We start from the raw sequence: 57,671 nt of genomic DNA on the forward strand, positions 1-57,671 counted from the left end.
GGTCTGTCTGACTGGGCCGACCGTAAGGTCGGAGAGCTTTCGGGCGGTATGCAACAACGCGTCGGTCTGGCCCGAGCCTTTTCCACTCAGGCACCGATCCTGTTGATGGATGAGCCGTTCTCGGCCCTCGATCCGCTGATCCGGACCAAGCTGCAGGATGAGCTGCTGCGCCTTCAGGAAAAGCTGAAACGCACGATCATCTTTGTGTCCCATGACCTTGATGAGGCCTTCAAGATCGGCAATCGCATCGCCATTATGGAGGGCGGTCGCATCGTGCAATGCGGCACCCCGTCCGAGATCTACTCAAAACCCGAGGACGAGTATGTAGCCGATTTCGTTGCGCATATGAACCCTCTGGGCGTTTTGCGCGCGCGGGATGTGATGGAGCCTGCGACCGGCACGCCGGACCGCTCGGTTGATGCGGATACGGATATTCGCGACGTCATTCAGGGCTTTGACCAGAACAACGCACCGGTTGGCGTGATCGAGAACGGGGCGATCATCGGTCAGGTCACAAAAGACCGTGTGTTGAACAAGCTGGTTGATCCGATGGGGCAGTAACCCTCTGACCTTAAACATGGGGCGGTCCGACACTAGAACGCCGGACCGTTCGTTCTCAATTGTTTTCGTGCCATCCCATTCGAAACCTCCTAACCTGCCTTGAGAGGTGTTGAGCTAGGAGCAGGCCGTGACAGATACCTTCCAAAGAGTTGCTGATTTTACCCTAGGTATAACACCCGAGGATATCCCCGATGCGACGCTTGACGCCGCCGCGTTAATGCTGCTCGACACGCTGGGCATTACGATAGCGTCAGGTCCTATGGCGGCTGGGAGTATCGCCAGAGAAACCGCTTTTGCGCTCTACGGGGCAGGTGATCAGGCGCTCAGCGCGCGGATGCTGTTTGATGGCCGCCGGGTCAGCGCCGCAGGGTCTGCCTATGCTGCCGCAACGCAGACTGACAATCTGGATGGGCATGACGGGTATAACCCGACCAAAGGGCATATCGGTGTCGTTGTTGTCCCGGCGCTTTGTGCGCTGGCGGAAACGTTGCCGGACTTCTCGGGTCCCGAAGCTCTGACCGCTGTCACCATCGGGTATGAGGTCGCTGGGCGCGCCGGGATTTCTCTGCATGATACAGTCAGCGACTATCACACGTCAGGGGCATGGAACGCCTTGGGCGTCGTGGCCGTCGCGGCTCGGTTGCGTGGGTTGGGAGTGGACCAATTGCGGCAGGCCATGGGCATCGCTGAATATCACGGCCCCCGCAGCCAGATGATGCGCGAGATCGCCAACCCCACAATGCTGCATGACGGATCGGGCTGGGGGGCTTTGGTCGGTGTGTCTGCGGCGGTTTTGGCCGAGAAAGGCTTTACCGGCGCGCCGGCGATCACAATCGAAGCCGAAGAGGTCACGATCCATTGGCAGGACCTTGGCCAGTTCTGGCAGATGCAGCATCAATATGTGAAACCTTACCCGATCTGCCGTTGGGCACACGCTGCGATCGACGCTGTCCGTCAGCTCATGCGCGACCATGACCTGAGCCATGAAGATATCGACTCGGTGCAGGTCAATACCTTCCGCGAGAGCGCCTGCTTGTTTCAGGGCATGCCCGACGACACCTCAAAGGCGCAGTATTCGCTGCCATTTGCGGTGGCAGTGATGATGGCCTATGGGCGGATCGGGGTTGAGCATATCTCGGGCGCGGGTCTGTCTGATCCTTTGGTGGCGTCTTTGTTGGAACGTATTTCCGTTGCCGAAGACGCGCGCCATTCGGCTCGGTTCCCCGAGTGTCGCATCGCCGATGTTACGATCCGCTTGCACGACGGGCGGGTGCTGGAAACTGGCGACGTCCATGCGCGCGGCGGCCCCGAGGCCCCGATGGATCAAGCCGAAGTGGTCGCAAAATTCATGGAGTTCGCGGTGCCGTCGCTCGGCGAAACAAGGGCCACGTCCATACGCGACACGATACTGGGGTTGAGAGATTCGGCATCGGCATTCTCGGATCTTGGGGCGTTGATCTATGACGCTCCGTCCGGGTCCTAGCCCCTCAAACACAGTCGAACAATCGCCCCGGTAGCCCCTGATGCCGTGGTAGGCCAAGTTCGCGCAGCAAGTAGAACATCATCGCCTGATTGGATGTGACAACGGGTTTGCCTAGCGCGGCTTCAATCCGTTCGATGGCCTCAACGGACCGCATATCGGTGCAACTCAGAACGATCGCCTCGGCCTGTGGGTGGTCGGCCTGGCAGGCCAGGTCGAAGACTTCGCCCGGGGTCAATTCTCCCTGACCGTAATTGCCCAATTCGCGGCCGACATCGGCGCATTTGACCGTTTCGATCCCGTTTTGGGCCATGAACGCCATGGCCTGCGTATTGATCTCGCCCAGATAGGGCGACGAAAAGCCGACTTTGCGGGCCGCCAGCGCCTGAATGCCGGCGATCAGAGCACCGGCCGCTGTGACTGATTTGGCATTGGCACCGGATTTGATCTGTTCGGCCAACTCGGCGTCGAAAGATGGGCCGTGGGTCAGCGTGGCCGAGGTGCAGCCGTAAAGAACGATGTCGGGCCGCACGCCAGAAATCATCCGCAAATCATGGCTGATATCCGACGCGCCCAGACCAGCCATCTGATCCGAGCCGGGGATTTCGTCCACGTCATACCCGCCCATGCGCTGGAAATGCAGCGTGGTGTTGGGCGGGCGCATCAATGCCAGATCCGGCTCCAGATTTGTATTGGTGAAAGGCACCAGAACGCCGATCTTGGCCGCGGTTCGGGTCTCGGTCATGTCAGCACTCCTTTCAGCACATCGCGGGCGCGGTTCATCACGTCTGGTGTGCAAATCGTGGCGCGGAGGCAATCGCCCAGGCCATAACCGCCCATCCCGCGCATCAGCAGGTGTTCTGCGCGCAAAGCAGCATCGGCCCGCAGCGCCTGATCAACTGCAGCAAAACGCAGTAAGACGAAATTTGTGTGGCTTTGCAGGACGGTTAACCCCAAAGCGCGGCAATCTTCGGTGAACTCATCGCGGATTTGGGCAGTTGTTGCCACAACCTCTCGCATGTGCGTCTGATCACGCATTGCAGCGGCAGCTGCAGCCTGCGAGGGGATCGAGACATTGTTGGGATTCAACAACTTGCGCAGTTCTGCTGCAATATCCTGCGGAGCATAGGCCCATCCGACCCGAGCGCCCGCCAGCCCATAGGCTTTGGAAAACGTTCGGGTGATGACCGTATCGCCGCGCTGAATCATAGCGAATATCTCTGCCGGTTCATGTTCGGCATCCGAGAACTCGGCGTAGGCTTGATCGACGACCAGCAGAACATTCTTGGGAAGGCTGGTCCGTAGGCGCAGAATTTCCGTGTTCGGGATCACCGTTCCGGTCGGGTTGCCCGGATTGCAGACGAAGACGATGCGGGTTTCTGGAGTGACTGCGCTCAGAATGCCATCCACCGAAACAGTCAGGTCGACCTCACGCGCCTTGACATAATCCGCCTGCACCTGCGCGGTCGCTGAGGCAACAAAGGCGTAGCCGTAGTCTGTACCCAGCACGCGGTCCCCTTGCCCGGCATAGGCGCGGATCAGGCAACCGATCAGCTCCATCGATCCCGCGCCGCAAAGGATGTTGCTCGGGTCCAGCCTATGCACCTCGGCTATCGCTGCGCGGAGGTCCGGCCATTCCGGATCAGGATAGAGTGGCATGTCGGCCATCGCCGCGTGTCCGGCGGCAATTGCGGCAGGGCTGGCGGCAAAAGCGCTTTCGTTCTGGGCCAGTGAAATCGTCTGAGGACCGCCAAGATCGGCCAGCGCATAGGCGGCCATGGCGCCAACATGAGGGACGGGCCGGATCATGAGCCTCCTCCGTATGCTTTGGCCCCTTCGGCGCTGATCAGACCACGCTTGAGATCAAGTGCCAGCGCGTCAGGATTCCTGTCTGTCGGGTCGCCGAAGCCGCCCCCTCCGGGGGTTTCAAAGATCAGGTAGTCGCCGTCTTCAACCCGAAGCTCGCCCTTGCCGGGGATGTCAGCGTCGCTGTCGCGGAACCGGATGCGTCCGGGCGCTCCAGGTTGGCCACCCATCCGACCAAGCGCGGGGAATTTCAGCCGTTCGACCGAAAGGAAGACTATGAAGGGCGCGCCGTTGGCCGAGGTCATCTCGATCCGCTGCCCCAACCCGCCGCGGTACTTGCCCGCACCGCCCGAGTCTGGCCGAAGCTCGCGCCGCCAGATCGTGACGGGGGCGACGCTTTCGGTGATCTCCACCTGGCTGCCGAACACGCCCGAAGGGTAGGCCGTTGCCGACAACCCATCCGCATGAGGCCGCGCGCCCGTGCCGCCGTTATGCACGGGCTCCACCGCGAATTCGCGGCCTCCGTCACGGGCGACCTCAGGTGCATGGCGCATGGGCAGGTCGAACATACAGGATGCGCCCTCGGCCGGGACCTGATCGGGTAGGGCCTGATGCAGGCAGCCCAGAACCAAATCAGGGGTCACCTGACCCAGCGTATGGCGCATCGCGACGGGCACCGGCCGCTGCGCATTCAGGATGCAGCCCTTGGGACCATCGACAGTGAACGGCTCCAGAGAGCCTGCATTGTTGGGAATGTCCGACCCGACAATGCAGCGCAGGGCAAAAACGGTATAGGCAGTGGCATAGTTCAGCGGCACGTTGATGCCCTTGCGCGAACAGCCGGAGGTGCCAGTGAAATCCACATGCATCCCGTCGGCGGTGACGGTCAGGGTGGCGTGCAGTTCCAGTTCATTCTCATAGCCGTCCATCTTCAGGACGTTCTTATAGACGCCAGTAGGCACCTCGGCGATGGCGGCCAGAGTGCCCCGGCGTGAGGTCTCGATGATGTAGGCCCCCAGTGCGTCCAGATCGTCGATGCCGAATTCCTCCATCATAGACACCAGCCGGTTCACCCCAGCCTCACAGCAGGCGATCAAGGCGTAGATATCGCCCTCATTAGCCACCGGTTCACGGCTGTTGGCGCGGATGATGTCCAGTAGAAGGGCGTTCGGCGTGCCTTCCTCGACCAATTTGCAGGGCGGGATCAGCAGGCCCTCGTCGTAAATGTCCGAACCCTCAGGCCCCATGCCCAGCCCGCCTAGGTCAACCAGATGCGAGGTGCATGAAGTGAAGCCGACGACCTTGCCATCCTTGAACGCGGGCATCATCAAAAGGAAGTCGTTCAAGTGACCCGAGGCGAGCCATGGATCGTTCGTCATATAGATGTCGCCGGGTTTCATCGTCTGAACCGGGAAGGCGGTGCGCAAGTGCTGAACGGCTTCGGCCATGGTGTTGATATGGCCCGGCGTGCCAGTGACGGCTTGCGCTAGCATCCGGCCGTTCACGTCGAAAATCCCGGCAGAAATGTCGCCGCATTCGCGCACGATCGGGCTAAAGGCGGCGCGGATCAGGGTTTGGCCCTGTTCCTCGACAACCGCCAGCAGCCGGTTCCACATCACTTGTAGTCGGGCAGGGGTCATTGCGTGCCTCCTTTCTGGTTCCGGATCAGGACGAGGTTTCCGATGGCATCCACATGGGCCGAAAAATCGGCTGAGACGAGCGTCGTCGTCTGTGGTTCATGGATCAGCGCGGGGCCGCAGATGTGGTCGCCGGGGTTGAGATTGGCACGAGCCACAAAACAAGCCTGTTTCCTCTGCCCGTCTACATCACAAATGATGGGTCGGGTTTCTGAAGGCGTCATCGTGGTCACCGCCGGGCTGGCAAGCAGTTCGGGAACGACAGCGTCCGGAGTCGCGACTTGCACAGCCCAGTTCAGTATCTCGATCTGCATGCCCGGAACGGGGCGCGAGAATTGCTTGCGGTACTCCGTTTCAAACGCTTCGGTCAGCGGGGCGAGGTCTTCGGGGGTAAGTGTGCGGTCGGGCAGCGAAATCTCAATCTCATGCCCCTGACCGCTGTAGCGCATGAAGGCTGAGCGTCGGATTTCGGTCGGTGCATCTCCGGCACCTTGGGTAACAACGGCGCTGGCCTCGGCGATCATATCGTCAAAAAGGCCGTTGATCGCCGTGAAATCCAACGTACCCAGTAGAGAATAGTACGAGCGCACGATCTCAAACGACACAGGTGCAAACAGGAACCCTACCGCCGAGCCAACACCGGGATTTGGGGGCACCACGATCCGGCTGACACCCGCAGATCGGGCCACGCGGCTGGCATGGAGAGGGCCGTTGCCGCCAAAAGCGATCATGGTGCGGGCCCCGAGGTCTTTGCCCGATTCCACCGCATGCATCCGCCCGGCGCTGGCCATGCTTTCATCCACGATGCGGCTGACCCCATCAGCGGCCCCTGTCGCGTCGGTTTCAAACGCCGTGCCAATCACGCGTTGCAACGCGCCGTTTGACGCCTTGGGGTCGATCTTGATGAATCCTTCGGCAAAAGTGTCGGGCACGATGTAGCCCAGAGTGATATCGCTGTCGGTCACAGTCGGCTCGGTCCCGCCGCGCCCAAAAGCCACTGGGCCGGGTTCCGAGCCAGCCGATTTTGGCCCAACGGTCAGACGGCCCAGCCGGTCCACCCCGGCGATGGAACCTCCGCCCGCGCCGATTTCGATCATCTCGATCACGGGGATACGTACCGGCATGCCCGAGCCCTTGATGAACCGCGCGGCCCGTGCGATTTCGAACTGCCGCGAGGTTTGGGGTCGGGCATTGTCGATCAGGCAGAGCTTGGCAGTCGTGCCACCCATGTCGAAGGACAAAACCTGATCCAACCCGGCCCGAGCGGCGATGTGCGCGGCGAGAATAGCCCCTCCGGCAGGGCCACTTTCGACCAGCCGGATCGGGAAACGCATGGCCGTCTGCACGGTACACATCCCGCCACCTGCGGTCATCATCAGGATTGGGCAGGTGACCCCTTCGGCTTCGAACTTTTTGACGAAGCGGGTCAGATAGGTCTCCATCAACGGTTGGATATAGGCGTTGGCAACCGTAGTGCAGAGACGGTCAAACTCGCGCGCCTCGGGGCTGACATCGGATGAGATCGACACGGTCAGATCAGGGCGTCGTTTGGCAAGAGCATCGCGCAACCGACGTTCATGCGTGGGGTTCGCGTAAGCATGCATGAGGCAAATCGCAACCGCATCTGCCCCGCTGGCGTCGATTTCAGCCAGAAGCGCGTCAATAGCGCCTTCTTCCAGTTCGATCAGAACCTCACCGGTCGCGGACATTCGCTCTCGAACGGTCAGAGAGCGCTCACGCGGGACAAGTAGGTCGGGCTTTTCCAGTTTGATATCGTATTGCGCATAGCGCCGTTCGTAGGCGATTTCGAGGATATCGCGGAAGCCTTCAGTCGCGACGGTTGCCACGGTGGCCCCGCGCCGCTCGATCAGAGCGTTCGTGGCCAGTGTGGTGCCGTGGATGAAGCCGGTCACCTCGGCCAGGGACCGTCCCGCGCTTTGCGTGACGCGCAGCGCCCCTTCCATTGCGCCTTCGGCCGGATTTTGGTGAGTGGTCAGGGTTTTGGTCGAAGCCAGTATCGTCTCATTGCCTGAAACGAGGACGGAATCGGTAAACGTGCCGCCAATATCTATGGCGAGGCGCAGAGCAGTTGTCATGGAGGGGTCCGTTGTCGTCTGTAACAGTTAGGGCATGGCGCCCGTTCGGCTTGTTACCGACGCGGTGCCACCAAGTTGCAGCCGGTGGCCCGGCGATCCATACGAGTTGGGATGCACTGACAAGTCATGAGGAATTGTCGGGCGGTTTTTACGTCACTGCTAGCGCATTTGCGACATCGCGGCATTCCAACGACGTAAAACCTGAACTTCGCTGCAGGGCTTACCCCGACAGCCGCGCCAAATCCGCACTTAGCGCGCGGGCCTCGGAAATACTGCGCTGTAGGGCCTGCAATTGCGCCTCGGCAGTGGTGCCTTGGGGCTTTGCGTTCAGCACCCTGTCGATTCTGGCGGCTGTGGCGGGGTCTCCGCCGCCAATTGCATCGCGCTGTTGCAGGATTTTCAATTTCAGCTGCGCCAGTTCAGTCTCAGAGGATCGGATCTGCGCGGCCAATGCGTCGTTGCGGGCCTGAGCTGTCGCCACATCGCCCTCGGCGGCCTCGATCCGGTCATCATAGGCCCCGGTCGCAATGCCGGATACTCCGGCGAAGAACCCTCCGTCCGCCGGGTCTGTCGTGGTTTGGCAGGCGGCCAAAAGAAAGCAAGGCAGAGCAATGCGTGTGATCATGTTCTGCCCTGTCACAGCGACGACGCCAAATCGCTGGCGATCCCGCGCATCTGCGAAATCTGGTTGGACAGAGCCTGCAGATCACCGTCAATGGGCGAAGTGGTTTGGCGGCGCTTGATCGTCAGGCTGCGCGCCTCAGCAAATTCCGCCTGCCGTCTGGTTGCCCCGTCAATGGCCAGTTCCATCTGTTTCAGATTGCCATTGGCCTCGGTCAGCTCTCGTTGCAACTCGGCCTGATCTACGGTGCCTGCCGCCGCGCGGGCGTTCAGTGCGTCCAACTCGGCTTTTTGAGCCACCAGAACTTCGTTCATCACGTTCAACGTGGTCTGCATTTCGGCGGCGTTCCGGTCCAGATCGGATTTGATCTGACGCAACCGTCTTTCGCGCCCGGCATAGCTGCGCTGCACATAGGCCACATAGGTGCCTGCCAGAGCGCCAGCACCCAGTCCGAGGGCGACGCCTGTGCCTACGTCGTCAGAACCGCCCAGCCCAAAGCCGATCGCGCCACCCGCTACACCACCTGCAATCGCCCCTTGCAGGATTGTCTTTTGCAAGGCTGCCGCTTGCTTTGCCAGATCGGCCTCGGCCTGGCTTGATCCAGCGCCTACGGATCTCAGCGTTTCCGGCTCGCTGCTGCCACCGCAGGCGGACAGAGCCAACGATGCCCCTAACACGGAGGCGATCAGCCGGGTGGAATAAGATCTGCCAGCCATTGATAACTCCCTTTTTTACTGTCTTCTGCCTGCGCCACATGGCGCAGAAACAATGCGGCATCCTCGCTCAGGCGCGCGTGAGCTTGCCCGAGGTTACGCGAAGTTGCTGCAGCGTCAAAGAAATCTGCGCCTGGCTCGGATGGAAAGAACACCACGGCGCGGGTCAAAAGTTCATCATAATAACTGCGGCTTTGATCCAGCCGCCTTAGAATGACACCGCGTGAGCGATAGATGTCGTAGATATCATTGCGGGCCTGTTGCAGTACCGGCAGCGCGGCAGGGTCCGAGCGGGCGATCTCTTCGATTTGACCCAAGGCGTTTTCAGCAACAGCCAGAGTGCGTTCGACACTGCGCAGTGCAACGATATCTGTGCGCAGGCTCTGCAATGTCGTGGCGGCCAGAAAGACCGAGACTTCGGCGGCGTCTTCAAACAGACGCTCTGGCGTTGCGGTTTCCTGCAGCGGCAAGCGACGGCGATACTGATCGAGGGCCGGTTCCAGGTTCCGGCTTGGCCCATCTGGCATCAGCCCAAGGGTGGAAAGGGCCGCGGCCAGCTTGTCGGGTTCCGCAGCAGCCAGCGTGGCGCTGATCGGCGCGGCCGGGGCGGTTTCGGTGTTCCTCAGCAGCTCAATCCGGTCACGCGCGAAAGCGGCGAACAGGCCATCGGGGTATGTTTGCAGATAGTCCTTGAAGTCAGATTGATCGCTGCTTGCGGAAATGCTCCGCCAATGTGCCATATCGGCCTCAAAAGCGTCCGTGGGACCAGCTGAGGGCAAACCCGGCGCAAAACTATGTTCATCCAGAACGGATTCTTCGACCCAAGGGATCTGGCGGCCTTCTGTGTCCAAAACCACTTGCTGACGCACCCGACCGAGCATCAGCCGCACATCCAGATCTGGCGTTGCAATATGATCCAGCAGGCTCGAGGTGAAGACACTGTTGTCGCCCAGCCCGTCATACGCCACGTTGCCGGGGTCAGTGGCATAGGCGATCAGCAAACCTGCACCGCCTCGGATGCGGACGAGGCCCTGTTCGACCATCCCTCTCTCCGAGAACGGGTTGTTGCGGCAGGCGTCCAGCAGAAGGATGCCGACATCCGGCCCAGCCTTGGCAAGCACATCGCGCACGCGGTCGATGGTGATCGAACTCCGGCTGAGTGCGTTCAGGTCACTGCCCGAGAATTCCGTGCCGATCAGGTGGTTCTGACCGCCGATCTGAACCCCGTGACCGGCGTAAAAGAAAACAGCCATTTCAGCGCCTTGCGCCGCTTGCCCAAAGGCGTGGACGGCCCGATCCATCGAGGCTGCGTTCTGGTCGGTAGCCTCGGTCACGGCAAAGCCAAGCTCTCGCAGCGCTGCGCCTAAGGCCTCAACATCGTTGACTGGGTTGCGCAAGGCCATATCCGGGGCGCGGTAGTCGGAATTGCCGATCAACAAGGCCACACGATCAGCCGCCCGGGCCGAGCCTGTCGCCAGAACCAGACAAGACATTATGCAAACTAGCAAAAATCGGAACCGAGTCATACCGTCACCTTAGCGCATGGGTTTTGGACTGCACAGACAGATTGGAGCTCTATAGCCTGCCCAGTCGATCCTCGTCGTCCACAACGGTCAGCCGCGTATCCGAACTGCTCCACCGCCAGAGGACGAGGTTGAGGTTTGCCGGTGTCGTCCCCGGCGCGAAGCTGCGCACCAGCAAACCGAGAAAACCGTCCTTGATCAATTGCGAGGCCAAATCTTGCGTCGGGACAGCGCGACGATCCAGCATGGCTGACCGCCAACCGGGATCGGCCAGTGTGGGCGCGGTCATTCCGTATTGGGTCAAGGTGGCCTCGTCTCTTGTGTCGAAGATCGGGCCTAAATCCGCATGGTAGGACACCAGTATCGTCGGCTGCAAGTCCCCGACCTGATTGGCCTCGCGCAGGGCCGTGGCCGGGTCCAGCGCCGTGTAGAGCGCAGGTGTTCCCTTCGCGTTGAACCGACCATCATATTTCTCTGCCCCGCGACCCGAGAGGGGATCGCGCGCGTAGACCGGGTTTAATGCGCGAAAAAGCGGCCCACGATACCAGCCCTCGTCAAGCGGCATCAGGCATAGACACCGGCATCGACGGCATCAATGTACTCCAACACCTGCTGCGCCTTACCCTCCTGGACCAGTTGCATGGCGGTGCGCCCGTCAAAGCCGGGCAGGGGTTCCGATCGATACCAGGCATAGGCGATCAGATCCGAGCCAAAGCGCGGTTGCACCTTGTTGAGAACTTCGACCAGTTCGCGCAGGCGGCGTTGCGTTTTGTCGGATTGAATGCGCGTGCGGCGTTGCAGGGCATCCTTGCCCAACCCCACGGTCAAGGCGACCTCTTCGGCGGATGTACGCAGAGCCGCCGCGATTTTCCGAGGCTCAAACAGCCCGCCTTCGGCGAATTGAGCAATCTGCATGCCACCCTCCAATCCTGTTACTTTGACAGTATTTAGCGTCACTATCGCTGATTTTCAAGGAAGCATACCGTGTCGCTGCGTCTCGAACCTCATCAAACCCCTTGGCAGACGACATGATCCTCACCAACTTGGGACCACCCGTTGATTGACGACAGCCCGAGCGGCCCTTTTACCTGTTCGCAGCCTCGGGTATGAGGTCTCAAATGGCAAGAAAACAGCGGGAGCCCATCCATGTCGTTTCATCGCACCGCTTTTGCGGCATTGTTCGCGGCCGTGTCGCCAGCCGTCAGTTGGGCGCAGTCAGAAAGCGCACCGTCTGAGGCGCTGTCCGTCGAATTGAACACAGCACAGAATGTGGGCAATGCCTGCCGTCTGACGTTTTTGGTGCAGAACGGAACCGGGGTCTCAATCGACAAGGCCGTGTTCGAGACCGTGATCTTCGACACCGAAGGCGGCGTTGTCAGCCTGTCCCTTTTCGATTTCCGAGATCTTCCTGCGGATCGCCCGCGCGTGCGGCAGTTTGATCTGCCGGGAAGGGATTGCGCGCAGGTGGGCCGCGCCTTGATCAACGGTGCCAATACCTGCGTGGTCGACGGTGCGGATAGCACTATCTGTCGCGATACGCTCAGCCTCAGCAGCCGGGTCAAAGTGGAGCTTTTGGGATGAATTTCTTGGGCACTTTGCGTGAAATTCTGGCGCTTGGCGGGCCGGTCGTTGGCATCTTGATCGTGATGTCGGTTCTGACTCTCTCGGTCACGCTGTATAAACTGTGGCAGTTCGCGGCTTGTGGTGTTGGTCGCCACAAGGTCCTGTCCGAGGCGCTGGCTGCCTGGGATGCAGGGGATCGCGCCGCGGCGCGTGCGCGGTTGAACGACAGCAGCAGCTACCTTGCACCGATCGTTGGGGCCGCGATGGATGGGGTGGACGTCCCCGGCGTGGATGACCGTCTGGATGCCGAGGCCGGTCTTGCCCTTGCTGGGTTGGAGCGCGGCTTTCGACTGCTGGACACGGTGGCGCAGCTTGCCCCGCTGCTTGGATTGTTCGGAACGGTGCTTGGCATGATCAACGCGTTCCAAAGCCTGCAAACCGCCGGTTCCTCGGTGGACCCGTCGCTGCTGGCCGGTGGGATCTGGGTCGCCCTGGTGACAACGGCTGTAGGACTTGCGGTGGCGATGCCGACCTCGATGGTTCTGTCGTGGCTGGAAAGCCGCACTTCGCGTGAGCGGGTGTTTGCGGACAAAGCGCTGCGGACCATTCTGGTGCCCGGTCACGCGCTGCAGGCAACGGCCGGGGCACAGATCCCGCGCGCCGCCCCTGAACATGCGTAACACGGCGCCCTTTGTTAGACGCCCCTTGTCGATGACGCCGCTGATCGACGTCATCTTTCTGTTGCTGCTGTTCTTCATGCTCTCTTCCACCTTCTCGCGATTTGCTGAGATTGAATTGACGCAGGCCGCCGCTGGCAGTGGCGCGGGCTCGGCACCGGCGGACCGAGTGTTTCTGCAGCTTGGTCCGGATCGGTTGGTTCTGAACGGGGCCTCGATCACCTTGGCAGATCTGCTGACGCAAGTTGAAACCGGGCAGGTTCTGATCAGCCTCGACGCCGATACCTCGGCGCAACGCCTTGTCGATGTATTGGTTCCTCTACGAGGTCGCGACGGGTTGACCGTGACGGTGTTGGAGTAGGCCGATGATCCGCCAGACACCCCAGCGCCGCAGACGCGACTCCACGATCCCGCTGATCAATGTGGTGTTCCTGATGCTGGTCTTCTTCCTGATCGCCGGCACCGTGGCCCCCCCTTTGGACCCTGATCTTGAGCTGGTCGACACCGCAGAGCTGGAGGGGCGTGAGCCGCCGGATGCGCTGGTCCTGCATGCAGACGGATCGCTCAGCTTTCGCGGGCAGGCCACGGACGCGGAAACATACATGGCGGATCATGAGGGCGAAGAGGTCCGCATCGTGCCAGACCGCGCGGCCTCGGGCCCGCGTCTGATCGAGGTGACAGGTGCGCTGCGGCGTGCAGGTGCGAAATCGGTCTTTCTGGTCACCCAGCAGGCAATCGAATGATCCGCACCTCGGCCATCATCGCCGCTGTGGCCGTTCTGGTTTCGCTCTTGGTGCATATTCTGGGGCTGAGCATGACCACAGCCAGTTTGACCAATTCGCCAAGCGTTGTGGGCGATGATGAAGATGCGGTGACCCTCGGCACGGCCTTTGAGGATTTGGCCGAACGGGTACCCGAACCGATCGAGCCAGAAGAAGCGGAGGTGCCCGAACCTCCGTTCGAAACCTCGCCTGAGCCCGAAGAAGCGGAGATTCCGACAAGCGAAGCTCTGGTTGCTTCGCCCGATCCGCAAGAGCAGACATTCGCGCCCGACACCGGCGCCTCCAATGGCGGTCAGGCCGAGGTGCCAGAGCCGGAGGTGACCGAATCCGTTGACCAGTCGGAGACGCAAACGGCAGCAAGTGATGAGGTCGACGCAACGCCACTGGCCGAGCCATCTGATGTCGTCGAAATCCCGCAAGCCAGTGCCGCAGAGCCGGTTGAGCCGGTCGAAACGCCAGAGGCCGAGCAACTGGCCGCGTTGCCGCCCGTCGAGGTTGCGCCTGTGCCGCTGGAACAAGAGGCTGTTGAGCCAGAAATCGCGGTGGAGCCTTTACCGGAAGAAGCCGAACCTGTGGAGGACAGCGAAGGCTCCGAGCAGGCGGTGGCAACTTCTCTTCGGCCGCGTTTGCCCAATCGGACGCCCTCGGACGAGGTTCAACCTGCGCTGCCCGGTACGCGCAATTTCGACAACCTGAAATTCCCCGAACAAACCATTGAATCCCCATTGGCGGCCTATCAGCGCGAAGGGATTGACGCGTTCACCCGCAATGACCGGGGCAACCAGTCCGGCGGGCGAGGGCCGGGCAATTCCACCACGACCAACTATGCCGGACAAGTTCTGGTGCATCTGAACCGCGCGCCTCAGGTTTACGCACCGGTTCGCGGCTATGCGCAGGTGTTCTTTCAGATCGACCCGGATGGCTCATTGGCCTGGGTCGAGGTCATCACCAGCTCGGGCTCGGACCAGGTGGATCGGGCTGCGAAGGAGCAGGTCAGGGGGGCCGCACCTTTCCCGCCGCCGCCCGGTGGTGTCAGCCGCAAACTGTCTTTCTACTACCAGAACGGCTGAGCCTAGCGCGCTCCGCGCCGTTGCTGCGCCCCGCCATCTTTGCGCATGGTGAGGCCAATCCGTTTGCGGGGGACGTCAACCTCGACAACTCGTACCTTCACGACCTGACCGGTTTTGACCACCTCATGCGGGTCTTTGACGAACCGATCCGCCAATTGACTGACATGGACCAACCCGTCCTGATGAACGCCGATATCCACGAAGGCCCCGAACGCGGCCACATTGGTTACCGTTCCCTCCAACAGCATGCCGGGTTTGAGGTCGGTGATCTCCTCGATGCCGTCCCGGAACGACGCTGTGACAAAGCTGGGGCGCGGATCACGGCCCGGTTTTTCAAGCTCGGCAAAGATATCGCGCATGGTGGGCAGGCCGAAGGTCTCATTGGCGAATTGTTCAGCCCGCAAGCCCTTCAGCGCCCCGTCATGTCCCATGATCTGACGGATATCCCGGCCGCAGGCAGCGACCACGCGGCGGGCGACGTCATAAGCTTCGGGGTGGACAGATGAGGCATCCAGCGGCTCCTCTCCATCGCGGATGCGCAGAAAACCTGCGCATTGCTCAAAGGCGCGTGGCCCAAGGCGGTCGACCTTCAGCAAGTCTTTGCGGGACTGGAACGCACCATTGTGATCCCGGTGCTGTACGATGGCCTCGGCCAAACCGGGGCCAAGGCCCGACACATGCGACAGCAGCGGGGCCGAGGCGGTGTTCAGGTCGACACCAACCGCATTCACCACATCTTCGATGACCGAGGCCAGCGACTGGGACAAGCGATGCTGGTCCACGTCATGCTGGTATTGTCCAACCCCGATGGATTTCGGTTCGATCTTCACCAGCTCGGCCAGCGGGTCTTGCAAACGGCGCGCTATCGAGACCGCGCCGCGCAGGGATACATCCAGATCCGGGAACTCTCGCGCGGCCAGTTCAGACGCGGAATAGACCGAGGCCCCGGCCTCGGATACGACTGTTTTGGTGGGGGCTTTGACCGACTTGGGCAGCAGGCTGAGTGTGTCGGCGACCATTCGTTCGGTTTCACGGCTAGCGGTTCCGTTGCCGATGGCGATCAGCTCGATCTCATGGGCCGAGATCAGGTCCAAGATCGCCGCCTGCGCCCCCCTCAGATCGTTTTTCGGCTGAAACGGATAGAGCGTGTCTGTCGCAACGACTTTGCCGGTGGTATCCACCACGGCGGCCTTGACGCCGGTTCGAATGCCCGGATCCAGACCCAGCGTGGGCCGCGCGCCCGCCGGGGCCGCAAACAGAACATCCTTGAGGTTGCGCGAGAACACCTGAATCGCCTCATCCTGCGCGCGGCTGCGCAGATCTGCCATCAGCTCAACCATCATCGACAGGGAAAGCTTTACCCGCCATGTCCAGCCTGCAACCTTGCGTAGCCATTTGTCTCCGGGACCATCGCCACGGATCTGCAGATGCGAGGCAACAATTGCCTCAGCCCGCGCCGCGCCCGCCTCGGGCTCAGGGGCGATATCCAGCGTGACGATCCCCTCTTTCGAGGCTCGCAACATGGCCAGCGCGCGGTGCGAGGGGGCAGTCGCCCAAAGCTCGGAATGGTCAAAGTAGTCGCTGAACTTCGCGCCTTCCTTTTCTTTGCCCTCAACGAGTTTCGAAGACAAAAGCGCCTCTTGCTGCATGAAATTGCGAAGCTTACCCAGCAGAAGGGCGTTTTCCGTCAGCCGCTCGGTCACGATGTCACGGGCGCCGTTCAAGGCGTCCTTGGTCGTTTCAACAGCCTCGGACAGATAGCCCTGAGCAAGGGCTTCCGGGTCGGCGTTGCGGTCGGCCAGAATAGCGTCGGCGAGCGGCTCCAACCCGTTTTCGCGGGCGATCATCGCCTTGGTGCGCCGCTTGGGTTTGTAGGGCAGGTAGATATCTTCCAACTGCGCCTTGGTCTCGGCCCCGGCGATGGATTTCGCCAGATCGTCCGACAGCTTGCCCTGATCCTTGATCGACGTCAGGATTGTCTGCCGCCGCGCCTCCAGCTCTCGCAGATAGGTCAACCGGTCCGAGAGGGTTCGTAGCTGCGTATCGTCCAGCCCGCCTGTCGCCTCTTTGCGATAGCGGGCCACGAAGGGCACGGTCGCGCCTTCGTCCAGCAATCGTACAGCGGCCGAGACCTGATCCGCGCGCGCGTTGATTTCGGTGGCGATTGTGCGGGCGATACGGTCCAAGGGGGCCTCCTGATACTGGGTCGGAAGGACTTCTTAGACAGCGTTTTGGCAGAGGGGAAGAGGGTCAGCGCATTGGGGCAAGATTTCCTGAAACGGTCTGCCCCTTTGCCTGTGTTCGAGGCCCGGCCGTGGGTCGGGCCGGGCTTTGGTGTACCTTAAAGGCACTCAGCCAATGTGTTCGCCATATTGCGCAGAAGTTGGGGATAGAGCGCCGCGCCGGGCTCAAGTTCGGCGCCAAGCGGGTCGATCACGGCGGTTTTGGCCTCGGACCCTTCCATCACGGTTGCGATCAGGCCTGGGTTGAACTGCGGCTCTGACAGAACGCAATCAATCCCTTCCTCTTTGATGCGTCCCTGAATTTCGGCGATGCGCGCAGGGCTAGGATCGGACGCATCGCTGATCGAGATCGCACCGGAGGCCGGGAAGTCGAAGTCATTTTCAAAATACTGATAGGCGTCGTGGAACACGATGAAGCTACCACCTTTAACCGGGGACAGCGTTTCTGCGATCTCGGCTGACAGCGCCTCCATCTCAGCGCGCGCGGCGGCTGCGTTTTCAAAGTATTTACCAGCGTTTTCTGGGTCAGCAGCCGAGAGTTGAGCGGCAATCACGTTCAGCCATGTTCCGGCGTTTGCAGGCGACAACCAGGCATGCGGATCGTGTTCGCCATGCGCGTGACCTTCGTGGTCGTCATGATCATCATGGTCTGCATGCTCTTCATGACCATGGTCGTCATGCGCGTGGTCATCTTCCTTGTCATGGTCGTGATCATCGTGACCATGTTCATTCTTGTGATCGTCGTGATCATCATGGGCGTGTTCGTCTTTGTGGTCGTCGTGATCGTCATGCGCGTGTTCATCTTTGTGATCGTCATGATCATCATGCGCATGTTCGTCTTTGTGATCATCGCCATGATCTTCATGACCGTGATCGTCATGATCCTCGTCATCGCCGTGATCATGCGCTTCGAACAGCGCGTCCTCGCGGAAGTCCAGCAGAGTGGTTCCGTCCGCCTCCAGCAGCGTTGTTACAGCCGCGCCGCCAGCGAGCGTTTCGACAGCGTTTTCCATCCACGGCGTCAGATCTTCGCCAATCCAGAAGACCAGATCCGCCTCTTGCAAAGCTGCCGCCTCGGACGGGCGCAGATTGTATTCATGCGGTGAGGCGCCCGGCTGAACGATCAGACTGGGTTCGCCCACCCCGTCCATCACACGGGCCACAAGCGAATGCACCGGGGCAATATCAACGGCCACATTCGGGACGTCGGCCATGGCTGTTCCGCCCAGCAATGTAGCGGTGATCGAAAAGGAAAGGAGGTTTCTGGACATTGGACCCTCTGTGTGATTTTATAACATTTAATCGCGGCATATATGATATAAGATAACATGACAAGTCAGAGGCAACAGAACTTGACCAGCGAAGCTGCGCCGGTGGGGTTCCATGATCATGACCACGTGTCCTGCGTGGAAACCGGCCTTGCCATGGCCGAGGCAAAGTGCAACGCCGAGGGGCTTCGCCTGACGCCTGTGCGCCACAAGGTGCTGGAAATGCTGTTGCAGGAACACAGGGCGCTTGGTGCCTACGCCATCCTTGATCGCCTGCGGGATGAGGGGTTCGGTTCACAGCCACCGGTGGCCTATCGCGCCTTGGATTTTCTGGTCGAGAACGGGTTTGTCCATAAGATCGAACGCCTGAACGCTTTTGTGGCCTGCGCCCATCCGGGGGCGACGCATTCACCGGTGTTCATGATCTGCCGCGGGTGCGACGCGGTGGCCGAGGCATCCTCGGCCGTTGATAGCGGGGCCCTTGGCGATGCTGCCCGCGCCGTGGGTTTTGAAATCGAATGTACTGTAGTAGAAGCCGAAGGTCTCTGCTCTGACTGCACCGAAAAGGCCTAGCAATGTCCCTTGTCACCGTTGAAGACCTGAGCGTGAGCTACGGGGCCAATACCGTGCTGCGCCATGTCCATATGATCATCGAACCCGGTGAGATTGTGACAATTGTCGGGCCGAACGGGTCCGGCAAAACAAGTCTGCTGCGCGCCATTATCGGGGCTACCAAACCGGCCAAAGGGCGGATTACACGCAAACAGGGCCTACGGATCGGTTACGTGCCGCAGAAACTGCATATCGATCCGACCCTGCCCATTTCAGTCGAGCGCTTTATGCGCCTGACCAATCACGTCAGCCGCGCCCGCTGTGCCGAGGCGCTTGAGGAAGCCGGCGTGCCCGATCTGTTGAAGCGGCAGATGACACAATTGTCCGGCGGGCAGTTCCAGCGCGTGCTGCTGGCGCGGGCCTTGATCAACCACCCGGATATCCTTTTGCTGGACGAAGCGACGCAGGGTTTGGATCAACCGGGTTCAGCGGCCTTTTACCAGCAGATTGAAACCGTGCGCCGCGAGACCGGCTGCGCCATTTTGATGATCAGCCACGAGTTGCACGTGGTCATGAGCGCTTCGGACCGGGTGATCTGCCTGAACGGTCATGTCTGCTGCGAAGGCTCGCCTGCTGTTGTGGCCTCAGCCCCTGAATATCGCGCCTTGTTTGGGACAGGGACCGGAGGAGCGCTGGCGCTGTATCGGCACGACCACGATCATCATCACGACCACGATCATAGCTCTCAGGACGCTGCAGAATAATGCTGGATGACTTTATGACCCGCGCGACATTGGCCGGGATTGGTGTGGCTTTTGCGGCGGCTCCGCTGGGATGTTTCGTGGTCTGGCGCCGAATGGCCTATTTTGGCGACGCAACCGCGCATGCGGCCATTCTGGGTGTTGCGCTGTCGCTGACCTTTCAGATGTCGGTTTTCACGGGCGCTTTGGCCGTAGCTTTGGCAATGGCGTTGACAGTTACGTTGCTGTCCGGGCGGGGATACGCGATGGACACACTATTGGGCGTTCTGGCCCACTCTGCACTGGCCTTTGGCTTGGTTGCCGTATCGTTTCTTTCCGGCGTCCGCATTGACCTGATGGCTTATCTGTTCGGTGACATCCTTGCCGTTTCGCGCGCGGACCTTGCCGTGATCTGGGGCGGCGCGGCGCTGGTTGTTGCCTTGATCGGCTGGCGCTGGTCGCAGCTATTGACCGCGACTCTGAACGAAGAACTGGCCTATGCTAGCGGGTACGACCCCAAGCGCGAGCAATTGATCCTGACCCTGTCTCTGGCGGTGACCGTCGCGGTGGCAATCAAGGTCGTGGGCGTTCTTCTGATCGCAGCCTTGTTGATCATTCCGGCGGCTGCTGCGCGCAGCCTCGCCCGATCGCCCGAGTCCATGGCCTTGATCGCCGCAGCCATCGGAGCGGTTTCCGCCGTAGCCGGTTTACGGGCGGCTTACGTGTTCGACACACCTGCAGGGCCGTCAATTGTGTGCGTCGCGGCAATCCTGTTTGCCTGTTTCAGCCTGTTGGGATGGAAAGGCCACAAGCGCTAGAGCGCCTTACCTTTCATTAAAGGCGCGTTCCAAGGTCAGTTGGACCGGTTTCAACAAATAGCTGAGAAGTGTCTGCTCACCCGTTGTCATCTCGGCCACAACGGTCATACCCGCCTGCAGCGGACGGTTGAACGCGCCGATGCCGATTGTTGAGCCAGCCAGGACGAAGGAGGCCCGAAAATAGGTCTCGCCCGTTTTCTCGTCGGTCATGGGCAGAGGATGCACCGACTGCAACCGCGCCTCGACCTTGCCAAAGCGGCGGGCATCGAATGTATCGACGCTGATCGCCACCGGGTGTTCTAGAGCCACATGCCCCACGTCGGAATTGGGAATGCGCGCCTCGACCATCAGGGTCTGCCGGGTCGGAAGCAGCTCATAAAGCGTTTCGCCGGGGGCAATAACCTCTCCCGGATTGGGTGAGGCCACCGACTGTATCACACCACGCACCGGAGCAATCAGGCGCAGGTCGGCAAGCCTAGTTTCCAAAAGTTTCTGCGAGGTCTGCAACTGATGATGTTCATGTTCCAGTGCGTTGATGCGGGTTAGCACGTCCTCTCTCAGTGTCAGGGCCTCTTCCGCGAGCGCCGCTTTTGCAAGGGTTAAAGCGTTGCGCGCCTCAGCAACGCGCACACGAGCGTCTTCGGCAAAGGCGCGCATGGCGTCGACTTCGTCTTCTTCTTCCAGAAAATCGCTGAGAGACTTAAGGCCCTGCGTTTGCAGCTTCGCGTAGCGATCCAGAACCTGCTCTTTCTTTGTGACCCTTTGGCGCGCGAACTCTGCGGCGCCTTCAAGGATTTGCAATGTCTTGGTTTGCTGCTCAATCGAAACACGCTGAACTTTCTGGCTTTCCAGGAATAGTTCAATACGGGCTGCAGCCGTCGTCAGACCTGAATTTCTAAGCGTTTGTATCTGGGTGGACCTCTGCGGAGCATCGCCTTCAAGCATGGCAAGCACGGCCTTTGCATTTCCTAGATCCCGCGCGACAGAGGAGGCTTGCGCGGACAGGACCTCCATCTCTTGTGTCAGTTCCGGGTGGTGCAACTGGACAAGAACATCACCGATTTCCACAGTTTGACCGTCCTGCACATGGACTGAACGGACAATCCCGCCTTCCATGGTTTCAATCTGAACATAGTGGCCCATGGGAACGATGGTGCCCGGCGCGCGTGTGATCTGTGGGACATCGGTCCTCCATGACAAAGCGATCAGACTGGCAAGAAAACCGGTGATAGCAAGCGCGAGAAACGCCGCGAGCCGAGGCGCGCGGGCACGCTTTCGTCGAGCGCTGCGGTCAAGCAGTCCTTCTCGGTTTGCGGAATGTGTTCGGAAAACCATCTTCAAGCTCCAAGCGTTTTCAGGGCGGCCCACATCTTCTTGCGCCCGACTTCTCCGGTGTCGTTCACAGCAACCTGGCCCGCGTTGAGATAGATGAATCGATCGGCGATGTTCAGAAACGAACGATCTGCGGTCGCGATGATCACAGTGTGGCCCCCGGCCTTATCCTTGACCCATGTTTTGAACGCTTGACGGCGGGTGTCGTTCAGTCCGTTTGTCGGTTCCGAGAACAGGTAGACCGAGGCTGGTCGTGCCATGCTACGTGCGAGGGTGAGAGATTTCAAAATCTCATCTGGCATTTGCGAAAGGGCTTCATCGGAAAGGCGCGTCTGCGCACCGTCTGGCAGCATACTGTGCCCTTGTCGTAAGCCCATCCGATCCAGCGAGGCTTGAATTCCCATGTCGGAAATGGACGGCGCGGCCAAACGGAAATTCTGCGCAACTGTGCCATAGAACAGTGATTTCTCGTAAGTCGCGTAGGTGACCGATTCGCGCAGCTCGTCCCGCGCGATTTGGCGGATGTCGATCCCGTCGTGCTCGATCGTTCCCCCAATCGGGGAGGCCAGACCATCGATTAGATCCAGAATGGCGGCACGCGCGGCTGTGTCGCTGCTCAGGACAACCACGACTTCGCCCGGCTTAAATGCCAGACTGACTTGCGACAGGATCGGAGGGCGGAGTGGATCCGGGCGGTATGTAACCGAAGAAAACACGATGGAACCGTTCAGCGCTTTTTGGTGGGACCAGCCGAGGCCAAGCTCCATCTCTTGCGGCAGGAACAGCACCCGGTCTGCCTGGCTGCGGCTGGCCTGGAAAGACATAAGCTGCGGAAATCCGGTATACAGCGCCTGAATGGGTCCGAAGATCTTTGACACCAAGGCGATTGAGGCGATCAGAGCGCCAAAACTCAAAGCTCCGGACATCGCGGCATGGGCGCACAATATAATTGCACCGGTTGTGGCTACGGCCGCAATTGTTTGCCCCAATGACTGCGCAAGTGCTTGAAATTGCCGAGCGCGCTTTGTGCTTTCCTCACTGGTTTCGATCAAAGGCATGCAGCGTTGGAGCCAAGGCGTTTGCATGCCGAGATTTGCGAAGGCGCCTTGATGGACGATTGCGTCTTGTACCGCCAGCTGGCTGAGTGAGGCGCCCCGTGCGGCTTTCCTTTCGAGCTGTTTTTGACGTGGGATCGTGATCAATCCCACTATTGCCAAAGCCACCGCCAAGCCAAATGTCCAAAGCCCAACGCTTGGCGCAAGATAGAGCAGAACGGCGAGGAACAGTAAGGCAAAGGGTAGGTCCAGAAGCGTGGTAATCATCTGCGCGGTAAACATCTCTCGGAGGGCCTCGAACTGGCGGAACCGGGACAGGTGTTGGTTCACGCCTGAGCTTTGCATTTGGCCCAGTGGCAGGGACATCAGTTTTCGGAACAAGGCTGTCATCAGCTTTTGTTCGCCGCGCCAGCCAATATATGTCAGCGAGCGCGTGCGCATGTGGCGAAAGCCCATGTCCGTCGCCGCGACGACGGCGACCCCAACGGCCAGTGACAGCAGCATGTCAACAGATCCCGACGGGATGATCCGGTCGTATACTGCCATCATGAGCAGCGGGGTGAAAAGGCCCAAAATGTTGCTGAGCAGGGAGACAAACAAAAGACCCGGCAGGATCGGGCGGAGGTCGCGAAAGGCCTGTGATACGGTGATCTGCGTTTTCGTGGTTCGGTTAAAGGCAAAACGATCGATCCGAAACAGGGTGCACCGGTGACGCGGAAGCTTTTGAAACCGCGGATTTTCCGCCTTTGCATCATCAACCAGTACATGCGCGCCTTTGCTGTTAAGCGCGAGAAAGGCTGGCCCATGATCGGGTACGACCAAGGCAGGACAGTCCGAGGCCGCGATCTCGTGCATCCGACACCTGACTTGTGCGAATGGTATTCCGAGATTTTCCAGGGTTTGTTTGATGTCCCCCGGCTGCAGGCGTTGGGAAAAGTGTGGAAACGCTTCGATCAGGCTGTCTCGGTCATGTTTCCAACCACTTGCCTGCAGGAGCGACTGGAAAAGCTGAGTGGTGTTTTCAATCGTCAAAGTGGTCATGCGGCACCTCTTTTCATGCGGCACGCTTCATCAGTGTCTCGATAGGCATCCTCTTGCCATTGAAGCAGATCGGAGGTCCGGATGTTGCCCAGCTGGGCGGATTGATCCGTCAGCTGGTGCAACCGGGGGTCGGGGCTTGCGATCACCAGAGTGGGGCGCGGCGAAAGCGTTTTCAAACAGGTTGCCAAGGCCTGACGCTCAGGTGCGTCCAGAACAGACGAGGGTTCATTCATCAGTAACATCCGAGGGCGTAAAGCAAGGGCTCGGGTCAGCGCGATCAGTTGTCGGTTGACCGGATCGCTTTCAAAACTCGACCCCTTGCCCAGCTGGGTATTGTAGCCTTCTGGCAGCCGGTGAACACGCTGCTCCAAACCAAGCGTGGCAGCGATCTGTTTGGCATGTTCAGCCGTTTCGGCGCCGCCAAACGCGGTCAGATTGTCCAGCAAGGTTGCTGAAAGGATCGCAGGGTCGCGCTCCAGCGCCACTATTCCGCCCCGACCTACAAGGGCGGGCCGTTCGGTTGTTGCAGCCTCATCTATCAGGCACGAGCCAGCATTGGGCTTTTGGTTGCCCAAAATGGTCGCGAAGAAGGCACCGACCATCCAGCTTTCTTCCGCTTCTATCAGTATCCCAGTGCCAGCTGGCACGTGAAAACTCACAGGGCGACTGGGGGCCTGTTTGTTTTGCGGGTGAGGCAGGCATAGCCCTTCGACCCGCAAATCACCTTTCAGTTTTTTGTGCGTAGCCCAGCTTGGCGGTTGCCGCGAGATACTGTCCATTTCGCGCAGTTTCCGCCGGGATAAAGCGACGCTTTCTGACTGAACCCATATCGCCATGACCTTGGTCAAAGGCTGAATGATACGACCATTCAAAAGCATACAGGCCGCCAATTCGGCAATTCCGATCATGTTCTGAATGACGAGATAGGCCCCCAACAAGCCCATTGCCGCGACCATGATCTGCCCGAAAACAGCGCCAAAACTCTGCGCAAAACCCGAGAACAGGATCAGCTTGCGGCTGACGTCGACAGTCTGGTCTTCAAGCAACTCAAACCTTCGGGCCATCTGAGGTTCCATCCGGTTGGCTTTGACCGTGGACAGGCTGGACATCAGGGCCGAGAGGAACGCATAGCGGCGGGTATCCAGTGCCTTGCGACGCTCAAACAGGGACCATTGCTGATGCTTCATCACAACCGCAATCACTAAAACGATACAGAGCGCGGCAATGGGAACCAGAACCAACCACCCTCCGATCAAGCCGATCATGAGGGCGAACAGGATCGTAAATGGCAGATCAATGACGAGCGTCTGGCTCTGACCTGATTGGTGTTCTCGCAGTTGGCTGATCGCCATGTAGCGATCGAAATAGGTGCTGGCGGTGTCCTGAGCGAAGCGGATCGGATTTGCGTTCAATACCTGTTCCAGAAATTGGCGTTGGCGGGCGACGGCACTCTCTTCGGCCCCGGTTGTCAACAGAACAGAACGCGCCCAACGCAATGCAAACTCAAGCCCTACACAGACCACCAGTGCCCAGGTCAGGAGGCGCAACGTCTCGGTCGATTGAAAGGGGATGATACGGTCGAAGATCAGCAGAATGGTGATAGGCGCCAAAAGGGACAAGATGTTCAGGGAAAGCGACGCCGCCAGAAGCGGAATACCCATCCGCAGCCTTGTGCTGCGCTTGACCGACCTGTTCGCTTTCATGTGTTAACGCCCGTTTATTTGCCCCCTAGGTCTGGGGTCGCGGCGTTTAAGAACGTGTAAACATCAGGTCACAGGATGCGCTGAGTTTAGAAAAAATTGCATGTATTTCAGTAACTTTTGAGAAATCTCCACGTGCTACTGGTTTTTTGGGAATCGTCAGTAGGTAAATCGGGGTTTTGCGATGAAAAAGCCGGACATTAATCTGAATTTTCAAGCGAATTCCGCGAAGTCTGAGCAAAGCGAAAAGCAGGATATTGCAGAAAATCTTTCACGGGCACCTGCAAGTTCGGCTGAGGACCCGACCAGGAGTACTCTGCATACCGGCGAACAGGCGCAAGGGGTGCTGGATGAAGCTCAGACCAGTGGCGGAGCACCTTCGGCGGGTGTCAATTTCGCTGAGAAAACGGTGGTTGAAGAAGGTGTTGAAACAGGCAAAGCAAGCGTACCGCAAAGCGTTGTCGCACGGGCTGGGTCGCCCTTAAATACGAGCCCATCTGGCGAAAGTGGGCAATCGGATCACCAAGAGAGGGTCTCCTCTGCTGAAACAACTGTCGGACCGCTTCCTACTGCCGATGTATCGGCGGAGTTGCCTGAAATTGCGCCTGCGGTCGAGCCGAACGCGCCCACCCCTCCGACAATTCCTGCGGCTTTGCCCCCTCAGCCACTGGAAGAACAAAACCAAGCCCCCAAGGATGTCATGCTCGATGGCTCAAGCCTATCAGAGAACGATGAAGGCGCGGTGGTCGGGACCATTACGGTGTTCGATCCGGATTCGGATGGGCCGCATCAGTTTGAGGTGTCTGATCCTCGATTCGAAATCCTCGACGGTCAGTTGCGATTGAAACCCGGCGTTGCGCTCGACCATGAAGACGCAAGCAGCGTAGAGGTGGATGTCACCGCTACGGATGAGGGCGGGTTGAGCTTGACTGAGCGTTTCACAATCGACGTTGCAGATGTGAACGAAGGCCCGGAAACTGTGTCTTTGGACAACACAACCCTAGCCGAAAACGCGATGGGGGCGACGGTCGGAAACATTTCTGTCGTGGACCCTGATCTGAATGACACCCACCGTTTTGAGATCTCGGATGAACGCTTTGAAATCTCGGACGGGCAATTGCGCTTGCGACCGGGTACCTCGTTGAACCACGAGGGTGAAAATCACATTGAAATCAGTATCAAAGCGACCGACGCCGGAGGTTTGAGCGTCACCGAAACCTTCTCGATATCGGTTCAGGATATCAACGAAGCGCCGATTGATCTGACTGTTCAAAACGGAACAGAAAACCTGATCCGGAACGGCAGCTTTGAGGAATTCGAGCTTGCTCAGGGCCGGTGGAGGGGGTTTGACGATGATCAATCCGGTGCCTGGACCGATGCCAACGGGATCGAGATTTGGGACCGCCTAGGAGGGCTGCAGGCCTCGGACGGTGATCAGGTAATGGAGATGGACCATGGCTGGGGCATGGATAGCATCTCTCAGGTTGTGCAGACGCAAGAGGGGCAGCTCTATGATCTGGGCCTCGACCTGCGCGAGCGCCTTGCGAATGGCACCGATACGGTTGAGGTGTATTGGAACGACACTCTGGTTGCAGAACTTGATCCCAAATCGTCGGATTGGGAGACGTTCCAACTACAGGTTGTCGGTACAGGGCAAGACAAGCTGGACCTGCGTGAGGCCGAAGACCAGAATGACTCTTATGGCGCATTGGTCGACAATATCACTCTGACCGAAGCGCAGTTGACCGTGGCTGAACATGTCGCGGGTGCCGTGATTGGTCAGATCCGGTTCGACGATCCTGATCACGGTGACACTCACCGGGTCGAAGTCTCAGACGATAGGTTTGAAGTGATCGAGGGGCAGTTGCGTCTGAAACCAAATGTTGCGCTTGATCGCAGTGAGGCTGAGGCCTTGACCATTGACGTGACTGTCATCGACGAAGGCGGGTTAAGCACGACCGAGACACTTTCGATCTCTATTGCAGACAGGCCCGATATGTCGATTGGCACCGGGTTTCACGCCAAATATTTCGATGCCGGCCACAGCGTGACGCGACTTGAGGATGTGAATTGGGACGCCCCTGCAACGCATCAGGAGGTCACGACGGAGGTTAACTACGAAATCAGCCGCGGGTCCTTTTGGGAAGGCGGGTCGCGAAACACGTTCGGCGTTGAGGTCACCGGAACGGTACAGGTTTCGGAGGGCGGGACTTTCTCCTTCCATCTTGGTGCGGACGATAGTGCTATGCTGCTAGTTGATGGCGTGCCGGTCATCGACAACGATGGTCTGCATGGCTACCAAACCCGATCAGGTCAGATTGACCTCGAACCGGGAGCGCATTCGATTGAAGTGCGCTATTTCGAGAATTTTGGCCACGCAGGCTTAAAACTGGAATGGGATGGCCCCGGCCTTGACGGTCGACAGCTTGTTTCGGCCCCGGATGTCGCCCAGGCGCAGGTAGTGGCGGGGACTCCGCTGGCCTTCGATATCGACTCAGCGGCTTTGGAAATTGGCGACGATATCCTGTTTGCCTTGGATGGATTGCCGCCCGGAACGCAGGTTGAAGTGGATGGTCAGACCCATGTTGCAGGGCCGGACGGCACGTTGGAAATGGAAGGTTGGCAGGGGGACTTGCTGACCATAGAGCCTCCATTCGATTTCTCGGGCCCTATTGATGTGGGGGTACGTTCCTCCACTCCAACCGAATTAGGTGGTAGCCAAGATGCTGTCCAGACAGTGTCATTCGAGGTTCACCCGGCGCAGGTTTTTGCCCCGACTGCGCAAGTGATTGGAGGATTTCAGGCCAGTTACTTCGATGCGGAAAGTAGGTTGTCGAAATTGGACGACATTGATTGGAGCGCCGACCCGGCACATCAGGAAATCGTGTCTGAAATTAACTACAAAAACAGCGCTGACTCGTTTTGGGAAGGCGGATCAAAAGACACATTCGGCGCCCGCTTGGAGGGGCGCATTTCGGTCGAAGAAGGCGGTACATACACGTTCTTTGCCGGAGGCGATGATGGCGTCGTATTATTCGTCAATGGTGTCGAGGTGATCGAGAATGATGGTCTCCACGCCTATAGGACCCGAGCCGGTCAGATCGAGCTCGACCCGGGCATCCATGATATCGAGGTTAGGTATTTCGAAAACTACGGGCATGCGGGTCTAAAACTGGAATGGGATGGCCCTGATACAGAGGGCCGCGCCCTAGTCCAGGCGGATCCAGGGTTGGCGATTGAGGAAAATGGGACCTTGGCGCTTGGCATTGACCTGACGGGTGCCAGCGATCAGGCGGATGTGGCAATTGAGGGGTTGCCAGCCAACAGCCTGATTGTAGGCGCAGAGGCCGCGTTGATGTCGGATGGGGGGCCGGTTGATGTGAGCGGCTGGGATATTGGCTACCTTGAAATCTCGCCACCACCGGGGTTCGAGGGCGCAATTGAAGGCCAGATCGTGATCTCGGATACCGGCTTTAACGGCGCGCCGGTGACATCGACAACCGCGTTTTCGATGGAGGTTGGAGATGTTGATGCGCTTACGAAACTCGATGCGCCGGATGAATTCGCGTTTTTTGCGAATGCCTCGGGCAACGGGGATGTAGCATCTTGGGATGCTGATTCATCCGACGCTGCGCAAAACGACACAGACGATGTTCTGAATGAAGACGTTATCTCGCCATCACACGCCGAGATAACGAGTATAGAGACGGAGGCCTATGAAAGGGTCGATTGGTAGCCCGCGGCTGACCTATTCGGACGTGGTTATGAAAAAATAGACCCATTCGCCTTTGAATTCCGGGTCGTTGGCGCGGGCGTCGGCGACTCGATCCTTGAGGAACTCAAGGTAAGGTCCTGCCGGCTCGATCAAGGGTCTTTCCTCGTCAAAGAGCGGGGTCGACGCTGCAAAGGCCACTGCGATTTCTTGTCCGTATGGAGGGCCGATGGTGATGAAAAGGCCGGGATCGCCTTGTTTCTCAGCGCCAATTTTGAATGCAGATTTGGCGGGCGTTCTGGCAAGCGGGACCGATGCGTTTGGGCTGAGATGTATGACCTGACCGTCGGCGTCGAAATAGTCGACATAGATATAGGCGTCGTAGTCGGCTCCGGTCAGATCAAGGACCAGTTGCTGACCTGAGGCGTAGCGAAACTCCCGCGTGTGAATATCATCGCCCACCAGCAGGGGGTTGGTGATCTGGTCGGTCGATTGTGGCAAGCCCACATCGACGATCCCGCTAAGCGCGCCGCATTGGGGTCGGGGAAGGATCAGCAGATTGTCGGTGACCTGAATATTGGCTCCCATCTGCGCCTGAAGCGCCGAAAGGACAGGCCCGCGAAGGCCGTTTTCTGGGATATGACCGATCAGTTCGAGGGTATTTGTTTCTGGAAGGAACTGCACCTGAAGGCGTGAACAGGGTACCTGGGCCAGCAGACCGTCTATGCCATCACGCAGGTCTTCAGCCGCCTCACCCGCATCTTCGGGGCGCGTGAAACTTTGAAAGGCGGCGAGGCTTACGGGATCAATCGGGGAATCGCCGGTTGCCGAAAACACATCGGCCGCCTTGGCCTTTGGGACGTCCGGTTGGGTTTGGGTCAAAGCGACGGGCCGCGCCTGCACGGCCTGAGCGGCATCAAAAGAAGGTTGGGTCAACGCCACCGAGTCCGTCGGAGCAAGGTTAGAAGTCAACGTGGTTACCGGCAACTCGGCCGAGGCCAGAGTTACCGGAACCGCCTGTTCGGCAACGACAGGTTGCGGCTTGTCCGGAACGGCCGCCAAAGCCTGCGTTTGGTTGGCCACCTGGTCGCTGGCACTTAGGCTTAGGGCATTCGCGGTAATCTCTGGGGCCGAGGATTGCGGAATAGCACCTTGGGCCAGCCGCGCGCCGCTGGTTTCTTCGGTTGAGGTCGCCGCTGTATCCGGCTGCGCTTGCGCGGCGGTGCTTTGTTTCACCTGATGCGCGGAAAGCTGCATCCGTGTTTCCGGTACGGGCTGCTCGATCACGGGTTCAGGCTCAGTAGACCAAAGCAGAACGACCGCTGCCACGGCGTGAATTGTGACCGAGCAGAACAGCGCGACGCCCCATATCAAAGGAGTGCGCGTCACCGGACCGGACCCGGAGGTGTAACGACCAGCACCACATCCCGCGCGCCCATCGCCTCGAACGTGACGATCAAGGGCAAGACCTCTCGTAGGGCGGCATCCTGATGGGCGTTGATGCGGAGCAGCAGGTCGGGCTGTTCGGACAGCGCCTCCTCGACCGATAGCGCGATCTGATCCGCCGGAAGCTCTGCGCCGTCCAGGGCCAATTGACCATCGGCGCTGACCGACAGGGTCAATCCTCCCGCTGGCATATCCGCTCCGGATTGCGACACCGGCGGGGTCACGTCGAATGGCGCGGTGGCGTCCATGCGTCCGATGAGCATGAAGAAGACCAGTAGGAAAAAGACGACATCTATCAGGGCGATGATGGTTTCGGGGTGTTGGCGTGGGGCCGGGCGGGTGATCCTCATGGGCGCGCCTCCAACCGGACGACGCGCATATTGGTCACGCCTGCGCGGGTGACGACGTCCATGACGGTGACCAGCGCCTGCATGCGAGCGCTGCCGGTTGGTAGAACGATCACCGGAGTTGCCGGGGCCTGGGCTATTCTATCGGACAACAGCGCCTCAAGGTCCTCAGAGGTCAGCGCTTGCCCGCGGAAATAGGGCGCGCCGTCGCCTCCGATACGGATCACCACGGCGCTGGCGGGCTCACCCGAGGTGCCTGAGGACGCAGGGCGATCCGATTGAGCCAATGCCGGGATCATGTCGAGGTTCAGATAGGTCGAGGTCACCATGAAGAACACCAGCAGGATCAGCATCACGTCGATCATCGGCACCAGCGAGATCAGGGGCCGTGTCGGTCTGCGTCTGTTCAGGCTAAGCTCGGCGGACATGTGTGAACCCTTACTGCGTGCCGCGTTCCTCGATCACCATCAAATGCCCGACCGCGTTCTCAATCGCCTGAGCGCCCGCTTCTGCGCGGCCCGATAGCAGCGATGCCCCGACAGCGGCGGGGATGGCAACCAACAGGCCGGCGGCGGTGGTCAGCAAGGCTTGCCAGATTCCGCCCGCAAGGACCGAGGCATTGGCCGCGCCTTGCGCCAGCTCCAGCTCCTGAAACGACTGGATCATACCGGTCACAGTTCCCAACAGGCCAAGCAGGGGCGAGATCATTGCGATCAGCTCCAGCACGCGAATCCATGTGTTCATGGCAGCGAATTCCTGATTGCCGCGACGTGTAAGTTCGGCCATCAAGGCGGGTCCCTTGAACCCGTCGTTCAGCGCCTGCATGGCATAGGCGCAGACGCGATCAGCCGGAGATTTCCCCGCAGCGATGGCGGCCTGTGCCGCCTGCTTGTCGCCCTTGGACCACTGCACTAGTGCTGTGTCCCTCGCGCCTCCTCCGGACCGAACCGGTGCCAGTTGCATCGCTTTGATGACGATCAAAGTGACAGAGAGCAGCGACAACGCGCCAAGAATTGCGATGATTGGGCCTCCTGCGCCCAGTGTCTCAAGCCCGAACATGATCTATTGCGCCAGATTGGCTGAGGTTTTGCTGCCTAGCGCCAGCAGCGGGAAGCAATCCAGAGGCTCGGCGTTCTGGGGCCTGCAGGCCGGCAGGTCATGCAGCAGCACCTCCGAGATATTGGAGCATTCAATCTCGGGGATTTCGAACAGTTTCAGAACGGTGCGTTGAACGGGCAGGGGGGCCGCGTCGATGGACAGAAGCCGGTCGATCACACCATTGCTGTCGAGGATGGCCAGCGACATCTCGAATTCTTCGAAACTGTTGTCGGTCTGGTTGCGAAACAGGAAGAACGCGCGGCATCCGCCGTTTTCGGCGGGTTCGAATTTGTTCAGCTCGATTCCAAGGCGGCCCTCATCGGCCTGCGCGGTTGCGGCCATCAGTGTCAACGCAACTGCGCCGAAAAGCGATTTTCTCATCTTCCTACCTCTGCTGCCGGTCGTTGAACCCACATCCGATGTCTTGCGTCGCGGGTCTTAGCACTGAACATTGCAGAAACAGGGCGCATGCGGGAAGATATTTTTGCAGTGGGTCGCGCTCGCGGTGGAACAATGAACTTGCCCTGGCGTAAACAAACGGTACGGCGGGTCGGGAAAATGTGTATATTGATCTCGACTTGGTCCGCGCATTGCGACCGATTAACCACACAAGCCGCGGAGGAAACTGGAAGTGTTTGCGAGTTTCGCCATCATGTGAACTAATTCATACACAAGATTGCAGGCGCTGCTGTAAGCGATTCAACAAGAACAACAAGCTGCGATCGAACAGGACGATATTGGGAATAAAATGGACCTTTCATCTTATCTGGAGCCCAGAGACGACGAACCCCCCAGCGGAGAAAATCTGGAATACGATCCGGCCTTTACGGACCTTGAGATCGCGGCCCAGCCGGGCGAAGAGCGTCAGATGGGCGATGAGGTCGTTGCGGCCGAAGAACAGGACTGGCGCGATGTCGAGGAAAAGGCCCTCGCCGTCATGGAAAAAAGCCATGACATTCGCGCCGCGATCTATCTGGCCGAGGCTGTTTTGCACACAAAGGGCCTTCCCGCCTTTGCCTCAGCCGTGGGCTATGTGAAATCTCTGCTGGAAGACAATTGGGATACCTGCCACCCCGAGTTGGATGAAGACGACGGCGATGCCACCATGCGTATCAATGCGGTGCGCGGTCTGGCCTCGTCAGATCGGATGGTACGCGCCTTGCGTCGGACCGCTTTGACGGACAGCCGCATGTTCGGTCGGATGACCCTGCGCCATCTGGATGTCGCCGAAGGTCGCATCAACATGCCCGCAGATCTGGACGACGCTCCGGATGCAACCGGGGTTGCCGCGGCGTTCAAGGACACCGATGACGAGGTGTTGGAGGCCAATGCCGATGCGGCGTCCACGGCTCTGGACGATGTCGAGGCAATCGATGCTGTTTTCAGTGACAAAACTCCCGGCGAAGGTCCGGATCTGACGCCTCTGTCTGATGCGCTGAAAAGCATCAAGCAGGCGTTGGCCAGCTATGCCGATGTGGGCGAGGCCGAAGAAGACGATTCCGGCGACGATGACAGTCCAAGTAGCCCATCGGGTGCCCCGGCCGCGCCGATGGCGTCGGGCGGTGGCGGCGGTGGGGCGATCAACACGCCCGAGGATGTCACCCGAATGCTCGAACGCATCATGGACTACTACGAGCGATGCGAACCTTCCAGTCCGCTACCCATTCTGCTGGAACGCGCCAAACGCCTTGTTAATGCCGATTTTCTTACGATTATCGAAGACATGGCAAAAGAGGGTCTGGACGAGGTGCGCCAGATCGGCGGCATAAAAGAAGACGACGATGACGATTATTGATCCGTTTGGGCGCAAGCCGAACACCGGATTGAAAAGAAACACTGATGGATGAATCGAGGAGCATCAGATGGCTGACAGTTCACAAAAATTTATAGCCCGGAACAGGGCTCCGAGGGTTCAGATCGAATATGATGTTGAACTCTATGGTGCCGAAAAGAAGGTCCAGTTGCCCTTTGTCATGGGCGTCATGAGCGACCTTGCCGGGAAATCCGAGGTCGAGCAGCCCGCCGTGGCCGACCGCAAGTTCCTGGAAATTGACGTCGACAATTTCGACGACCGGATGAAGTCGATGGCGCCGCGCGCGGCCTTTACCGTGCCGAACACCTTGACGGGCGAAGGCAATCTGGCCGTCGACATCACGTTCGAGAGCATGGATGATTTCAGCCCCGCCGCGATTGCCGCGAAGGTTGAGCCGCTCAAGGAATTGCTGGATGCGCGCACCCAGCTGTCCAACTTGATGACATATATGGATGGTAAAACCGGGGCCGAGGATCTGATTTCGAAAATCATGCAGGATCCGTCGCTGCTGAAGACACTGGCAGCCCAGCCCAAACCCGGCGCTGACGCCGCCGAGGAGGAGTAAAAGATGGCCGAAGAAGAAGCCAAGGTAGAAGCCGCCGAAGGCGCAACCGCGTTTGGGTCCTCTGAATTCGAGGCTCTGCTGACGAAAGAGTTCCGCCCCAAGTCGGATCAGGCGAAAACCGCTGTTGAAAGCGCAGTCAAGACGCTGGCCGAACAGGCGCTGGCCAATACCGGCCTGATCTCGGACGACGCTTTGCGGTCGATCGAAGGTATCATCGCCGAGATCGACAAGAAACTGACCGAACAGGTCAACCTGATCCTGCATCACGAAGATTTCCAGCAGATGGAAAGCGCGTGGCGTGGTCTGCATTATCTGGTGAACAACACCGAAACCGACGAGATGTTGAAAATCCGAGTGATGAACATCTCGAAGAAGGACATGCACAAGACCCTGCGCAAGTTCAAAGGAACTGCATGGGATCAGTCGCCCATTTTCAAAAAGCTCTATGAAGAAGAGTTCGGCCAGTTTGGTGGTGAGCCCTATGGCTCGCTGGTGGCGGATTATCACTTCGACCACAGCCCGCAGGATATTGAGCTGCTGGGCGAGATGTCCAAGATCGCCGCTGCCGCGCATGCACCTCTGATTACCGGGGCCAAGCCCAGCCTGTTCCAGATGGACAGCTGGTCGGAACTGGCCAACCCGCGCGATCTGACCAAGATCTTCCAGACACCGGAGTATGCCGCATGGCGGTCGCTGCGCGACAGTGAAGATGCGAAATACGTCGGTCTGGCAATGCCGCGCTTCCTCGGTCGTCTGCCTTATGGCTCGAAAACCGAACCGGTTGAGGAATTCGCGTTCGAAGAAGACACCAGCGGTGCAACCAGTGACAAATATAACTGGGTCAACGCGGCTTATGGTATGGCGGTGAACATCAACCGGTCCTTCAAGGAATATGGCTGGTGTTCGCGCATTCGTGGCGTGGAAAGCGGCGGTACGGTCGAGGGCCTGCCCGCGCATACCTTCCCAACTGACGATGGCGGCGTGGACATGAAATGCCCGACCGAGATCGCGATCTCGGACCGTCGCGAGGCGGAACTGGCTAAAAACGGCATGATGCCTCTGATCCACCGCAAGAATAGCGATTCGGCGACCTTCATCGGCGCGCAATCGCTGCACAAGCCGGCGGAATATGATGATGCGGATGCAACCGCGAACGCCAACCTGGCTGCGCGCTTGCCCTATCTGTTCGCGACCTGCCGATTCGCGCATTACCTGAAATGCATGGTGCGTGACAAAGTTGGCTCGTTCAAAAGCCGTCAGGATATGGAGTCGTGGCTGCAGGGCTGGATCAACCAATACGTGGACTTCAACGCCGATATTTCGGCCGAAGCGGAAAAAGCACGTAAGCCTTTGGCCTCGGCCGAAGTGGTTGTGGAAGATGTCGAAGGCAATCCGGGCTACTACACGTCCAAATTCTTCCTGCGCCCGCACTATCAGCTGGAAGGCCTGTCGGTCTCTCTGCGTCTCGTATCGAAACTTCCGTCCGAAAAAGCTGGATAAAGGTCAAAAAAAATTGGCGGCATGTGATGTGTTTCACTGCCGTCGTTACGACCCTCCGGTAAACCGGGTTTAGAAACTAGAAAAGAGGAAGGCTAAAATGGAAAACGTATTTGTACAGATGGACTTCCCGGGCGAAGCACGGGAAAAACAGCACAAAGATTGGATCGCGGTTAAGTCGATCTCGTGGGAGGTTGAGCGGACGCTGGACATGTCCGACATGGGCACCACGCAGCGCGGCTATGCCAACGCGAACTTCGGCAAAGTGACCCTGAACACCGAACTCAGCAAAGCGTCTGCCAAGATCATGACTTATGTCGCGTCGGGCAAGTCGAACTCGGAAATGCTCATCCATATGTGCCGGTCTGGCGACGACGAAAAGAAAGGCATGGAGCCTTATCTGATCATCAAGCTGCGTGACGCAATCGTGGACAGCTACTCGGTCGATGGCGGCGAAGACTCGATCCCGTCGGAAACCTGGACCGTCGCGTATCGTGGCATCTCGGTCAAATACAAGATCGCCGACTTCAAAACCGGCAAGCTCAGCGATTGCAACGAGTTCCTGTGGAACCTGGAAACCGGCGACGTCAGCTAAGGTTTCAAACAACTACAGGTCCCGGTGGCATTTGCCGCCGGGGCTTTTGCACTTTTTCCATCCTGACTGCGCGAGGGTTACATGACGCCGGAAGAGCATCTTAAATCAGGCGATCTGGCGGCCACATTGGCCACTCTGCAAGATAAAGTCCGTGCCAATCCCGCAGACGCCAAGCTGCGGATTTTTCTGTTTCAGCTGCTCTGTGTAATGGGCGACTGGAAACGCGCGATCACCCAGTTGAAACTGAGCGCGGAGATGGATGAAGCGGCCACGATGATGGCCAAAACCTACCGCGAGGCCATCATTTGCGAAGTCTATCGCGAAAAAGTCTTTGCCGGGGAAAAGACCCCGATGATTTTTGGTGAGCCAGAAGAGTGGCTGGCCCATCTGATCGAGGCACAGAAACTGACAGCTGGCGGACATTTCGACCAGGCCGCCGAGTTACGCGCAAAAGCGTTCGATGCAGCGCCGACAACATCCGGCACGGTCAATGGCGAAGCTTTTGAATGGATCGCTGATGCCGATATGCGGCTGGGGCCGGTCCTCGAAGCGATTGTGAACGGCCGCTATTTCTGGCTGCCCTTTTCCCAGATCGTGCGGATCGACATCGAACCGCCCAGCGACCTGCGTGACGCGGTCTGGACAGCCTGCACACTGACCGTTGCCAGCGGAGGAGAACTCGCCGCCCTGATCCCAACACGTTATGCCGGTTCGACTGAGCAGGGCGATGATGCCGCCCGTCTGGCGCGGGCGACCACCTGGGTCGATGCCGGCGGCGAAACTTTTGTCGGGCTGGGCCAGCGTTTGCTGACGACAGATAAGTCCGACATCGCGCTTCTGGACATTCGCGAACTGGTTCTGGACGTGGCGACCGGTGCCGGGGAAACGGCGGGAGATGGCTGAGAAGACCCTTGCCGAACGCCTGCAACCCTCGCTTCTGGATCGGTTGACGGATGACGCGCCGGATCAGTTGAAAGAGGGGCGGGATTCCCGCGTGATTGACGTCGGGCGCCTGCGCGAGATCATTCAGCGCGATCTGTCCATGTTGCTCAACACCACCGATCAATCCGATCTGATTGATGAGGATGTCTATCCTTACGCATCGAAGTCGGTCCTGAACTACGGCATCCGGCAGACCTCGGGCTCGTTCTCAACCCTGCGTCAGGCCCAGCGCATTCAGAAATCCATAGCGGATTCCATTGAGGTGTTTGAACCTCGTATTGTGAAAGGCTCGGTCGCGGTCGAATTGCGCTCGGAAAAGCAATCGGGCGAAATGCATGTGGACTATGACATCCGCGCGGTGATGTGGGCGCAGCCCATGCCCTTGGAATTGTATCTGCGCAGCCGGGTCGACGTGACCACCGGCGAAGTCTCGATCGAGCGGAGCTAGGCGCGATGGATACACGGCTTCTGAAACACTACGAAACCGAACTGGCCTTCCTGCGTGAAATGGGGGCCGAGTTTGCGAATGCCTATCCCAAGATCGCTTCTCGCTTAGGGATGGAGGGGATCGAGGTTGTCGACCCCTATGTCGAACGTCTGCTCGAAGGTAGCGCGTTTCTGGCGGCTCGGGTTCAGCTGGAACTGGACATGCAGTTCCCGACCTTCACCTCGAACCTGCTCGAGATTGTCTATCCGCATTACCTGGCCCCGACACCGTCGATGATGGTGGCACAGATGGAGCCCGACGTCGGGAATGCCGCCCTGAAAGAAGGCTACCCGATCCCGCGTGGCACCACTTTGCGCGCGCGCCTGGCCGAGGGCGAACAAACTGCGTGTGAGTTCACCACGTCCTCGGACCTCACCCTCTGGCCGATTGAAATCACCGAAGCCGAGTACATTGACGGCCGGGGAGAGCTGGTGGCTGCCGGGGTGGCGCGCGACACCGACGCGCGCGCCGGTATTCGCCTGCGTTTGAACCGCACCGACGGTGAGCCGATGGCCGAACTGGGAATGGACAGCCTTGTGATGCATCTGGATACCCAGAGCGGCAAGGCTTGGGCCCTGCATGAACTGCTGGCCACCCAATGTGTTGGGCTGACGGGCCGCTCGACGGACCGCCGCGCGGATTGGACCACTCGGCTAACGACTGCGGATGTGGTGCCCAAAGGGTTTGAGGCAGATGAGGCCCTGTTGCCAACCCCGCGCCAGTCCTTCGACGGTTATCGCCTACTGCAGGAATATTTTGCGATGCCGGAACGGTTCCTCTTTGTGGAACTGACCGGCCTGCGACCCGCGCTCGAAAAATCGGCGGGCACGGATGTGGATATCTACATTCTGTTGCAGGACGGGGTGCGCGATGTCGCCCCCGCCGTGACCCCTGCGGCCTTTGCCCTGAACGCGGTGCCCGCGGTGAACCTGTTCCACCGCCGCTGCGATCGGGTGCATATCACCCAGATGGACATGCAGCATCACGTGGTGCCCAACCGTACAGCGGGTCTCGACTATGAGATTTTTGGGATTGAACGTGTCACCGGGATTCAATCCGATGAAGAGGGGGATATTCCTTTCCGCCCCTTCTATAGCGACACCGATCTGACGGCTGCGGGCGACAATCACTCGGCTTATTACACGATCAAACGCCGGATGCGGCAGCGTAATGAAAAGGAACGGTTGCGGGGCGTGCGGACCTCATATCTGGGGTCCGAGGTCTACCTGACATTGGTCGACCGGGCACAAGCGCCCTATCCCGGATCGTTGGAGCAATTGGCGGTTGAGGCGCTGTGCTCCAACCGCGATTTGCCCCTCTTGCTGGCCGCAGGCGGCGATGACGTCTTCCACCTGCCTGACGGTGGTCCGGTAAAGACAATCCGGACGCCGGTCACACCCACGCGCCCACACGCGACCTTGGCGCAGGGTGATGCTGCGTGGAAGCTGATCAGCCACCTCAGCCTCAACTACCTGTCCATTGCAGGCGACGGGAAAGAAGGCGGGGCGGGCGCTTTGCGCGAGTTGCTCGGCATCTATGCACCGCTCGGCAACCGCGTGACCGAGAAACAGCTTGAAGGTGTGGTCTCAGTCTCTAGTCGCCCCATCGTCCGCCGGATGAGCGACGAGGTCCTAAGCACGGCAGTGCGCGGGTTAGAGATCACGCTGGGATTCGACGAAAGTTTCTACGAAGGCACCAGCGTCTATGTGCTGGGCGCGGTGCTCGAGCGGTTCTTCCGCAAATACACCACGATCAACAGCTTCACGGAAACCGTGCTGAAAACCGAACGACGAGGAGAGATTGCCAGATGGCGACCAGCGGCCGGACTGGGCAGGATCATCTGAGCCTGCTGGCCGCGCTGGCGGCTGATCCTGAAAGGCATCATGTCTTTCAGGCGTTAAGGGTGATCGAAGCGCATTATGCAGATGCGCCGCGCCTGGGTGAATCGCGCCGCCCGCGCGAGGATCGCGTGCGTTTGGGGCAGGATGTCTCACTGGCCTTTCCGCCCAACACGCTGACGCGGTTTGAACCGGCGACCGACGGCGCACCGGGCAAACTCAACAACCTGTTCTTTGGGTTTTTCGGTCCGCAAGGCCCTCTGCCCCTTCACCTGACTGAGTTCGCCCGCGACCGGCAGCGCAACCACCGCGACCCGACTTTCGTGGCCTTTGCCGATATGCTGACCCACCGGATGATGAGTCTGCTCTATCGTGCCTGGGCCGCTGCAGAGCCTGCCCCCAGCTTTGACCGGGGCGATGATCCGTTTGAACAGCGCGTGGCGGCTTTGGCCGGGTTCAAGGGTGCGGATTATAGCGACCGCGATGCGATGCCAGACATGCTGCGCCGTTTCTTTGCGGGGCATCTCGGGTCAGGGACGAAAACGGTCGAAGGCATGATCGCGATCCTGTCGGACTATTTCGGGGTCGAATCGCATGTGCAGCAATTCGTCGGCTCGTGGTTGGAGTTGGAGCCGGACGACACTTGGCAGCTCGGCTCGCCCGCGCGATTGGGGCAATCGACCAGCATCGGCAACCGCGTCTGGTCACGCGCGGCCAAGTTCCGTATTCGCATCGGGCCACTGTCGCTGGAAGATTACAAACGCCTGCTCCCCGGCGGCGTTTCTCAGGAACGGATGGAGGCAATTATCCGCACCTATGCCGGTGACACCTTAGATTGGGAGGTCAATCTGGTGCTGGCCGGTGATGAGGTGCCGCGCGCCTCGCTGGGTGGAACGACGCAGCTGGGTCATACCAGCTGGATTCGAACCCGCGATGATCCTGAACAGAACCGCCCGGATGCGGATGATCTGATCCTGTATCCGGGATACGTATCACAAGAATTCGAGGCCGAAGAACTGGCCCATAACGAGAGGTATTGAAGATGACGGAAATCAGCCGCGTATCGCTGTTCGGCAAGCTGAACAAGCTGGGCTATCAGGCCATCGAAGGGGCCACCGTGTTCTGCAAGATGCGGGGCAATCCGTATGTCGAAATCCAACACTGGCTGCATCAGATCCTGAACGGCCAGGACAGTGACATTCACCGCATCATTCAGCACTACGACCTGGATCCGGGCAAGATTGCGTCGGAGTTGACGCGCAGCCTGGATATGCTGCCGCGCGGAGCGTCCTCGATCTCGGACCTTTCGGATCACCTAATGGACGCGATGGAACGCGGTTGGGTTTGGGGCTCGTTGCTGTATTCCGACAGCAAGGTGCGGACGGGGTATCTGATCCTGGGCATGCTCAAGACGCCTGCTTTGCGCAACATCTTGGCCAGCATGTCGCCGGAACTGGCTAAGATCGGAGCGGATGATCTGGCTGACAGCTTTGCTCAGGCTACCGATGGTTCACCCGAGGATACGCTCGGCGCGCAGGATGGCTCGAACGTGGGCGGCGGCGCCGAGCCGGGGGAGGCTAGCGGCGCAATGGCCCCCGGAGCGATGGGCAAGGGCGAAGCGCTGGAGCAGTTCTGCACCGACCTGACAGAACAGGCGCGCAATGGTGAGATTGATCCCATCGTGGGCCGTGATGAAGAAATCCGCCAAATCGTCGACGTGCTGATGCGCCGCCGTCAGAACAACCCGATCCTGACCGGTGAGGCGGGCGTTGGTAAAACTGCCGTGGTCGAAGGGTTTGCCCTCCGGATTGCTAGGGGCGACGTGCCTCCGGCGCTGAAAGATGTGCGTTTGCTGGTTCTGGATGTGGGCCTGTTGCAAGCGGGCGCATCGATGAAGGGCGAGTTTGAAAACCGCCTGCGTCAGGTGATTGATGAGGTTCAGGCCAGTCCCACTCCGATTGTGATGTTTGTCGATGAGACGCATACTTTGGTCGGGGCAGGTGGCGCTGCCGGAACCGGCGACGCGGCCAACCTTCTGAAACCGGCGCTGGCGCGTGGCACTCTGCGCACCATCGGCGCGACCACTTGGGCTGAGTACAAGAAATACATCGAGAAAGACCCGGCTCTGACCCGCCGTTTCCAAGTGGTGCATGTGGAAGAGCCCGATATCCCAAAAGCGGTTCTGATGATGCGCGGCATCGCCTCGATGCTGGAAAAACACCACCGCGTGCAGGTGCTGGACGAGGGGATCGAAGCCGCAGTGACGCTGTCCGCCCGCTATATCCCAGCGCGGCAGTTGCCGGACAAATCGGTCAGCCTGCTGGATACGGCCTGCGCGCGGGTCGCGGTGTCTCAGCACGCGGTTCCGGCTGAGGTGGACGACAGCCAGCGCCGGATTGAGGCTCTGACCACCGAACTGGAAATCATCGAACGGGACGAGACCGCAGGCTATGACATCGCCGACCGGCGCGAGGCGGTGAATGCCGCGAAAGAGGCGGAAGAGGCGCGGTTGGCCGAACTAAACGGGCGTTGGGAGGCCGAGAAGAAAGTGGTCGAAGAAATCCTCGACCTACGCGCCAAGCTCCGCGCTGGCGGGCAGGAGATCGAAGGAACGGGTACCGCCGAAGGCGAAGCCGCGACCGAAGAGGCTCCAGACGCACAGCCCATCGACCGTGAGGCACTATTGGCCGAACTAAAAGCCAAGAACGCTGAGTTGGAAGAAGTGCAGGGCGACAGCCCGCTGATCTTGCCCATCGTGGATCATCAGGCGGTGGCCAGCGTGGTTGGTGACTGGACCGGTATCCCCGTGGGCCGCATGGTCAAGGATGAGATCGATACGATCCTAAATCTGGAAAACCGTCTGGCCCAGCGTGTAATCGGTCAGGACCACGCGATGAAGATGATCGCCAAGCGCGTTCAGACCAGCCGCGCGGGGCTGGACAACCCGAACAAGCCCATCGGTGTCTTCATGCTGGCGGGTACCAGCGGCGTTGGTAAAACCGAAACCGCTCTGGCCTTGGCCGAGGTGCTGTATGGCGGCGAACAGAACGTCATCACCATCAACATGTCGGAATACCAAGAGGCCCACACCGTCAGCAGCCTGAAAGGCGCCCCTCCGGGCTATGTCGGCTACGGCGAAGGTGGTGTGCTGACCGAAGCGGTGCGGCGCAAGCCATACTCCGTCGTGCTGCTGGATGAGGTCGAAAAAGCCCATCCGGACGTGCACGAGATATTCTTTCAGGTCTTTGACAAGGGCGTCATGGAGGATGGCGAGGGCCGCGTGATCGACTTTAAGAACACGCTGATCTTGCTGACCTCGAATGTCGGCACTGAGATGATCATGGATATGTGCGCGGACCCGGATCTGATGCCCGATCCCGAAGGCATGGCCAAGGCGCTGCGCGATCCGCTGCTGAAGGTGTTCCCACCAGCGCTGTTGGGTCGTTTGGTGACGATTCCCTATTATCCGCTCAGCCCCGAGATGCTGGGCGAGATTACAAAGCTACAACTACGGCGAATCAAAAAGCGCGTCGAATCTGCTCATGGTGTACCATTCGAATACACCGACGCCGTGGTGGACGAGATCGTCAACCGTTGTCAGGAGCTGGACAGCGGTGGTCGTATGATCGACGCGATCGTGACCAATACAATGCTGCCGGATATATCGGCAGAATTCCTGAAAAGAATGATGGAGGGCGAAGAAGTTTCCAAAGTCGTGATCGACGTCACAGACGGGGACTTCACTTACGGGTTTGATTGAGCGCAACGCATGATGCGTCTGACCGAGAAAGGGGACACTTTATGAAGGCGACTATGACACCGGAACTGGATCAGAAATGGTGGTCCAAGAACAAACCGAAGCTGATGAAGAAAACCGGCCTGGGCGATGCTTTGAAAGCATACCAGGTCGCCGAAGATCAGATGGATTGGGACAAGACTTTGAAAGCCTTGTCCAACGTCAAGCGCAAGGTTGCCGAGGCTGTGAAGCTCGCGGGCAGCAAGCACTCGGATACAGTGACGGTCCTGAAAAAGTACCCCAAGATCATCGACAAGAAAGAAAAGGAACTCGAGGAAAAGAAAAAGGACGCAGCGGCTCGGGCTAAGTCGGCCTCGAGTGATGCGCCCAAGCAGAAACTGGGTAAGTCGGTTGTCATCTGGAAAAAGGATCTGGGCACCGAGATTACCAAGAAATACAAGCCCGACTGGCTGAAAGAGCTAAAGGGTTATGCGTTCCAGTTGAAGCTGAACGATGATCTTCTGGATGTTCTGGAAGATGAAGGCGACTATGTCACGCCGCAGCAGATGGTGGATGACGCCAATGCTGTGACCGACAAGCTGGTTGCCTTGATCGCCAAAGAGCTGATGGCGACGGATGCGGCGATCAAGAAGGCCAGCGACGCAAAGAAACGCGCGGCGTTGATTAAAGGGTTCGACGACAAGCTCGCGACCATCATGAACGGTGCCAAAAAGCACTATGAGTCGATCCCTGCCAAGCGCTGGCAGGCCTTTGTGAAGCGCAAGCAGCAGTACAAGGACTATAAGGTCAAAACTGGCTTTGACATCACGCTTGGCGTGTTGGGTGTCGTCGGCGGTGCCGCAGGTGTGGCCGGTGCGGCCGCAACAGGTGGCGCATCGCTGGCCTTGGGGATTGTCTCGCTGGTGCGGGGTGTTGCGCAACTGGCCGACAAGATCAAGGACGCCGCGCAAGAGGCCGAGAAGGTCGAGAAGAACCTCAAAAGCGATCTGGACACGCTGCTCAAGCGGTATCGCACCGCGGAAGGCGAGGCCAAAAAGCAGGTTCAAGGCGGTGCCGAGGTTGGTGCCTCAGTCCTCAAGGGTATTTTGGGTACCGATACGCCGTTCCTGGCCACTCTGCCAAAATGCGACAAGAACTATGGCCTGTGGCAGAACAAGGTTGCCGGACTTGAAGTTGGCGGGCGCAAACTGTCTCAGGCGATCATGAAGGGCCTGCAGGAATGCGACAAGCTTGAGAAAGCCATGAAACAGGCGGACGCGAAGAAGGCTGGTAAGTATCTGGACAAGCTCAAAAAAGCCCGTGCCTCGTTGCAGAAGGGTCTGGACGGGTGTTCGGATATGATGAAGCGGGTCTCGGACGCGGACAAGAACGCGCCGAACCTCAAGAAGATGCTGGATGCGCTGAATTCGAGCAATCCGAAATACGCGCAGATCTTCGACAAGGTATTCCCGGTTGTCGTCAACCTGACGCTGGCGGGTGCAAATGCCGGGGTTGGCTTCAAAGAAGCGTCCAGCACGCTCGACACGGTCAACACGGCGCTTGGGCTGTTCAACGACATTGCCTCGGAAGGCAAGGATCAGCTGGAAGAAGCGATCGGCTAAGCGACGGGGCGGCGCCCGTGGCCCAAAGCCACGTGGCGCCGACCTCATCCGGCAGGAACGAAACGGAATATAGGCGCGAAAAAATGGCAAAGCAGACAGTTACACCTCACAAGTTTTACGTGGTCGATCTCATCCGGTCGAAGCCCAAGCTTCAGTATATCGAGATCCCCAGCTACCGCGTTGACGTCAAATTCGAAGTCACGGCCAAAGGTCCGGTGCCGTCGACCACGCTAAAACGTCTTGAAGCGGCCGGCATGAAAGAGCTGGAACGCTATGAGACGGTGATCAGCCAAGAGGCCGTCAAGCTCGACAAGAAAGTCGCCGAGCTGATGAAGACGCCGGGTCAGAAATCTCAGGCCGAAGCCGAGAAGATGATCCAGGCCACCAACCAGATGATCAAGAACGCCCTGCGGTCGGCCGAAGGGGCCGCTCAGGTGGCGATCGAAAAGCAGATCAAGGTTGAGGCGAACAAGGACAAGTTGCTGAAAGAAGCGCGGGTCAAGACCACGCTGAAGGTGACAGCTGGTGTGATCAAGATCGGCACGGCTGTCACGCGGCTTGTGGCGACCTCGGGCGCGGACGTCATGGCCTACAAGACCATTGTCAAACAGGTCTACGATCTGGGCAAAGAGGTTCAGCAGCAGTTGAAGGGTGAAGAAAAACTGCGCAAGGACCTAGAAGGCGCCATCCAGAAATACATCAAGCTGCGCGGCACCTCGATCATGCAAGCGGCGGAGAGGCAGGGGATTACCGATACGTCCGGTATCTCGGTCAAGAAACCGATGGAGGCGATCAAGAAACTGACCGCCAAGGCGCTCGCCATGGGGGATGAGGTCACCAAGGGCCGGGACGCCAAGAAGATCGCCAAGGAAATCGCGGATTTCGCGATCAAGGGCTATCAGGTCTATCAAAAGGACTCGAACAAGAAACGCGCGCTCTATCGTGAGCATACGACCAAAACGCGCCACAAGGTCGATGATCTGGGCAAGGCCGCTGACAAGCTAATGAAGGCTGCGAAGTCGCAGAAAACCTTGAAAGAGGGCGTCAAGCTCGGGGCCGAATGTATGGCCGTCAAGCGCGAGGCCAGCGCCATGGCCGCCAAGCTCGAGGAACGTCAGAAGTTCCTGGCCGAGATGGAGGCTCTGATGGAAGGCAACGGTCTGAAAGTGGATGACACCACGATCATGGACAAGCTGAAGAAGCTGGACAAGATGACGGTTCTGAAAGAGACCAAGACAATGTTTACCTCGGTCAAAGGGGTCTACAAACTAGTGGACGGAATCAGCGACGTCGTTGGTTAAACACGTAAATCTTCGGGTGCGGATCGCCGTGCCCGACACCCAAAGCAACAGGAGGTGTTGGTGGAACCCGGTATCGAGAAGAGCGAAACGCTCCGCGACACCGTGCGCGAGTTTGTCGAGCGTAAGGCTGTAACCAACACCATTCTTGGTGTGATCATTTTCAACGCGATCACGCTGGGGCTATCAACCTCTCCTTCGGTTCAATCGAGTATTGGCCCGACCCTGGTTGTGATCGACAAGATCGTGCTGGGCATTTTCGTGGCCGAGCTGTTGATGAAATTCTATGCTTACCGGTTCAGCTTCTTCAACAACGCCTGGAACATCTTTGACCTTGTTGTTGTTACGCTGGGATTGCTGCCCAACCGCGACGGGCTGTCCGCGCTGCGTGGGTTGCGGGTCATCCGGGCGATGCGTTTGCTATCGGTCATCCCGCAGATGCGGGCGGTGGTCCAGGCCTTGCTGGACGCGCTACCAGGTATGGGCGCGGTAATCATCATGATCTCAATCGTGTTCTACGTTTTTGCCGTCATGGCGACTCTGATGTACGGCCCGGATTTCCCGGAATGGTTCGGATCCTTGGGCAAATCGCTCTATTCCCTGTTCCAGATCATGACGCTGGAAAGCTGGTCGATGGGCATCGTCCGCCCAGTGATGGAGGTTCATCCCACCGCCTGGATCTTCTTCGTACCCTTCATCGTTATCACTGCCTTCTCGGTTCTGAACCTGTTCATCGGTCTGCTGGTCAACACTATGCAATCCGCTGTGGAGGACGAGTCGGTTGAGGAGTTCTCGCATCTGCGAGAACTGGTGCGCAGCGAGACCGATATCGTAGACGATCGCGTCAAGGAACTGCTGGTCGAAGTTCGCGCCCTGCGGCGTGAAGTGTCCGAGTTGAAAGGTCAGGCCGATGGCTGACAGCTCTCAGAAATTCATCGCCCGCAATCGGGCGCCGCGCGTTCAGATTGAATATGATGTGGAGCTTTACGGGGCCGAGAAAAAGGTTCAACTGCCCTTCGTCATGGGCGTGATGAGCGATCTCTCCGGCAAGTCAACGGTCGAAACGCCCGCAGTCTCGGATCGTAAATTCCTTGAGATTGATGTCGACAATTTCGACGACCGCATGAAGGCCATGGCCCCGCGTGTCGAATTTGCCGTGCCCAATACACTGACAGGTGAGGGCAATCTGGCCGTCGATCTGACTTTCGAGAAAATGGCCGATTTCACCCCGGCCCAGATCGCGTCAAAAATCGAGCCTCTGCGTAAATTGCTTGAGGCCCGCACGCAATTGTCGACCTTGATGGCCTATATGGATGGGAAGACCGGGGCCGAGACACTGATCGAAAAAGTGCTGGCCGACCCGGCCCTTCTGGGCGCGCTTGCGGGCAGTTCGCTCCCAGAGCAGGACAATGAGGCCACGTTGGACGCCTTGCGGGATATGATGCCCGAGGATTCCCCTGCCGACAATTCGATGGAGGATGCGCTTGCGTCTTTGCCCGAGGTTGAGACCGCCGAGGAACAGGATCAATCGGCTGACATCTTGTCCGATCTGGCGGCTGAAGCTCCCGAAGACGCACCTGAAGATACAACTGTCGCAGATGCTTTGTCCTCACTGCCCGACTCGGTTGAACCCGAAGCGCCTGTGGATGACAGCGCGGATGTCCTGTCCAATCTGGCAGCTTCCGCACCCGAGGAAACGGCTCAGGATACCTCTCTCTCGGACGCTTTGTCTTCGCTGCCGGAAACCGAGGTTACTGAGGTAGCCGACACATCAGGCGATATCCTGGCGGAATTGGCCGACGCTGCACCGGCTGATGAGGTTGAAGACACCGCCGCAGATGACATCCTGTCCAGCCTGCCAGATATCGAGCTTACGGCGGAAGAGGACGCGTCGGATGATATCTTGTCCGATCTGGCCAGTTCTGAGCCTGATGATGAGCCCGAGGATACGTCGGTCGCGGATGCTCTGTCTTCTGTTCCAGAGGTTGAGCTGCCCGACGTGTCGGAAGACTCGGCGGAGGTTCTTGCCGATCTGGCCGATGCTGTGCCCGAGACGACCGAGGTTGAGGATGTGACTTCTGATATTTTGGCTGACCTCAGCGATCTGGACACGGAAGAGGTCGAAGACAGCTCTGTGTCCGATGCCCTCGCGTCTCTGCCGGAAAGTGATGTCGCGGATGAGGTTGATGGGTCCGATGACATCCTTGCAGACCTTGCAAATGCCGCGCTGGACATTGAGGTCGAAGAGGACACGCTCGGCGATGTGCTCGCCTCAGTGCCCGAGGTTGAAGCCGCATCTGAGACGGATCAGAGCGATGATATCCTCTCTGAACTTGCCGATCTGGAGCTGGAGGAGACGGAAGAGGACGGCGCACTGGACGCGGCACTTTCATCGCTTCCGGATGCCGCTGAAGAGGCCGAAGAAGATCATTCGGACATTTTGTCCGACCTCGCCGACGCTGCTCCTGATGAAGCGGCGGACGACGTTGATCTGGACGGTCTGCTGGATGATCTGGCGGAGAAGGCTCCCGATGAAGCGGATGAGCCTGCGGCAGACGACATACTCGCCTCGGTACCCGAACTGGACAGCAAGGATGAGGCCGATCCGCTAGAGGACATCCTCGGTGATCTGGCCAGCGACGATCAACCTGATCCAGAGGCAGAAGCGTCCGACCTGGATGATTTGCTTGCCGATCTGGCGGATTCTGCTGACGAAGCACAGCCGGAGGAGGATGTTCTGGACGACATCCTCGGGGATTTGGTGGAACCCGAAGCTGATGAGGTCGACGAAGCTGACGTAGAAAACGTTCTTGCAGATTTAGCCGAAGAGCCTAACGGCGATCTGGATGATCTTTTGAATGACCTTGGGTCGGATGAGGATACATCTGCACCGACGGATGAAGCGGCCGATGACCTGGAAGATCTGCTGGGTGATCTCGAAGAGACGTCAGATGATGCGTCTGACGATCTGGATGAGCTTCTGAGTGATTTGGAATCCGAGCCGGACAGCGATGCCGCTGCAGACGATTTGGACACCTTGCTGGGTGATCTTGAAGGCGGTGATGAGACCGAAGATGTGGATACAGATGATCTGGATTCGCTGCTGGCAGACCTTGGCGACGATGTTGAGGATAAGGATGCTGGCGGAGATGATCTGGACGCCTTGCTGAACGACCTAGGGTCGGACGAGGAGAGTGCGTCTGAGGAGGGGTCAGCTGATGATCTGGACGCTCTGCTGGCGGATCTCGGCGATGATGAGGGCGGTTCAGACGACCTTGGTGATCTGTTGAATGATTTGGGCGCAGATGAGGATAATGAGGCATCCTCTGACGAAACGACAAATGACTTGGATGCCTTGCTGGGCGATCTAGACCTAGACGACGAGGGCGGATCTGATGATCTGGACGCTCTGCTGGGTGACCTCGATGCCGATGACGCGTCAGATGAAACAGCGGAATTGGACGACGAGCCGCAATTGGCCTTTGGCCGCATGAGCGCGGATCGACCTGACCCGGAACGGCTGAAACGCACCCGATTCCGGATCGCGATCTTCGGCGATTTCTCGGGCCGCGCGGCGCGGGGGCAAATCGAGACCGGCGACGCCCTAGCGGCACGTAAGCCGATCATTCTGGATCCCGATACGGTCGAAGAGGTGATCGAGGGGTTCGCAACTGATCTCGTGCTGCCGATCGGCAAGGACGGGGCCGGGATCGAAGTGAAACTGAAAGAGCTGGACGATCTGCATCCCGACGAACTCTATGAAAAGGTCGAGCTGTTCGATGGCCTCTCGGGTCTGAAAAGCCAGCTGAGCGCGGGTGGGACTGCAGATCACGCCGCCAAACAGCTGATCGGTTGGGGGGAAGAGTTCGGGCAGGCGGTTGTGCCGCCACGCAAATCCTCGGGCGGTAACACAGTTCGTGCTGACCTGAAGCTCAGCGATTTTCAGAAGCTGATTGGTGATACGTCGGGAGAGCTGGCGCAGGCCTCACCCGTTGATGACTTGCTGAAACGCGTGGTCGGCCCGCATATTCGCAAACTGCCCAGCCCCGATGTGCAGGCGATGCAAAAGGCCGTGGATGAGGCGCTGAGCGCAGCCATGCGCATGGTTCTGCATCACCCAGAGTTCCAATCCGTCGAAGCACAGTGGCGCAGTCTCGATCTGATTGCGCGCAGCGTCGAGGATGATGATACGCTAGACGTGGTTTTGTATGACGTCTCGGCTGAAGAGATCGCGGCAGATTTGGCCGCCGAGGAAGATCTGGCGAAAACCGGTCTGGTTCGGTTGCTGACCGAAGAGCCGCTGGACGAAGAAAACGGGCGTGGCGGATATTCGGCGCTGATCGGGCTCTATACCTTTGAGGAAACACCACCACATGCGGAACTGCTGGGCCGTATTGGCCGCGTCGCAGCCCATGTGGATGCGCCGTTCGTCAGTGCAATCACCCCGGCCTATCTGGATGTTAAGCTCGAGGATCGCCACCCGCTAGTAGTCGAAGCCTGGGATACTCTGCGCGCGATGCCCGAAGCCGGGCATGTTGGTTTGGCGTCGCCCAGGTTCTTGCTGCGGCGGCCTTACGGAGCGAAGTCCGAGCCGATCTATGAGTTCGATTTTGAGGAATTCACCGAGTCTGAAGGCCTGCGTGGTATGCTTTGGGCCAATCCGGCGGTTCTGGTGACGATCTTGTTGGCGCGGTCCTTCAAGCAAAATGGCAAAGCGATGAATTTGGGCTCGGTCATGAGCCTGGGTGGTATACCGTACCATTTCGTCAATGACCGCTACGGCGATCAGGTGGCGCTGCCGTGTACGGAACGCAATATCACGCTGGCAAAGCACGAACACTCGGTCCAGCGCGGCTATATGCCTGTTCTGTCTGTCAAAGGCCGCGATGAAATCCGGCTTGGCTCGTTCAACTCGGTTGCCGGGCAGGAGATTCTGGGCCCGTGGTCCGGTATGCCCGCGCCTGCTCCGTCGCCAGATGTGCCTGCTGCGCCAGAGGCTGATGAGGATGACGATCGGGATTTGGATCTGGACCTCGACACGGGCGACGACGATGATTTCGACCTCGATCTGGACCTTGGAGATGACGACAGCGGCGATCTTGACGATCTGCTTGCGTCATTTGGCGACGATGATGACGGTGACGATAGTGATGATGAAGATATGGACCCCGAACTTGCTGCACTGCTGAACGATTTGTGACGGCGCGGTGAACGAGAATTGGAAGGAACGGTAAATGGCTGAGAGTCTGCAGAGTAAAGAGTGGCCGCTTCGGATAACGGGGTCGTATAGCTATGGTGAGGATGATCTTGTCATCAGGCGGGCCGTCGTCTCGGAAGAACTGGGAAAACTGACCGAAATTCAGGTCGAATTCCTGTCGGAAAAGACGACGATTGCGTTGGACAAGCTACTGGGCAAGGTGATGACCATCCATCTGGCTGCTGACGGGGCCGAGCGTAAATTCACTGGCACGATCGTGAGGGTGGAGCGGCTGGCGCTGCGCGATGGCTATGTACAGTTTCTGGCCGAATTGCGCCCTTGGTTCTGGCTGCTGACGCAGACCACCGACAGTCGCATCTTTCAGGAAATGACCGCCGTGCAGATCATCGAAAAGATTTTCGGTGAATACGGGCTTACGGATTTCAGAAAAAGCCTGCGCGCCACTTACCAGCAGCGCGAATATTGCGTGCAATATCGCGAAACGGATTTCGACTTTATCTCGCGCCTGATGCAGGAAGAGGGCATCTACTACTATTTCGACTACACAAATGCCAAAGACAAGAATGAGACGCTGGTCATGTGCGACGGACCAAACGCGCATACGCCGATTGCCGGTGACGCAAAGGTCGAATTCCGAGGCGGGGATGACTACAGCCAACGTCTTGGTGACTCGGTCACCGAATGGGCCGCGTCCGAGACGATCCGGCCCGGAGTTGTCTCGCTAGGCGATTTTGATTTCGAAAAGCCCAAAGCATCGCTGGATGCGCGGGCCAAAACGCCGACCGGCGCAAAGCACGGGTTCAAGGACAAGCTGGAGCTTTACGATATCCCCGGTCACTACAAGGAAACCGGGCCGGGCAATACGCTGGCCAAGGTGCGGATGACGGCCGAGGATGCTCTGTTCGACCGGCGGCGTGGGCGGGCTTCGGTCCGGGCGCTGGAAACCGGGCGCAAGTTCACGCTGCAGGATCATCCCGACAAGGCGGAGAACACGGAATACCTGATAACCAAGGCGCGGTATTTTCTTCAGACCACCGAAGGTTATGGATTTGCCAAGAACGATAAAGATCTGGACACCGGTGCGCTGGAGTTTCCGGAGGACAGCAATGAGATGTTCATGGTTGAGTTTGAAGCCCAGCCCGGCAAAACCGAATTCAAGTCGCTGCGCACGATCCCGTGGCCCGAGATTTCGGGCCTGCATACGGCCATCGTAACCGGCAAGGCTGGTGAGGAAATCTGGACTGACAAATACGGTCGCATCAAGGTGCAGTTCCATTGGGACCGCGAAGGCAAGAAGGACGAAAAGACCACCTGCTGGGTGCGGGTTGTCACCCCTTGGTCGGGTAAGAACTGGGGTATGGTCAGCATCCCCCGGATCGGGCAGGAGGTTGTCATCCAGTTCGAAGAGGGTGACCCGGATCGGCCGATCTGCACGGGTATGCTCTATAATGCCGACACCATGCCACCCTATGCCTTGCCTGCAAACCAGACGCAAACCGGGATCAAGACGCGGTCCTCGAAACAGGGCAGTGCCGAGACGTTCAACGAACTGATGTTCGAGGACAAGAAAGACGCTGAACTCGTGCGCTTTCAGGCGCAGAAGGATCACGAGAAGCTGGTCAAGAATATGTCCACGATTACCATTGGCTACGACAAGCTGGACAAGGGTGGCAATGGCGGTGACGGCTGCCTCAGCCAGGTGGTCAAGAAGAACGTGGATGAGACGATCAAGGAAGGTGACCATACCTTCACCATCGAGAAGGGTAACCAGACGGTCAGCATCAAGACTGACCAGACCGAGACCATCGAGGGCAAGTCCACCCGCACAGTGACGGGTAATCATGCCGAAACGATCAAGGAAGGCGACAAATCCACGACGGTCAAGATGGGTGACATTCAGGTCGATGCCAAATTGGGTAAGATCACAATGACGGCAATGAAGTCGATCGAATTGAAGGTTGGTGGCTCTTCGATCAAACTGGACCCGACAAGCATTACGATCAAGAGCACGATGATCAAAGTCCAGGCCAATGCCAAGTTGGATGCAAAAAGCCCGATGACGACGGTCAACGGTGACGCCATGCTGACCCTCAAGGGCGGCCTGACAATGATCAACTAAGGGGGCAACGCGATGACAGACCGTTTTTCCGGAATGACCAAAACGCCCCAGATGCCTGCTGCGCGCATGTTGGCCGATGCCAACGCCCGTCTGAGCGTCAAGCTTGAGGCCCCGGCCAGTGCGCCCTTGGATGTGGTGTTGACTGAATTGGAAGAGAAAGGCGCAGTGATCGATATCCTACGCCTTCTGGGGGTGGCCTTGCCTGCCCGAGAGCGTGTGTGGTGGTCTTGTCTGGCCGCGCGCGACTATATCGGTGAGGCCCCGGACAACAATACACCCGCACTGGCGGCGTCCGAGGAATGGGTGTTTCGCCCTACGCCAGAAAACCGCGACAAGGCGGGCGCGACGATTGATCTCGCCGAACCAGATGATGAGACGGTAAATTGCGCCATGGGCGTGTTATACTCGGACGGAACCTTGGGTTCGGGTGAACTAGCCAATGTCCCGGCCCCTCTCGGCGCGGCCGAAGTTGTGGCCTTTGCGATGAATGTTGTTGCAATGGACAAACATGAAGAGGATTTTGATGCCTACGTGCAGTTGCTGATTGACCGTGGGGTCGATATTGCTCGGGGTGGAAATGGTAAGCTGGACCGCGAGAACGCCAGCGCTGAGAAAGAGGAGTAAGCATGGGATTCCCGCAAGCACGAATCTTGGACTTGCATGCGTGTACGCTGCCTGCTCCTCCGCCAGCCCCGCCACCGCCTGCTCCGGTGCCGATGCCGATCATGCCGCCCTGCTGTACGACGGTTCTGGTGGGAAAACTGCCCGCAGCGCGTCTGTCAGATATGGCGACGCCGGCGTTTCCGCACCCGATCATCAAGGGCTCGGCCACCGTTCTGATCGGCAAGCTACCTGCCGCCCGTGTGACGGATACCTGCGCTTGTGGTGGCCCGATCATCAAGGGCGAGCTTACCGTACTGGTCGGAGGATGAAGACAAACGAATGACGGTCACTTTGAAATTCCAATCCACCGGCGTGGTGCCGGGCGACGGGCGCCCGGTCTCGATGCAGGGGGGCTCTTTGACCGTAGGGCGTGGGCCAGCTAATGACTTGGTTCTGCCTGACCCTGAAAAGACGCTGAGCAAAAGCCACTTCGTGATTGAGGATCACAATGGAAACGTGGTGATTGTTGATCTGTCGACGAACGGAACTTTTCTGAACTACTCAAAAATCCCTCTGGGTCGGACACCGACGCCGCTCAATAATGGCGATGTGCTGGTCGCGGGTGGGTATGAGATGGTTGTTGAAATTGGGGCGGACCTGCCCAGTTTCGAAGACTCGATCCCGCAGCCTATGCAACAGGCGGGGGTGTCTCCGGGTCTGTCCCAGAACGCGCCAGATCCGATGGCGTTGCTGGACGATGCCGCTCCGGGCGGGGATTTTCTGGATGATCTTTTGGGCGGTGACGCCAAAGGGCCCGGGCAGATTTCCACGCCCGACCCGATGGATGAACTGCTGCCGCCCTTGGAGGATGACGATCCGTTCTTTGCAAAGCCCAAGGATGTGCATGCGGATATGGGCGCAAGCGATGCGATGCATAACCCATCGGCCAGCGACGCGTTTACCGCACCCTCTGCAGGCGGTTCGAACCTGATCCCTGATGACTGGGATGATGATCTGCTGTCGCCCTCGGGCGGCTCGAACTCGGACCCGTTTGCCGCGCCTGAACCGGCGCGTCCGGAACCCACCGCGCCGCCTCCGATCAAGCCAAAGCCGGGCGGCCAGGCCGATGTAGTTCCGCCCCCCGAACCGGTTGAGGCAGAGAAAACCGTTCCGACCGGCGGTGGCGATCAATCCGCTGCCCGTGCCTTGCTCGAGGCGTTGGAGGTCGACGATCTGCGCATCGACGACGCTGATCTGCCTGCCACGATGGGCCGCATGGGCCGTGTGTTGCGGGTGATGATCACCGGCTTGCGGGAAATCCTGATGACCCGCACCTCGATCAAGTCCGAGTTCCGCATCGAACAGACCATGATCAATGCGGGTGGAAACAACCCGTTGAAGTTCTCGATCAGCCCCGAACAGGCGATTGAGGCGTTGGTCAAACCGCGTGTCAAAGGCTACCTTGCCTCGGAAGAGGCGACCGAACAGGCGCTGAACGATATCAAGGCGCATGAGGTCGCGATGGTCACGGGCATGGAGGCCGCGCTCAAGGGCGTTCTGGCTCGGCTTGACCCCGAGGTGCTGGCAGGAAAAATTGAAGGTTCCGGCAAACTTGGGTCACTTTTTAAAGGTAAAAAGGCCCAATACTGGGAAGTGTACGAGAAGATGTATGCCGATATCTCGGATCAGGCAGAGAATGACTTTCACGATCTCTTCAGCCGGGAATTCGCACGCGCGTATAAAGAACAGCTGGAAAAGCTGAAGTAACGCCCCTTCGCGGGCGGTAAGAACAAGGGAGGGCAGCCATTGTCCTGGGACAGCAAGGTGCTTTGGACCGAAGGGTTGTTTCTGCAGCCCCATCACTTTCAGCAAGCGGATCGGTATACCGAGGCGCTGGTGGCCGGTCTCGCACGCCGGGTCACGCCTTATGCCTGGGGTGTCAGTGCGTTAGAGATCGATGATGAAGTGCTTAAGGTCGGTCAGTTTGCCTTGAAATCCTGCTCGGGCCTGACGCCGGATGGGCAAGTATTTCGCGTGCCGCAGGCCGAAGATCACCCGCCCGCTCTGGAAGTGCCCGAGACGATCAAGGACTGCGTTGTTTACCTGACGGTTCCCCAACGGCGGCAGGGTGCCTCAGAGGTGGATCTGAGCGGGGCCGAACAATCGGTCAGCCGTCTACGTCCGGCTGAGCAGGAAATCACCGATGTGATGAGCCAGCAGAAAAAGCCTGTCACTCTGGGCGTCGGCAAACTCCGCTTGCAGTTCGCGTTGGAAGTGGATGATTTGGCGGATAAATTGGCGATCCCGATTGCCAAGATCATCGAAGTGCGCCCGGACAAAGAGATTATTCTGGATCGCGGCTTCATCCCATCGGTGCTGGACGTACGCGCCGCTGCTGCACTGGCCGGGTTCATGAATGAACTTGAAGGGATGCTGTCGCACCGCATGCAGGCTTTGGCAGGGCGTCTTTCGGATGGCGGACCGGCAAAGGGGGCTGCCGAGATTTCGGACTTCCTGCTGCTGATGACGATCAACCGAAACCTGCCCTTGGTGCGCCATTTCGCCAATATCGAGAACGTGCATCCCGAACATGTCTACCGTGTCTGCGCTGCGCTCGCCGGTGAGCTGGCGACCTTCATGAGCACTGAGAAAGAGGCCGTGCAATTCCCGGCCTATCAGCATGACGACCTGACCGCCTCGTTTGCGCCAGTCATTCGGACCCTGCGACAGTATCTGAGTTCCGTGTTGGAGCAGACAGCGGTCTCAATCCCGCTGGAGGCGCGGAAATATGGCATCAGCGTGGGCGTGATTGCTGATCGCAAGCTGATCGGCAACGCCGGTTTCGTGCTGGCCGTGAATGCGGATATCCCGGCTGAGGACGTACGCCGTCATTTTGCCGGGCAAGCCAAAACCGGACCGGTTGAGGAAATCCGTCAGTTAGTGAACTCGGCGCTTCCCGGTATCACTTTGCGCCCGTTGCCGGTTGCCCCGCGGCAGATTCCATATCACTCCGGTGTCGTCTATTTCGAACTGGATGCCGCCAGCCCATACTGGGGCAAGATGACCACCTCGGGTGGGATCGCGGTTCACGTGTCAGGGCAATATCCGGGACTTGAGATGGAGCTGTGGGCGATCCGCAACCAATAAGAGTGAACGTGATCACTGGCGGCGCCAAAACAATTTGATAGGGCTTGATATGTGGGTCACACTCGTGACGCGGAAGCCTTAGGGGAACAGGTCAAAGAATGTCCGACAAAGATCCATTTGCCGAACCGGACGACACCGATAAGACGGTCATTCGCCCCAATCCCGGTGGGCGACGACAGGCGGGTGGAATGCCGCAACAGCCGGCTCCGCAGCAACCGGCCGGATATCCCGATCCGATGCAGGTGCCACAGCCCGAGCCCATGGCACAACCGGCGCCGGGCGGTGCAGGATACGGGGTGCCTCAACCCC

General features: G+C 58.9%; 49 protein-coding genes and 1 pseudogene (2 of these 50 cut by a window edge). 31 read left to right on the forward strand and 19 right to left on the reverse strand.

The genetic code is table 11. The annotated features are described in order from the left end of the window. Window positions 1–561: the 3' portion of a choline ABC transporter ATP-binding protein gene (gene choV / locus ACRZ95_RS11145; protein WP_170675871.1), read on the forward strand. 465 nt of this gene lie to the left of the window's left edge; only the last 561 of its 1,026 coding nucleotides appear in the window; its start codon lies beyond the left edge, outside the window; its stop codon occupies window positions 559–561. 127 nt (window positions 562–688) lie between these two features. Further along, the gene (locus ACRZ95_RS11150; protein WP_170675870.1) at window positions 689–2,044 is read left to right on the forward strand and encodes an MmgE/PrpD family protein; all 1,356 of its coding nucleotides are present in this window, start codon (window positions 689–691) and stop codon (window positions 2,042–2,044) included. Window positions 2,045–2,048: 4 nt separating this feature from the next. On the opposite strand, the gene ACRZ95_RS11155 is transcribed toward ACRZ95_RS11150, so the two are convergent. The 9 genes from ACRZ95_RS11155 to ACRZ95_RS11195 all read right to left on the reverse strand — a co-directional run bounded on the left by ACRZ95_RS11155 (window position 2,049) and on the right by ACRZ95_RS11195 (window position 11,353). Next, complete coding sequence (locus ACRZ95_RS11155; RefSeq protein WP_170675869.1) at window positions 2,049–2,786, reverse strand: aspartate racemase/maleate isomerase family protein; 738 nt, start codon at window positions 2,784–2,786, stop codon at window positions 2,049–2,051. Beyond that, window positions 2,783–3,850: an aminotransferase class I/II-fold pyridoxal phosphate-dependent enzyme gene (locus ACRZ95_RS11160; protein WP_170675868.1), complete on the reverse strand. Its 1,068-nt coding sequence runs from the start codon at window positions 3,848–3,850 to the stop codon at window positions 2,783–2,785. Before ACRZ95_RS11160 ends, ACRZ95_RS11155 begins: the two co-directional genes overlap by 4 nt. After that, window positions 3,847–5,487 (reverse strand): hydantoinase B/oxoprolinase family protein, encoded by a 1,641-nt coding sequence (locus ACRZ95_RS11165; RefSeq protein WP_170675867.1) that lies wholly within the window; start codon window positions 5,485–5,487, stop codon window positions 3,847–3,849. The genes ACRZ95_RS11160 and ACRZ95_RS11165 overlap by 4 nt, the downstream gene beginning before the upstream one ends. Continuing rightward, window positions 5,484–7,580 (reverse strand): hydantoinase/oxoprolinase family protein, encoded by a 2,097-nt coding sequence (locus tag ACRZ95_RS11170; protein ID WP_170675866.1) that lies wholly within the window; start codon window positions 7,578–7,580, stop codon window positions 5,484–5,486. Before ACRZ95_RS11170 ends, ACRZ95_RS11165 begins: the two co-directional genes overlap by 4 nt. A gap of 220 nt (window positions 7,581–7,800) precedes the next feature. Then, entirely contained in the window at window positions 7,801–8,205 is a 405-nt protein-coding gene (locus ACRZ95_RS11175) for a hypothetical protein (RefSeq protein WP_170675865.1), read from the reverse strand. Window positions 8,206–8,216: 11 nt separating this feature from the next. Beyond that, entirely contained in the window at window positions 8,217–8,918 is a 702-nt protein-coding gene (locus tag ACRZ95_RS11180; RefSeq protein ID WP_170675864.1) for a hypothetical protein, read from the reverse strand. Next, the gene (locus ACRZ95_RS11185) at window positions 8,888–10,408 is read right to left on the reverse strand and encodes a caspase family protein (protein WP_170675863.1); all 1,521 of its coding nucleotides are present in this window, start codon (window positions 10,406–10,408) and stop codon (window positions 8,888–8,890) included. Before ACRZ95_RS11185 ends, ACRZ95_RS11180 begins: the two co-directional genes overlap by 31 nt. A gap of 82 nt (window positions 10,409–10,490) precedes the next feature. Further along, window positions 10,491–11,003 carry an RES family NAD+ phosphorylase gene (locus ACRZ95_RS11190; RefSeq protein WP_170675862.1) on the reverse strand — a complete coding sequence of 171 codons (513 nt, stop codon included), beginning with the start codon at window positions 11,001–11,003 and terminating at the stop codon, window positions 10,491–10,493. Next, entirely contained in the window at window positions 11,003–11,353 is a 351-nt protein-coding gene (locus tag ACRZ95_RS11195; RefSeq protein ID WP_170378480.1) for an MbcA/ParS/Xre antitoxin family protein, read from the reverse strand. The genes ACRZ95_RS11190 and ACRZ95_RS11195 overlap by 1 nt, the downstream gene beginning before the upstream one ends. A gap of 231 nt (window positions 11,354–11,584) precedes the next feature. Between ACRZ95_RS11195 and ACRZ95_RS11200 the strand changes: the two genes are divergently transcribed. Genes ACRZ95_RS11200 through ACRZ95_RS11220 form a run of 5 tightly spaced genes read left to right on the forward strand, consistent with a single transcriptional unit; the run spans window position 11,585 to window position 14,530 of the window. Further along, the gene (locus tag ACRZ95_RS11200) at window positions 11,585–12,019 is read left to right on the forward strand and encodes a hypothetical protein (RefSeq protein ID WP_480554946.1); all 435 of its coding nucleotides are present in this window, start codon (window positions 11,585–11,587) and stop codon (window positions 12,017–12,019) included. Beyond that, window positions 12,016–12,681: a MotA/TolQ/ExbB proton channel family protein gene (locus tag ACRZ95_RS11205; RefSeq protein ID WP_170549375.1), complete on the forward strand. Its 666-nt coding sequence runs from the start codon at window positions 12,016–12,018 to the stop codon at window positions 12,679–12,681. The genes ACRZ95_RS11200 and ACRZ95_RS11205 overlap by 4 nt, the downstream gene beginning before the upstream one ends. A gap of 31 nt (window positions 12,682–12,712) precedes the next feature. After that, window positions 12,713–13,039, forward strand: coding sequence for a biopolymer transporter ExbD (locus ACRZ95_RS11210; protein ID WP_170549377.1), 327 nt, complete (start codon window positions 12,713–12,715; stop codon window positions 13,037–13,039). Window positions 13,040–13,043: 4 nt separating this feature from the next. Then, complete coding sequence (locus ACRZ95_RS11215) at window positions 13,044–13,421, forward strand: ExbD/TolR family protein (protein ID WP_170488189.1); 378 nt, start codon at window positions 13,044–13,046, stop codon at window positions 13,419–13,421. Next, complete coding sequence (locus ACRZ95_RS11220) at window positions 13,418–14,530, forward strand: energy transducer TonB (protein ID WP_480554949.1); 1,113 nt, start codon at window positions 13,418–13,420, stop codon at window positions 14,528–14,530. The genes ACRZ95_RS11215 and ACRZ95_RS11220 overlap by 4 nt, the downstream gene beginning before the upstream one ends. A 2-nt stretch (window positions 14,531–14,532) precedes the next feature. On the opposite strand, the gene ACRZ95_RS11225 is transcribed toward ACRZ95_RS11220, so the two are convergent. Both ACRZ95_RS11225 and ACRZ95_RS11230 read right to left on the reverse strand, forming a co-directional pair. Then, window positions 14,533–16,716, reverse strand: a complete 2,184-nt coding sequence (locus ACRZ95_RS11225; RefSeq protein ID WP_170675860.1) for a Tex family protein — start codon at window positions 16,714–16,716, stop codon at window positions 14,533–14,535. A gap of 155 nt (window positions 16,717–16,871) precedes the next feature. Next, window positions 16,872–18,044: a metal ABC transporter solute-binding protein, Zn/Mn family gene (locus tag ACRZ95_RS11230; RefSeq protein WP_170675859.1), complete on the reverse strand. Its 1,173-nt coding sequence runs from the start codon at window positions 18,042–18,044 to the stop codon at window positions 16,872–16,874. A 57-nt stretch (window positions 18,045–18,101) separates the two neighbouring features. Between ACRZ95_RS11230 and ACRZ95_RS11235 the strand changes: the two genes are divergently transcribed. From ACRZ95_RS11235 to ACRZ95_RS11245, 3 genes are read left to right on the forward strand one after another with little or no spacing between them, the layout of a single operon-like run. Continuing rightward, the gene (locus tag ACRZ95_RS11235) at window positions 18,102–18,614 is read left to right on the forward strand and encodes a transcriptional repressor (RefSeq protein ID WP_170675858.1); all 513 of its coding nucleotides are present in this window, start codon (window positions 18,102–18,104) and stop codon (window positions 18,612–18,614) included. A 2-nt stretch (window positions 18,615–18,616) separates the two neighbouring features. After that, on the forward strand, window positions 18,617–19,357 hold the full coding sequence (locus ACRZ95_RS11240) for a metal ABC transporter ATP-binding protein (RefSeq protein WP_170675857.1): 741 nt from the start codon (window positions 18,617–18,619) through the stop codon (window positions 19,355–19,357). Beyond that, window positions 19,357–20,151 carry an iron chelate uptake ABC transporter family permease subunit gene (locus ACRZ95_RS11245; RefSeq protein WP_170675856.1) on the forward strand — a complete coding sequence of 265 codons (795 nt, stop codon included), beginning with the start codon at window positions 19,357–19,359 and terminating at the stop codon, window positions 20,149–20,151. Before ACRZ95_RS11240 ends, ACRZ95_RS11245 begins: the two co-directional genes overlap by 1 nt. Window positions 20,152–20,157: 6 nt before the next feature. Here ACRZ95_RS11245 and ACRZ95_RS11250 read toward each other — a convergent pair whose 3' ends face one another. The 3 genes from ACRZ95_RS11250 to ACRZ95_RS11260 are packed head-to-tail and all read right to left on the reverse strand — an operon-like array spanning window position 20,158 to window position 25,282. Beyond that, on the reverse strand, window positions 20,158–21,486 hold the full coding sequence (locus ACRZ95_RS11250; RefSeq protein ID WP_170675855.1) for an HlyD family type I secretion periplasmic adaptor subunit: 1,329 nt from the start codon (window positions 21,484–21,486) through the stop codon (window positions 20,158–20,160). Between the two features lie 2 nt (window positions 21,487–21,488). Next, window positions 21,489–23,579 carry an ABC transporter transmembrane domain-containing protein gene (locus tag ACRZ95_RS11255; protein WP_170675854.1) on the reverse strand — a complete coding sequence of 697 codons (2,091 nt, stop codon included), beginning with the start codon at window positions 23,577–23,579 and terminating at the stop codon, window positions 21,489–21,491. Beyond that, complete coding sequence (locus tag ACRZ95_RS11260; RefSeq protein ID WP_170675853.1) at window positions 23,576–25,282, reverse strand: ABC transporter transmembrane domain-containing protein; 1,707 nt, start codon at window positions 25,280–25,282, stop codon at window positions 23,576–23,578. Before ACRZ95_RS11260 ends, ACRZ95_RS11255 begins: the two co-directional genes overlap by 4 nt. 340 nt (window positions 25,283–25,622) lie before the next feature. On the opposite strand from ACRZ95_RS11260, the gene ACRZ95_RS11265 reads away from it, so the two are divergent. Then, entirely contained in the window at window positions 25,623–29,015 is a 3,393-nt protein-coding gene (locus ACRZ95_RS11265) for a PA14 domain-containing protein (protein ID WP_480554952.1), read from the forward strand. A 12-nt stretch (window positions 29,016–29,027) separates the two neighbouring features. Here the strand turns inward: ACRZ95_RS11265 and ACRZ95_RS11270 are convergent, their stop codons facing one another. Genes ACRZ95_RS11270 through ACRZ95_RS11290 form a run of 5 tightly spaced genes read right to left on the reverse strand, consistent with a single transcriptional unit; the run spans window position 29,028 to window position 32,263 of the window. Beyond that, window positions 29,028–30,380: a DUF4384 domain-containing protein gene (locus ACRZ95_RS11270; RefSeq protein WP_170675851.1), complete on the reverse strand. Its 1,353-nt coding sequence runs from the start codon at window positions 30,378–30,380 to the stop codon at window positions 29,028–29,030. Next, a complete protein-coding gene (locus ACRZ95_RS11275; protein WP_170675850.1) occupies window positions 30,377–30,787 on the reverse strand; it encodes an ExbD/TolR family protein in 411 nt (136 codons plus the stop codon). Before ACRZ95_RS11275 ends, ACRZ95_RS11270 begins: the two co-directional genes overlap by 4 nt. Further along, complete coding sequence (locus ACRZ95_RS11280) at window positions 30,784–31,212, reverse strand: ExbD/TolR family protein (protein WP_170666650.1); 429 nt, start codon at window positions 31,210–31,212, stop codon at window positions 30,784–30,786. Before ACRZ95_RS11280 ends, ACRZ95_RS11275 begins: the two co-directional genes overlap by 4 nt. A 10-nt stretch (window positions 31,213–31,222) precedes the next feature. Further along, window positions 31,223–31,843, reverse strand: coding sequence for a MotA/TolQ/ExbB proton channel family protein (locus tag ACRZ95_RS11285; RefSeq protein ID WP_170675849.1), 621 nt, complete (start codon window positions 31,841–31,843; stop codon window positions 31,223–31,225). Between the two features lie 3 nt (window positions 31,844–31,846). Beyond that, the gene (locus ACRZ95_RS11290) at window positions 31,847–32,263 is read right to left on the reverse strand and encodes a hypothetical protein (protein WP_170675848.1); all 417 of its coding nucleotides are present in this window, start codon (window positions 32,261–32,263) and stop codon (window positions 31,847–31,849) included. A gap of 367 nt (window positions 32,264–32,630) precedes the next feature. Between ACRZ95_RS11290 and tssA the strand changes: the two genes are divergently transcribed. The 20 genes and pseudogenes from tssA to icmH all read left to right on the forward strand — a co-directional run. After that, window positions 32,631–33,677 (forward strand): type VI secretion system protein TssA, encoded by a 1,047-nt coding sequence (tssA, locus tag ACRZ95_RS11295; protein WP_170467426.1) that lies wholly within the window; start codon window positions 32,631–32,633, stop codon window positions 33,675–33,677. Window positions 33,678–33,744: 67 nt separating this feature from the next. Beyond that, the gene (gene tssB / locus ACRZ95_RS11300; protein ID WP_170378441.1) at window positions 33,745–34,260 is read left to right on the forward strand and encodes a type VI secretion system contractile sheath small subunit; all 516 of its coding nucleotides are present in this window, start codon (window positions 33,745–33,747) and stop codon (window positions 34,258–34,260) included. Window positions 34,261–34,263: 3 nt separating this feature from the next. Next, entirely contained in the window at window positions 34,264–35,760 is a 1,497-nt protein-coding gene (gene tssC, locus ACRZ95_RS11305; RefSeq protein WP_170378432.1) for a type VI secretion system contractile sheath large subunit, read from the forward strand. Window positions 35,761–35,857: 97 nt separating this feature from the next. Continuing rightward, window positions 35,858–36,352 carry an Hcp family type VI secretion system effector gene (locus ACRZ95_RS11310; protein WP_170378430.1) on the forward strand — a complete coding sequence of 165 codons (495 nt, stop codon included), beginning with the start codon at window positions 35,858–35,860 and terminating at the stop codon, window positions 36,350–36,352. An 81-nt stretch (window positions 36,353–36,433) separates the two neighbouring features. Then, window positions 36,434–37,255, forward strand: coding sequence for a type VI secretion system accessory protein TagJ (locus tag ACRZ95_RS11315; RefSeq protein ID WP_170549421.1), 822 nt, complete (start codon window positions 36,434–36,436; stop codon window positions 37,253–37,255). After that, complete coding sequence (gene tssE, locus ACRZ95_RS11320; RefSeq protein WP_170378426.1) at window positions 37,248–37,742, forward strand: type VI secretion system baseplate subunit TssE; 495 nt, start codon at window positions 37,248–37,250, stop codon at window positions 37,740–37,742. Before ACRZ95_RS11315 ends, tssE begins: the two co-directional genes overlap by 8 nt. A gap of 5 nt (window positions 37,743–37,747) precedes the next feature. Further along, window positions 37,748–39,625: a type VI secretion system baseplate subunit TssF gene (gene tssF / locus ACRZ95_RS11325; RefSeq protein WP_170675847.1), complete on the forward strand. Its 1,878-nt coding sequence runs from the start codon at window positions 37,748–37,750 to the stop codon at window positions 39,623–39,625. Then, the gene (gene tssG, locus ACRZ95_RS11330; RefSeq protein WP_170675846.1) at window positions 39,589–40,659 is read left to right on the forward strand and encodes a type VI secretion system baseplate subunit TssG; all 1,071 of its coding nucleotides are present in this window, start codon (window positions 39,589–39,591) and stop codon (window positions 40,657–40,659) included. Before tssF ends, tssG begins: the two co-directional genes overlap by 37 nt. A gap of 2 nt (window positions 40,660–40,661) precedes the next feature. Beyond that, window positions 40,662–43,379 (forward strand): type VI secretion system ATPase TssH, encoded by a 2,718-nt coding sequence (tssH, locus tag ACRZ95_RS11335; protein WP_170675845.1) that lies wholly within the window; start codon window positions 40,662–40,664, stop codon window positions 43,377–43,379. A gap of 41 nt (window positions 43,380–43,420) precedes the next feature. Next, window positions 43,421–44,977: a hypothetical protein gene (locus ACRZ95_RS11340; protein WP_170675844.1), complete on the forward strand. Its 1,557-nt coding sequence runs from the start codon at window positions 43,421–43,423 to the stop codon at window positions 44,975–44,977. An 83-nt stretch (window positions 44,978–45,060) separates the two neighbouring features. Beyond that, the gene (locus ACRZ95_RS11345; RefSeq protein WP_170549437.1) at window positions 45,061–46,278 is read left to right on the forward strand and encodes a hypothetical protein; all 1,218 of its coding nucleotides are present in this window, start codon (window positions 45,061–45,063) and stop codon (window positions 46,276–46,278) included. A gap of 57 nt (window positions 46,279–46,335) precedes the next feature. Then, a complete protein-coding gene (locus ACRZ95_RS11350; RefSeq protein ID WP_170676137.1) occupies window positions 46,336–47,193 on the forward strand; it encodes an ion transporter in 858 nt (285 codons plus the stop codon). Next, a pseudogene (gene tssB / locus ACRZ95_RS11355) lies at window positions 47,186–47,686 on the forward strand (type VI secretion system contractile sheath small subunit); the annotation flags it as partial. The gene ACRZ95_RS11350 and the pseudogene tssB (ACRZ95_RS11355), both read left to right, overlap by 8 nt. 60 nt (window positions 47,687–47,746) lie before the next feature. Next, a complete protein-coding gene (locus ACRZ95_RS11360; protein ID WP_480554976.1) occupies window positions 47,747–51,475 on the forward strand; it encodes a type VI secretion system contractile sheath domain-containing protein in 3,729 nt (1,242 codons plus the stop codon). A 34-nt stretch (window positions 51,476–51,509) separates the two neighbouring features. Beyond that, window positions 51,510–53,612 (forward strand): type VI secretion system tip protein TssI/VgrG, encoded by a 2,103-nt coding sequence (locus ACRZ95_RS11365; protein ID WP_170675842.1) that lies wholly within the window; start codon window positions 51,510–51,512, stop codon window positions 53,610–53,612. Window positions 53,613–53,624: 12 nt separating this feature from the next. Continuing rightward, window positions 53,625–54,236 (forward strand): DUF6931 family protein, encoded by a 612-nt coding sequence (locus tag ACRZ95_RS11370; RefSeq protein WP_170639707.1) that lies wholly within the window; start codon window positions 53,625–53,627, stop codon window positions 54,234–54,236. Between the two features lie 2 nt (window positions 54,237–54,238). Continuing rightward, the gene (locus ACRZ95_RS11375; protein ID WP_170378401.1) at window positions 54,239–54,544 is read left to right on the forward strand and encodes a PAAR domain-containing protein; all 306 of its coding nucleotides are present in this window, start codon (window positions 54,239–54,241) and stop codon (window positions 54,542–54,544) included. 10 nt (window positions 54,545–54,554) lie between these two features. Next, window positions 54,555–55,982 (forward strand): type VI secretion system-associated FHA domain protein TagH, encoded by a 1,428-nt coding sequence (gene tagH, locus ACRZ95_RS11380; protein WP_170378399.1) that lies wholly within the window; start codon window positions 54,555–54,557, stop codon window positions 55,980–55,982. 39 nt (window positions 55,983–56,021) lie between these two features. Then, window positions 56,022–57,362 (forward strand): type VI secretion system baseplate subunit TssK, encoded by a 1,341-nt coding sequence (gene tssK / locus ACRZ95_RS11385; protein WP_170378397.1) that lies wholly within the window; start codon window positions 56,022–56,024, stop codon window positions 57,360–57,362. A gap of 98 nt (window positions 57,363–57,460) precedes the next feature. Beyond that, window positions 57,461–57,671, forward strand: the 5' end (the start) of a protein-coding gene (icmH, locus tag ACRZ95_RS11390; protein WP_170675841.1) for a type IVB secretion system protein IcmH/DotU. The gene runs 1,226 nt beyond the window's last position; the window shows 211 of its 1,437 coding nt (coding positions 1–211); it begins with the start codon at window positions 57,461–57,463; its stop codon lies beyond the right edge, outside the window.

Source organism: Ruegeria sp. AI3 (assembly GCF_056541245.1).

Coding starts and splice junctions, on each gene's coding strand:
- ACRZ95_RS11155 (WP_170675869.1), bottom strand. CDS start 2,786: ATGACCGAGACCCGAACCGCGGCCAAGATCGGCGTTCTGGTGCCTTTC.
- ACRZ95_RS11160 (WP_170675868.1), bottom strand. CDS start 3,850: ATGATCCGGCCCGTCCCTCATGTTGGCGCCATGGCCGCCTATGCGCTG.
- ACRZ95_RS11165 (WP_170675867.1), bottom strand. CDS start 5,487: ATGACCCCTGCCCGACTACAAGTGATGTGGAACCGGCTGCTGGCGGTT.
- ACRZ95_RS11170 (WP_170675866.1), bottom strand. CDS start 7,580: ATGACAACTGCTCTGCGCCTCGCCATAGATATTGGCGGCACGTTTACC.
- ACRZ95_RS11175 (WP_170675865.1), bottom strand. CDS start 8,205: ATGATCACACGCATTGCTCTGCCTTGCTTTCTTTTGGCCGCCTGCCAA.
- ACRZ95_RS11180 (WP_170675864.1), bottom strand. CDS start 8,918: ATGGCTGGCAGATCTTATTCCACCCGGCTGATCGCCTCCGTGTTAGGG.
- ACRZ95_RS11185 (WP_170675863.1), bottom strand. CDS start 10,408: ATGTCTTGTCTGGTTCTGGCGACAGGCTCGGCCCGGGCGGCTGATCGT.
- ACRZ95_RS11190 (WP_170675862.1), bottom strand. CDS start 11,003: ATGCCGCTTGACGAGGGCTGGTATCGTGGGCCGCTTTTTCGCGCATTA.
- ACRZ95_RS11195 (WP_170378480.1), bottom strand. CDS start 11,353: ATGCAGATTGCTCAATTCGCCGAAGGCGGGCTGTTTGAGCCTCGGAAA.
- ACRZ95_RS11200 (WP_480554946.1), top strand. CDS start 11,585: ATGTCGTTTCATCGCACCGCTTTTGCGGCATTGTTCGCGGCCGTGTCG.
- ACRZ95_RS11205 (WP_170549375.1), top strand. CDS start 12,016: ATGAATTTCTTGGGCACTTTGCGTGAAATTCTGGCGCTTGGCGGGCCG.
- ACRZ95_RS11210 (WP_170549377.1), top strand. CDS start 12,713: ATGACGCCGCTGATCGACGTCATCTTTCTGTTGCTGCTGTTCTTCATG.
- ACRZ95_RS11215 (WP_170488189.1), top strand. CDS start 13,044: ATGATCCGCCAGACACCCCAGCGCCGCAGACGCGACTCCACGATCCCG.
- ACRZ95_RS11220 (WP_480554949.1), top strand. CDS start 13,418: ATGATCCGCACCTCGGCCATCATCGCCGCTGTGGCCGTTCTGGTTTCG.
- ACRZ95_RS11230 (WP_170675859.1), bottom strand. CDS start 18,044: ATGTCCAGAAACCTCCTTTCCTTTTCGATCACCGCTACATTGCTGGGC.
- ACRZ95_RS11235 (WP_170675858.1), top strand. CDS start 18,102: ATGACAAGTCAGAGGCAACAGAACTTGACCAGCGAAGCTGCGCCGGTG.
- ACRZ95_RS11240 (WP_170675857.1), top strand. CDS start 18,617: ATGTCCCTTGTCACCGTTGAAGACCTGAGCGTGAGCTACGGGGCCAAT.
- ACRZ95_RS11245 (WP_170675856.1), top strand. CDS start 19,357: ATGCTGGATGACTTTATGACCCGCGCGACATTGGCCGGGATTGGTGTG.
- ACRZ95_RS11250 (WP_170675855.1), bottom strand. CDS start 21,486: ATGGTTTTCCGAACACATTCCGCAAACCGAGAAGGACTGCTTGACCGC.
- ACRZ95_RS11255 (WP_170675854.1), bottom strand. CDS start 23,579: ATGACCACTTTGACGATTGAAAACACCACTCAGCTTTTCCAGTCGCTC.
- ACRZ95_RS11260 (WP_170675853.1), bottom strand. CDS start 25,282: ATGAAAGCGAACAGGTCGGTCAAGCGCAGCACAAGGCTGCGGATGGGT.
- ACRZ95_RS11275 (WP_170675850.1), bottom strand. CDS start 30,787: ATGAGGATCACCCGCCCGGCCCCACGCCAACACCCCGAAACCATCATC.
- ACRZ95_RS11280 (WP_170666650.1), bottom strand. CDS start 31,212: ATGTCCGCCGAGCTTAGCCTGAACAGACGCAGACCGACACGGCCCCTG.
- ACRZ95_RS11285 (WP_170675849.1), bottom strand. CDS start 31,843: ATGTTCGGGCTTGAGACACTGGGCGCAGGAGGCCCAATCATCGCAATT.
- ACRZ95_RS11290 (WP_170675848.1), bottom strand. CDS start 32,263: ATGAGAAAATCGCTTTTCGGCGCAGTTGCGTTGACACTGATGGCCGCA.
- tssA (WP_170467426.1), top strand. CDS start 32,631: ATGGACCTTTCATCTTATCTGGAGCCCAGAGACGACGAACCCCCCAGC.
- tssB (WP_170378441.1), top strand. CDS start 33,745: ATGGCTGACAGTTCACAAAAATTTATAGCCCGGAACAGGGCTCCGAGG.
- tssC (WP_170378432.1), top strand. CDS start 34,264: ATGGCCGAAGAAGAAGCCAAGGTAGAAGCCGCCGAAGGCGCAACCGCG.
- ACRZ95_RS11310 (WP_170378430.1), top strand. CDS start 35,858: ATGGAAAACGTATTTGTACAGATGGACTTCCCGGGCGAAGCACGGGAA.
- ACRZ95_RS11315 (WP_170549421.1), top strand. CDS start 36,434: ATGACGCCGGAAGAGCATCTTAAATCAGGCGATCTGGCGGCCACATTG.
- tssE (WP_170378426.1), top strand. CDS start 37,248: ATGGCTGAGAAGACCCTTGCCGAACGCCTGCAACCCTCGCTTCTGGAT.
- tssF (WP_170675847.1), top strand. CDS start 37,748: ATGGATACACGGCTTCTGAAACACTACGAAACCGAACTGGCCTTCCTG.
- tssG (WP_170675846.1), top strand. CDS start 39,589: ATGGCGACCAGCGGCCGGACTGGGCAGGATCATCTGAGCCTGCTGGCC.
- tssH (WP_170675845.1), top strand. CDS start 40,662: ATGACGGAAATCAGCCGCGTATCGCTGTTCGGCAAGCTGAACAAGCTG.
- ACRZ95_RS11340 (WP_170675844.1), top strand. CDS start 43,421: ATGAAGGCGACTATGACACCGGAACTGGATCAGAAATGGTGGTCCAAG.
- ACRZ95_RS11345 (WP_170549437.1), top strand. CDS start 45,061: ATGGCAAAGCAGACAGTTACACCTCACAAGTTTTACGTGGTCGATCTC.
- ACRZ95_RS11360 (WP_480554976.1), top strand. CDS start 47,747: ATGGAGGATGCGCTTGCGTCTTTGCCCGAGGTTGAGACCGCCGAGGAA.
- ACRZ95_RS11365 (WP_170675842.1), top strand. CDS start 51,510: ATGGCTGAGAGTCTGCAGAGTAAAGAGTGGCCGCTTCGGATAACGGGG.
- ACRZ95_RS11370 (WP_170639707.1), top strand. CDS start 53,625: ATGACAGACCGTTTTTCCGGAATGACCAAAACGCCCCAGATGCCTGCT.
- ACRZ95_RS11375 (WP_170378401.1), top strand. CDS start 54,239: ATGGGATTCCCGCAAGCACGAATCTTGGACTTGCATGCGTGTACGCTG.
- tagH (WP_170378399.1), top strand. CDS start 54,555: ATGACGGTCACTTTGAAATTCCAATCCACCGGCGTGGTGCCGGGCGAC.